This is a genomic window from Oenococcus kitaharae (assembly GCF_025758695.1).
In the GTDB taxonomy this organism is placed as follows: Bacteria; Bacillota; Bacilli; order Lactobacillales; family Lactobacillaceae; genus Oenococcus; species Oenococcus kitaharae_A.
Genome location: NZ_JANJQP010000002.1, coordinates 115,344 through 173,014, shown reverse-complemented (window position 1 = coordinate 173,014; position 57,671 = coordinate 115,344). Strand labels below are relative to the sequence as shown.

Here is a 57,671-nt window from a genome sequence, read left to right as displayed (position 1 = left end):
CTACCTTCAAAAGTACATCGCTCTAATCTGGATTTTTGCCAATGTTGCTACCGCCGCCATGTATGCATCGATCTTCCCGCAAATCAGCGATCTACTAAAAATCAATCCCAGCATCGCTCAAATTATTGGCAGTGATCAGGTCAGACAAGTCAGCAGCCAGATCCTGCTGCAGTTCATTGCCATGATCAGTTACTTCCTTATATTATTAGCGATCATCCCCGGCATCCAGATGATTGCAAAAATCAATTCCGACACGGCAAAAGGTCTTACGGAACTGGTTTACGCTAAGAAGACTTCTCGTGGCGGACTACTCCTGAGTTATGTCCTCCCCGCCTTGACCACGACCATCTTGGCTGATCTGGGTGCGGTATACACAATGGCGTTGATAGGAAACGCCTTGTTAAAACACGGTCTTCCCATTAGCCATTTCAACGAATTGGCACTTGGCCTGATGCCGGGTATTTTGACCTTCTTGGCTCTGGCACTATTCTTAATTGCTTGGCTGCCTAGAATTGTGTCAGTCTTATATGCCTACTTAGGACTGTCTTTCTTCCTGCTTTATTTTCACAACATGCTAAAACTGCCGAACTGGGTTTTGACCGTCACACCATTAGGCTGGATGCGTGATTTACCAGTGAAGAATATCGACTGGCCTCTTTGGTGGCTGCAATGGATCATCATGATGATACTAGTCGTCATATCTGCTTGGGGTTTTTACCGTCGCGATCTAATTTAAAAAGGCTCTGTTATCGCAGAGCCTTTTTATTTATAATCAAAACAGCGACGCATACAGTGTACTAGTAAAGAAAGAAGGATTAATGCCAAATTTATCAAATAAACACAAGAAATTTTTTATCAACTTATTATTAGCAACCAGTTTTACATTTTCGATCAGTCAGTCAGCTATGACAACCATTTACCCGACTTTAATGCAGCGTTTTTCTGTACCGATTGCAAGTGTCCAGTGGTTAACGACAGGCTTTATGCTGATCATGGTCTTGATGATGCCTTTATCGCCTTGGTTTTTGAAAAATCTGCCCTTTAAAAATTTTTTGTTAGCTTTACAGCTTATTTTTATGGTTGGCACCTTAATTGCAATCTACGCACCAAACTTTGATCTGCTGATGGTAGGCCGCTTATTAGAAGGCATCTCGGTCGGACTCTTATTTCCCAGTTTCCAGTCTGTGATTCTATCGATCACACCATCGGAGAATCGCGCCGCTCAAATGGGGGCAGTCGGATTGGTGATGGGTTCTGCGTTAGCTGTTGGACCAATTGTCTCCGGTGTCATTTTGCAGGCTTTTAATTGGCAATCCGTTTTCGCTTTTTTCTTACTAGTCCTGCTGGTCTTATTTCTGCTGTCCCTCAAATATATCAGTAATGTCATGCCGAAAGAACCTTATCATTTCGACTGGATCTCATCTTTATCTTTAGTGGGGCTGTTAATGGTCTTATACGCTTTGCAAACATTATCTTCAGGTATCCGTGTCTGGCTGCTCATTTTATTAATTGCCGGTCTTCTACTAACTGCTTACTTTGTTTATCGGCAGCTGACAGTCAAAAATCCCCTCTTGGATTTGCATGTACTAGCCAAGTCTGCTTTTCGGCTTGGCATGTTTCTGACGGCTGGATCCTATATCGGTTTAATCGTGACAACGGTTTTAATGCCGCTGTATTTTCAAAGAATCCTGAATTTGAATAGTCTATGGTCAGGCCTTTTAATGGTGCCGGCGGCGTTAAGCTTAAGCATTTTGAACCGCCGCTCGGCCAAGGTCATGGCACAATTTGGTCTGAAACGCACCATGCTGATTGGTGCGTCCATGATCTTTATTGGCTTCGCAGGTCTTTCATTAATCGTTGAACTGAAAAACTGGTTGTTTGCCGTCATCTTTGCCGCATTGGTTGAATCAGGAAACGCCTTTATGATGATGCCGGCCGTCACTTATGCAAACAACGCTTTAGATGATGACTTGATTCCCCACGGCACTGCTTTGATAACCACCGTTAGACAAGTAGCAGGCGTCATCGGTGTCTTAATTGTGAGTCAAGTGCTGTCCGTGGTTTCTCGTCCTAGACAAGTCTCAATGATCGGGATGCTGGCTGCTTTGATCGTATGCAGCGTCTTTGCTGCGATTTTGTTGTATCTGGTCTTGCGGATTAAACGGCAAAAAACCACTAATGTTTAATCTTTATTTTGGATTATCAGCATTAATCTTTTTTGCAAGTTCATCTATCTTTTTCTCCAAGCGGTCGACTGTCACTTGCAAATCGGCTGTTTGTTTACGATGAGCACGAACATGTTTATGAACACTCGTGCCAACGCCAGCCGCAATGGCCGCACCTAAGGCCGACAGGACATTCGTATAATTGCCTAGAATTAACTGGCTCGTATTCGATGGTTCAAGAAACTTGAGTTGCGGAATTAAACCCAAAATTCCGAAAATAACGAGATAAATAAATAAAAATAAGAAAATCGCGATCGATATCGGACTAGATAAAATCCGTGGAATGGCTTCTAAAAATTTATTAATTGTTGATTTCTTCTGCATGCAGCCTATTTTAGAACAAAAACCTTGATGAGGAATCATCAAGGTTTTTAAATACTGTTTTAATTTCTCATTGTTGGGAACAGCAACACATCTCGAATTGAAGCCTGGTCAGTCAAAAGCATCACCAGACGATCAATACCAATCCCCAAACCACCCGTTGGTGCCATACCGTGTTCGAGGGCTTCAATATAATCTTCATCAATCGACTCAGCTTCGTCATTACCATTTTCACGTTCAGAAGCTTGGGCTTCAAAACGCTGCCGTTGATCAATCGGATCGTTCAGTTCCGTGAAAGCGTTGGCATACTCGTTACCGGCAATATAAAGCTCGAAACGTTGAACAAAATCCGGATTGTCATCTTCTTTTTTAGCCAATGGGCTGACTTCCAAAGGAAAATGATAGACAAAAGTTGGTTCAATCAAAGTCTTTTCGACAAAAGTATCGAAAAATTCAGAAATAATATGGCCGACACCCCAGAAGCTCTCATATTTAACATGATTATCATCAGCTAATTGACGGGCATCATCTAAATCCATCTTTTGATCAAAATCAATGCCGGTCTTTTCTTTGATCAAAGCAGTCATCGACTTTTTAGCAAAAGGTTTTGTGATATCTACCTGATGATCTTTATAAGTAATCAGACCATCTTCATTAACTGCCTGAGCAGCGGCGCGAATAATATTTTCTGTCTCGATCATCACATCTGACAAATCCCAATAAGCAGCATAAGATTCAAGCGTGGTAAACTCAGGATTATGAGTTGTATCCATACCTTCGTTACGGAAAATCCGGCCAATCTCATAGACACGTTCCATACCGCCGACAATCAATCGCTTTAAATACAGCTCTGTTGCAATTCGTAGGTACATATCAATATCCAAAGCGTTATGGTGTGTTACAAATGGACGAGCAGCGGCGCCACCAGCAGAGTTTTGCAGAATTGGTGTCTCAACTTCTATAAAGCCAACCGAATCCATATAATCGCGAATGGCTTTGACGATTTTCGACCGTTTGATAAAGATATCAAAAGAATCCGGATTTGCAATCAAATCCAAATAACGTTTGCGATAACGTGTATCAATGTCAGTTAAACCATGGAATTTATCAGGCAATGGCCGCAGTGCTTTTGACAGCCAAGTAATTTTGTCAACCAAAACTGTCGTCTCGCCAGCATCAGTCTTCATAACCTGACCAGAAAAACCCAGAATATCACCTAAATCAGCACGACGCAGAAGACTATAGTTTTCGCCCAAGTCATCACGACGTGCGTAGATTTGAACTGTTCCGCTGACATCTCTGATGTCAGCAAAAATAACCTTGCCAGCACCACGCTTGGCCATCATACGACCAGCAACAATGACATGTTTTTTGGCCTCATATAGTGATTCGCCGCTTTTATCATCTGCAAAATTATGAATATCTTTTGCATATGTATCTCGTTCGAAACGATGGCCAAAAGGGTCGACACCCAGGTCATCTTTTAAAGCCTGCATTTTTTGCAAACGTACTCTGAGTTGATCATTTAATTCTTTATCTGCTTTTTCTACCATAAAATCCCTTAAATATACCTAGTCTAGTGTATCAGAAAGCCAGGCCCTTCCCCATGCTTGATTCCGTATTTCATTATTTTCCTGCTGCAAGAATCGCTTTCAATTCCTCTTCACTGAATTGATATTTGTGCCCATTAAAACGATCAACGATTTCAGCACCGTGGTCCTCAGCAATCATGGCTGTTAATTCAGTTTTCGGTAATGTCCCCAAAGCGTCTGCATACCATTTTTTGGGTAAGGGTGCTGCCAAGGTGACCGGAATTTTATCCAAAATCGTCATCTTTGTCTGTCCAAAAAATTTAGCAAAAATCTGTTCCGCCTGCAAGCCTTCTGCTAGCATTGACGAAATATTAGGTAATCTGCCTAAATGCTGTTCCAATAAGTTCAATTCATTATCGCTGGCACCCGGCATGGTTTGGATCAAAAAACCACCTGCCCGCTCAACCAAATTCTTAGAGTTAACAAAAACAGAGACACCGACTGCGCTTGGAATCTGCTCGGACTGCGCGAGATAATAGGTAAAATCATCACCAATTTCACCAGTTGTTAAAGCAACTTCGCCGGTATAAGGCTCCAACCCAGGCTGCACTTTCGTTAACCGCAGGCTCCCATTCAAGCCGACAAGGACGGGCACATTGGGTTGGCCGTCCGCTCTTTTAGCAACAGATGCCTGAGGATTAGTCACGTAGCCTCGCAGCTGCGCCTGGGCATTTGTCTCCGTAACAATTTGGCCAATCGGTCCACGGCCGTTGATAGCCACGTGGATCTGATCCGAACCCTTTAAAAGAGACGTACCGGTCAGAGCCGTCGCAATCAGTGCACGCCCTAAAACCGTCGTCGCGTCTGGACTGCTATGATGTATTTCAGCTGCTTTTCTTACCAGATCTGACATATCCGTCAGATAGGCGCGAAAGTGCCCATTGTGTGTGACGCTTTTAATCAAATAATCCATATCAATTCATAAAAACGCGGCTGTTTAAAGTCGCGTTTTCCTTACTTTTCATCTTTATCTTTTGTATCTGTATCATCATCAGTCTTAACAGGCTTTTTAGGAGCAGCCTTACGGCGAGGACGCGGTGTCGTTGTACTTGTTGTCTTTTTAGCCCTTGGTTTTTTAACTACAGGTTTAGGATCAGCGGGTGCGTTGGCATCATCTTTATTATCCTCTGATTGGTCATGTGAATTGTTCTTCTGTAATGCAGCTTTAGATTCTTCATATGACAGCGGTCGTGCATCAACATTTTTCGTTGCTGCCAAGTCGCTTGGAACTTCACCCGTCTCATACAATGATCTGATTTGTGCCTCATCCAAAGTCTCATATTTAAGCAGCGCCTCAGCAATCGCCTTATGCTGATCACGATGAGTTTGAATAATGTCGACAGCCTTTTGATAAGCCTCTCTAGTCAAACGACGCACTTCTTCATCAATCAATTCACTAGTCTTTTGCGAATACGGTGGGTTAGGATTATTCGGATCTCCGATAAATGCGTTAGCATTGCCTTCCAGCTGAACCATCCCTAATTTATCTGACATACCATATTGCGTAACCATTTCCCTGGCAATCTGTGTTGCCTGCTGGAAATCATTTGACGCACCGGAACTAGCTTGCTGATTAATAATCATTTCAGCAGCACGGCCGCCCATTAAGCCAGCCAATTCTTCTTTAGCGTCCTTTTCGGTCATCAAATACCGTTCATCTTTAGGCATCATCAAAGCGTATCCGCCAGCGCGCCCACGAGGGACAATCGTAACCTTACGGACAACTTGTGCATCATTTAGAACCAAGCCGACAATAGCATGCCCGGCTTCATGATAAGCAACGGTCTGTCGTTCAATTTCGGTCGTCTTGCGGTCTTTTTTAGCAGGACCGGCAATCACACGATCTTCAGCTTCATCAATGTCGGCAGCTGTGACAGCTTTTTCACCATTTCGAGCAGCCAATAGAGCAGCCTCGTTCAAAAGGTTTTCCAAATCAGCACCGACAAATCCAGGTGTCTGCTGGGCAATCACTTTCAAATCAACATCATCGGCCATCGGCTTATTCTTAGCGTGTACGCGTAGAATAGCTTCTCGGCCTTTAACATCCGGTGCACCCACCAAAATCTTCCGGTCAAAACGACCAGAACGGAGCAAAGCCGGATCCAAAACATCAGAACGGTTTGTAGAAGCCAGAACAATGACGCCTTCATTACCTTCAAAACCATCCATCTCAATCAAAATCTGGTTCAGGGTCTGCTCACGTTCATCATTGCCGCCACCCATACCAGCACCACGGCGCCGGCCAACGGCATCAATTTCATCAATAAAGATAATCGATGGTGCAGCTTTTTTGGCATTTTCAAATAAATCACGAACTCGGCTGGCACCAACACCGACAAACATCTCCACAAAATCAGAACCGGAGATACTGAAGAATGGTACTGATGCTTCCCCGGCAACCGCTCTGGCTAGCAAAGTCTTTCCAGTTCCTGGAGGTCCTTCAAGCAAAACACCCTTTGGTATACGAGCGCCTAAACTAGTAAATTTCTTTGGATCCTTTAAGAATTCAACGATTTCAACCAATTCCTGCTTTTCTTCTTCTTCGCCTGCAACATCAGCAAAACGTACTTTATTCTGCTTCGGATCTGAAGGTTTAGCCTTGGAACGGCCAAAACTCATAATTCCGCCAGGTCCACCGCCAGAACCGCCTTGACCCCGCTGTCCGCCAAGCATCATCCAGTAAAGCAGCGCAAATAGAATCAGCGTTGGGACAATCATCGTCAGCATCGAGCCCCAGAAATTCGACGGAGCAGGCCTTGGATTAATCGCAACCCCGGCTCGACGAGCAGTGCTCGTAATCTCTTTTAGGCTTGAATCGTTGGGCAGTACGTAAGCGGTAAAACGCGTAACCGTTGCCTGATAACCAGAAATCAGGCTAACACCGCCATTATTCTGACTAGACTTCTGTGCCTTTTTAAAATCGCCGGAAATCGTATAGACACCACTATCTCCAGGCTGAATTGTAAAATCTTTAATTTTATTGGTCCGCAGCTGCCTTAAAAAGGCAGTCGTCGAAAGATGTTTGACATTACCATCACTCCGTCCGAAGAAACTATAGATTAAGAAGATAATCGCTAGTATCACAATGGCGTATGATAACGAACTACGGAAGAATCCGCGATTCTTATTCTGCATATATTACCTCGTTTACGCTAACACAATATTTTAACATTCCTAGATACAAACAACATTAAGAATAGACTTCTGGGTTCACAACACCGATAAAAGGCAGATTCCGCCAAATTTCTTGGTAATCTAATCCATAACCGGCTACAAATTCATTTGAAATTTCAAAGCCGATATAATCGGCTTTTACCGCGACTTTATGTCCCTGCTGTTTATTTAGCATCGTGGCTGTTTTAACAGACTTTGCGCCGCGATCTGTTAGCAAAGAGATCAGGTATTGTAATGATAATCCAGTGTCGACAATATCCTCGACTAGGATAATGTCGCGTCCCCGTACATCAGAAGTCAAATCAGTTCTCAAAGTAATGGCGTTAGTCGACTTGATACCGCCATGATAACTGGCAATATCAATGAAATCCATCTCAACATCAATCGAAATATTTTTAAAGAGATCACCTGCCCACATGACAGCACCCTTTAAAACAACAACCAAAATAGGCGTTTTGCCGGCATAATCATGATCAATTTGTGCCCCAATCCGTTTGGCAGCATTTTCGATTTCATCGTGATCGTGGAGTATTCTTGAAAAACGGGGATCTGTATCAGTCATTTTATTGTTTTTATGTTAACACGAATCAGGCAGGGACAACAGCCAGTCTTATTCGTTTTCCTTTCTAACTTGAATTCCATCGTGGTGCTTGATTAACGATACCTGGTCAGCTAACTCGATTCTCCCATTTGGCGACTGCTTATTTTTCAATAAAGCCTCGAATTGGTCGATCTGAGAGCGCTTGATCGGTAAATCAGGTGCTGACTCTTTTACCCAGAGCTTTAACATTTCAAACAACTGGTCTTCTTTCAGATGCTTAATCTGCTCTGCAAAATCAGCGATGTGTTCGATTGCTTGAGGATTGATTTTTTCCAGAGCCGGCAGAACCACTTGGCGGATCTGATTTCGGCTCGTGTAGTCCGGGTCTTGGTTGCTGGGGTCTTCGATCCATTCAAGTCCTGTCGATTTGGCATACGCGTATAAATCAGCTTTTTTGATATTTAATAAGGGCCTGACAACACGGATATCAGAAGAGTTGTTTAGAGGACGCGACCAATTCATGGCAGAAATTGTTTCCCAGTCTCCCCCCCGGATCAATTTTAACAAAGTCGTCTCAGCCTGATCATTCGCATGCTGAGCTAAAATAATCGTCGAAATTCCCAGCCTGCTGGCTACTTCTTCATAGAATTGGTAGCGAAAATCACGCGCGGCGTTTTCGATACCTGAAGTTGGATGCTGAGAACGCGGCCAGATCTTATGGAATACCTGCAATCCGCGGCTTGCAAACTGACGATCAATTAATTCTTTCTCTTTAAATGAATCAGGGCGCAGTTGGTGATCAACATGAGCTAAAAAAAGATGGTCAGATGGCTGGCTTTCATATTTAAAGAGCAAGTTCGCTAAAACAGTTGAATCCACTCCGCCAGAAATCGCCACAAGAACTTTATCGCGTCCGGAAAAAAGCCGATGGCTCTGGATATTCAATTGAAATTGTCTGTAGAGACTCTTCATATTAATAAAATAACAGCAAAAAAACTGTTATTTTGTGTCGCTTCCAGCAGGCAGATTAAAAATAACTTCGCCTTTTTTGGAATATTGATATTTATCACGTAAAACCTGTGCGAGGTAATCAGGCTGTTTGAGATTAGTCAACACAGTTTTCAATTTGCCGTTTTCACCGCGAGTACGATCCAATTGCCGATTAACTTGCCGCAGCTGGGCTAAGGCTGCATTCAGTTTGACAGCTGAAGACAACAGATTGACGGAAAAAATCACAACAAAGAAAATGCCAAGGCAGGCAATTAACCGGCGGCGGCGAGCAATCTCTTTATGATAATGTCTCTCGCGAGCTTGGTTGGACCCTTGTGCCCGACGGATTTGAGCAGCGGTATCAGCTTGCACCACATGCAAAGCAGGACCTTGCGGTTCTGTCTTAGGATTGACCCTTTTCGTTTGTCTAGCTGCACCGTTCCTCATCGCTTAAAATCAATATCGCACAGGATTCCAATGATAAAAACTGCTTAAGAAAATCGCAAATAAATCTTAATAATTCGCCACGGACAATCACCCTTCAATTTCGAACTAAAAGCTTTTGGCTGCTAATAGCAGCCTGTATGAGACTCTCATTTGACAAAGCTGTATACGCATTTTATAATCCTTGCAAAGATGAGTATTGTCCTATTCCGATAAAGAGAACCGCGCGAAGCTGAGAAGCGGTCGGCCGCAGAACAAGAAGATGGTCTTTTGATGCAATCATACTAGCGAACGGCAATGGCTGAATATTTTTTGCGCAAGCTAGTGTCGGCTTTTGCCCGTTAGCGCAATTAAAAAAGTGGGTGCAAGTCATGCATCAATGAAGGTGGTACCACGGTTTTCCGTCCTTTATCGTTTTTATACGATAGAGGATTTTTTGTATCTATTTGTGTCAGGCAAACATGGCTGGCCTGATGAAGCTTCAAAGTTAAAGGAGATTTTAATGGTTACATTTGATGAATCAAAAGTGTTAAAACAACTGCCCCAACAGTTTTTCGCCCAATTAGTTAAGAAAGTCAACGCAAAAATTGCGACTGGCGCTGACGTGATTAATTTAGGCCAAGGCAATCCTGACCAGCCGACACCTGATTTTATTGTCAAAGCCATGCAAGAGGCAACAGCTGAGCCGCAGAATCATAAATATTCCCAATTCCGTGGCGATCCTGAATTAAGGCAGGCTGCAGCAGATTTTTACAAAAGAGAATACGGTGTTTCTTTGGACCCTGATAAAGAGATTGCAATCTTAGGCGGTTCTAAAATTGGATTAGTGGAGCTGCCCTTTGCATTATTAAACCCTGGGGACACGATGCTTTTGCCAGATCCGGGTTATCCAGATTACTTGTCCGGTATCGCGCTGGCTTCAGTCCGTTTAGGGCTGTTTCCCTTAAAAGCAGAAAACGGATTTTTGCCTGACTATGACACATTCGACCCGGATTTGGCAAAAAAAGGCAAACTGATGTACCTGAATTATCCGAATAATCCCACCGGTGCCGTTGCCAATCCTGAATTTTTCCAAAAAACAGTCGATTTTGCCAAGCAAAATCAGATCGGCGTTGTACATGATTTTGCTTACGGTGCGATCAGCTTTGACGGACAAAAGTCATTGAGTTTTTTGCAGACACCCGGTGCAAAAGACGTTGGCATTGAAACTTATACTTTTTCTAAATCCTATAACATGGCCGGCTGGCGTCTGGGCTTTGCTGCCGGAAATGCCGACATGATTGAAGCGATCAACCTGCTTCAAGACCATCTTTTTGTCAGTGTCTTCCCAGCTATCCAAAAGGCTGGTATTGCTGCTCTAAAAAGCGATCAGCACACAGTTCATGATTTGGTGTCATTATATGAAAAACGCCGTAATCAATTCTTTGCCGCTGCTAGAAAAATCGGCTGGGAGCCTTATCCTTCGGGTGGGTCTTTCTACGCTTGGATGCCCGTACCAACAGGCTACACGAGTGAATCGTTTACAGGCCTATTGTTAGATAAAGCAGCTGTTGCCGTGGCACCAGGGATCGGTTTTGGTAAAGGGGGAGAAGGTTTTGTCAGAGTCGGCTTGCTGATTGATGAACCTTATTTCACCGAGGCCTGCCAACGGATTGCGAAATTAAATTTGTTTTAAACACTAAATAGAGAACTCATAATCTAAAAATAGATGCAGAGATGAAAAACATATCCATAGCAGTTTAATGGATCGAAGAATTATCAGAATTTGATTCCGATGAAAGCAAGTCATACATCTCCCCTGCATCGTTTTTCTTCACAATTTCTGAAGTATCGGTAATTTTAATTGTCAAAATACGGGTGCCGAATGAAAGTACCAAGACATCCCCGATCGTCACGCTTGCCGAAGATTTGACAACTTTGCCATTGACTGTAACACGTCCCTGGTCAGCAAATTCTTTGGCCAAGGTGCGTCTTTTAATCAGGCGGCTGACTTTTAAATATTTATCCAAACGCATGTTGGATCTCCTTTGCAGCCGATTCGAGATAATCGGTTATTTTTCCTAAATAGGTTAGTTGCGGATCTTTGTTTAAAATGACGGTTAATTCTAATTGATCATCGATGGCTTTGACGCGAACCTTATAAGGCAGGTCCTGCAAGGTTTTAAAAACAGTCTCGCCAGCAAGTGCTCGGCTGGCTTTTTTGCTGAACAATATCCGGACTTGAGTCCCGTCGCCACGCAAATTAACAACATTAGCCAAATCAGCGGCATTTTTCAAACGCGCCAGCGCAAACAGATTTTCAACCTGTTGAGGAATTGCGCCAAAACGATCGATCAAATCCTGACGGACTTCGTCAAACTGTGCCTGGTTCTGAGACTTTCGGATCCGCTGGTACATCTCGATTTTCTGAGATGAATCACCCACATAGTCCTCGGGCAGCAGAGCCTCAATGTCCAAAACAATTTCAGCATTAGTCTGTATGGCTTTTTTGTGTTTGCCTTGCCTGGCTGCTACGGCCTCTTGCAGCATCTGCTGGTATAGTTCATAACCAACAGAATCGATAAAGCCGTGCTGCTGTTTGCCCAATAAATCACCGGCACCACGAATTGACAGATCGCGCATGGCCAATTTAAAGCCGGATCCTAGCTCCGTGAAATCACGAATGGCTTCCAGGCGTTTTTGAGCATCTTCAGTCGGTTGGCGATCAGGCGGAAAAGTGAAATATGCATAGGCTAGACGGTTAGAACGACCGATTCGGCCGCGTAATTGGTAAAGCTGCGACAAACCAAAACGCTGTGAATTCTCGACAATCAACGTGTTGACATTCGGAATATCAACACCTGTCTCGATGATCGTAGTCGTGACCAGCACATCATAGACGCCGTTTAAAAAGTCCATCAAAACATTTTCTAACTGGGTTTCGTTCATCTGACCATGAATATAGCCAACATTGGCATCAGGCACCAGACGTTGTACTTCACCAACAGTCCGTTCAATGTCCTGAACACGGTTATGCAGGAAAAAGACCTGTCCACCGCGTCCAATCTCTTTTTCCATCGCATCAGCAACGACTGGCCAATTACTTTCCAAAACATAAGTCTGAATCGGAAAACGGTTAGCTGGTGGTGTCTCTAGGACTGATAAATCACGTGCGCCGACAAGCGCCATATTTAAAGTACGCGGGATCGGTGTCGCTGTGAGCGTGAGGACATCGATACTGGCACGCAACTGTTTGATCTTCTCTTTGTGTTTGACGCCAAAACGCTGCTCTTCATCAATAATCAGCAGGCCCAAATCATCAAAAACCACATCCTTGGACAAAAGACGATGAGTCCCGATAACCAGATCAATTTGGTGGTCTTTGATCTTTTTAATAGCCGCTTTGTTCTGTGCCGGCGTATTAAAGCGGGACAAAACAGCAATCCTGACATCCGGAAAATCGGAAAAACGTTCCAAGGCCGTTTCGTAATGCTGTTGGGAAAGGATAGTAGTCGGCGTCAAAAATGCAACCTGTTTGTGATCATGAATCGCTTTAAATGCAGCACGCAGGGCGACCTCAGTCTTCCCAAAACCAACATCCCCGACCAGCAGGCGGTCCATCGGCTTGGCTGACTCCATATCGCTTTTGATCTCTTTAATCGAACGCAGCTGGTCAACAGTCTCTGGGTAGGCAAACTCATTATCGAATTTGTCCTGTGCTTGATCATCAGCAGAAAAGGCAAAACCGCTTTCGGCTTCGCGCTTGGCGTATAAAGCAATCAAGTCATCAGCAATATCTTCGACTTTGGTGGCCACCTTGTGTTTTGTTTTGGCCCAGTCGGTTGAATTCAAAGAATTGATTTTAACTTTGCCCTGATCGCCGCCAATGTATTTCTGAACTAGGTTCAGGTGTGTTATCGGTACGAAAATCTTGGCGTTTTGTGCATAAGCCAGTGTCAAATAATCTTGTTTGCCGCCATTGGCTTCCAGTGTGGTTAAACCTTCATAGCGTCCGATACCATGATTAACATGTACTACATAATCGCCAACCTTGAGTTGGTTATAACTGGTAATTCTTTCGGCATTAGAAAAAGTTGCATGCCGCGGAATTCGCTTTTTGACTTTGGCGAACAATTCCGCTTCGGTTAGAACAACCAATTTCTGATCCGGCAATTCAAAACCGCGTGATAAAGCACTAACTTGTAATTGGGCCGTACCGGGCAATACCTCATCAGTGATAGCAAAATTCATATCAAAATCGTGCAAAGTCCGCTGCAAGGACAACAACCGTTCATGAGAAGCAGCAGCCAAGACCACGGTGAATTCTCGCTTACGATAAGAATCAACATCAGCTTTTAGGGCCGGCATCTGGCCAAAATACTGCTGCATCGGTCGGGTCAATAGAGTTTGTTTGGCAGTAAAAGCCAGGCCAACCAACCCACGGGTTAAATTACTCAAGAAAATTTTCGGATTGTGAAAACGCTGCAGTTTACCGGTAATATTCTGCTGTGATTTCTTCAAAAGATTAGTTGCATCAAGCTTGATTTTTAAATCAGGTAGGAGCCGAAACTCTTTTAAAGCATCAGTCATCCATTGCGCATCTTTTTCCTCTTGAAGTTTGGCCTGTTCATTAATTCTGGCGAAATCATCAATGAACAGCAGGTCGTCTTGCTTAGCATACTCTAAAAGCGAGTGTGTTAAAAAGAACTCAGCAAAAGGTAAAAGACCGCGATCAAAGCCGCTTTCCCTAGAACGAGCCAGTAGAGGGTCAAAAAAACTTGTAATTTTCTTCTTTTCGATCCCCTTCAGAGAATCACGGTAGGCAATAAAAGCATTTTGCAGTGTTTGCAAATCTGTGGAAAAATCAGCTTGTGACAGAAGGAAGTCCGAAACTGGAAACACAAAAACATGCTGGATTTTGTCCAAAGATTTTTGTGAATCGGCATCAAAAGTCCGCATAGACTCAAGCTCTTCATCGAAGAAATCCAAGCGTACAGGGCTATCCATATTGATCGGATAGATATCAACAATCTCGCCTCTGACCGCAAATTCACCAGGACTCGCAGCCAATGCTTCTTTGCGATACCCCATCTCGATCAATCTGCCGGCCAAATCCGCCTGCACATAGGTGTCCGATTTTTTAAGATCCAAAACAGCAGACCGAAAAACTGCCGGATCTGGATAACGACGCGTCAAGGCAGCTAAAGGCGCAACAATCATGGCTGGAGTGTTAGACTGCATGGCTCGCAAGGCCAAAACGCGACTCAAATCTGCATCGCGCGACGCAATCGCTGTTTCCGTCGCCAAGGATTCTTCTGCTTGAATTTCAAAGACATTATCCTGGCCGACGAGAGCTTCCAGGTCACCGCTAAGCCGATCAGCACGGAATTGCGTGTCTGTGATAATTAAGCTGTTTTTTTCCTGTTTTTCAGCTTTTAAACGCACAAAAACCCCAGCGGCTAACGCGGCCTTGGGGGTATCGTCAATGCCTGAAATAAGTTGCGCCGTATCCGGGCTGCTTTGGTTCAGGACTATACTTTCAGTCAAAGGCAAACGACTGATAAAATCTGTCAATGCGCTCATCATTAATTATTGTAACGATTCGTAATTGTATTCAGTGCAATGCCCTTAATAAAATCCTCTGACGCTAAAACGGCCTGGTCAATCTGGGGCTGAACCAAGTCCATTTGCGGTTTTGTGAAATCACCCAACACATGATTAATGACAGCCTGTGCAGCATGAGCGGGCCTCCCTGTGCCGATACGGATTCGGACAAATTTCTGACTCCCAATAGCTGATTCGATTGATTTCAAACCATTGTGTCCGCCTGATGCACCGCTTTTTTTGATACGCAGCTGACCATAATCCCGATCAATATCGTCAACAAAAACGATTAAATCATCTAGCCCGGCGTCAAAATAATGCATCACGGCCTCTACGGCCAGACCAGAATCATTCATCATCGTTGTCGGTTTAACCAGATATACTTTTTCAGATGCCACAACAGCCGTTGCGATAAATGCGTGCAGATTTTGTTTCAAAGAAAAGGTTGTATTGAGTCGCTGTGCGAGTTCGTCCACCGCCATAAAACCGACGTTATGCCGATTATGTGCGTATTTTGCACCAATATTTCCCAATCCTACGATAACTTTCATCATTTATTTATGTGACCCATCCCTTCTCAAAAACGGTTTTCTTAAATTTCTCTTTTTTTATAAGCGACTTCAGCCGTGATGTAATTTGCTAACGACACAGCCACAATTTTACTATGGGTCGGATCTAACTGGCGTCCCTGTCCGCCATGGATTACCACCGAGGCTAGCGATAACTGATAACCCTGTAATGCAGTCATTGCATCACTTAGTCCAACCTTAACGATTACACCAATCGGGCGAGCAGAAAACTGATTCATGCCGCCATAGATCAATAAACCGCTGGGCACGTATTTTAAATCAAAATACGGCAGCAGCGTACCCGGATAATTAGCCGATATTGTTTCATGCGCCAGCAGATACCTCTTTATTTGCGAGCGGGAAAAATGACCATAATTCTGTTCAATCAATTTGGCCTGCAGCATTCGCTGATAGAGATTGGATAAGTTTTCTTGTTCTTCTAAACTTGACACAATCACCGTACCCAGCACTTGATCACGTCGATAAAGGCCATTGGCCGGTACAGTTTTCAGAGCAGCTTCTTCTTCAGCTTTATCGCCACCCAAAAAGTGGTCAATCAAAGGCGAAATATCCCATTTAACTGTTTTGTCTGTAAAATAATAAATCATATTCAGCACAGAAAAATACAGCAAGACGACAAAAGCTAATAGGAAAACAATCCCCCAAATCTGACGATTGATGATTAAACGCACACCAACATAAAGGAGGTAAAAGTTAGCGATAAAACCGACGATTGAATAAATACGCCCTCTAGCCTGATTGCGAACACTAAAAAAACCAAGCCATTGATTAATTAAAGCCAGTAAACCAATTCCCATTATTTACCTCCTGCCGGCGGTGTGACAGCTGATGAACTAGTAGTGCTGCTGGCAGCTGGTGCTTTATCAACAGATTGCGAGCTTTCAGACGTACTGCTAGAAGAGCCGCTTGTTTCTGAAGGCGTTTTTTGTGAAGAACTGCTGCTGGACGCTGTGTCTGGCACAGATGAAGAACTGCTGGAAGACAAGTCAGAAGATGACTGCCGATCCGGTCTGGATGAACTCACAGCTGAACTCGTTGACGAACTTTGGCTGGGCGTATAGTTTGTTGGTGCACCACCCTCAGCTGTATGAGTTGTCACATTAGTCACAACATTAACCGCTGATAAAGCAATGATAATCGACACAATAGCCGGGGGTGTTAAAAAAGGCGGAACTCGTTTAGTCATTGATTAAATTATAAGGCGGCTGCAGTTAAACATAAATTAAGTTAAAAAAATTCTAATCAATCACGATTGTGCCCGAAGACACGCGACTGAGCAAGCAATAACTTTTAGCTTCGCCGACAGTACCTAATTTAGCAGAGGATGACTCGATATCATAATCCACTGGTGCGTCAAAAACATCCTTCAAACGAACTGTACCGGTTTTAGCCGATAACTTGAAAGCAAATTCGTCTTGGCTAGGCAAAACAGCTCTAATCATGCCTGACAACGCGGTCAATTTTAAATCACCGGTTACCTTTTTAAAATCAGCACGCACAACCCCCGACGATAGATTGACACTACCGGCACCGGTTATTTTATTCAGGCGTACCGTGCCCGAGGTGGCTTTAATATCATATTTTGCCGTAACATTGTTCAAACGCAGCGTGCCTGATGAAAAATCTGATCCGAAATAATCGGCCAAGCTATCCGAAACAGATAGGCTGCCGGAATGAAAAGAACAGCCGCTTTCTGAAAAGACTGAATTTGAAATCTTCAAGCTGCCGGAATGAAAGGTGAAATTAGCGGCTGCGTGATTTTTAATCCCCTTTACCAGCATGCTGCCGGATCCAAAGTCGCTATTCAATGTACCTTTATAGCTGTTTGGCAATTCAATCAGCAATTTAGGCAGACGCGTCGTAGAAATAAAAACACCAATACTAATCGAGAATTTTTTTTCTGGTAAATGAATATTTAGATCACCGTTTTGGCTGCTGACTTGAACGATCGGATCATCAGCAGTCTGCGGATTTTTATACTGAGTCAGTTTCAATTTGTCTGAATCTGTCGAGATAATTTTTACAGCATCTGAATGGAATTTGAGATTGATTTTTTCAATCTCGTCTAAGGCAAACTCATCTTCGTAGACAACTTCGCTATCCTGTTGACTGAGGAAATGAAAATTGAATTTAAAAGTCCCGTTTCCTTTTTTTTCACCAATTTGATCGATCACTTTTGTCAGATCGCCCATTTGCAAAAATGCTTTGTCAACAGCTTCCTCATCGCTGAGGTGTTCTTTCTGCTGCAAATCTTTGGCACTTTCTTTGACATCATCGAAAATCTCGTCATGCAAATCATCTAAATCAGCAGTTTTTTCATAGCCTGAAAATAGTCTTGTCAGCTTTTTGTTAATTAAGTCATCCATTCTTCTTCTCCTGCAGCAGCGCATCAACAATTTCTTTTGAAAATTCCCAGTCGGTACGGGATCGATTGAGCTCTTTTTTGCCGCTTTCGGTCAAACTGTAGTATTTGCGGCGCCCGCCTTGATTTTCATCATCATTGCCGTAGTAGCTTTTCACAAATCCTTGAGCTGATAAACGGCGAAAAACGGTATACAAAGTGGCTTCGTTGAGTTCGTAACGATCATCAGTTATCTGTTTGATCTGTTTGGAAATCTGGTAACCATAGGAATCTTCAAACTCTAAAACACTTAATACAATCGCACCTGTCAGTCCGCGAATCATATCTTTCGATATTTCTTGAGCCATTGATCCTCCTCATCCTTCATGTATTAATTTACAGCATATTACTATGTGTGTCAAGGTAATGTGTTCAAAAAATTACCTCAAATATAGCTGTCTAGGAAAATCCGCCGGCAGCGGTGAGGTCACACGCCGCAGCTGCTGATAATCAGTAAATAAATCCGGCAATTCAATACTGGCCGAATGCAGCAGCAGGCGTGGATAATCCGGTCCGCCGTATAGTCGATCACCAATTAACGGGTGGCCGATAGCAGCCAGATGAACTCGGATCTGATGCGTCCGTCCGGTTGCCAGCTGAATACGCAGTAAAGTGTTTTGATAGACAACATGCATTTTGACCCAACGCGTCAGCGCCGGCTGTCCCGATGGATCAACAATACGGACATACAGATTTTTCGGATCCTGGGCAATGGGCAGTGTAATAACGCCGTTTGGCTCAGATAAATGGCCTGATACCCAGGCTAAATAGGTTCTTTTAATGATTTTTTTGGCAATCAGCTGATTCAAAACGGCAGCAGCCAGTGGATTTGTAGCAATCAAAACCAAGCCTGAAGTATCAGTATCGATGCGGTGAACCATATAGGCAGAGGCCGGTAGGCCGTGCGATCGACGGCCGGCTAAGGCAGCTTGAACAAAATTCAATAAGGTATCAGTCTCATTGGGTGAGTGCGGATGCATTTTCATTCCAGCTGGTTTATCAACGATGATGCAATCATCGTTTTCATAAACGATTGAAATCTGCTGCAGATTGTTGGACGGATATACCTGCTGTTTCTCTGAAAAATCAGCAGCAGATAATTTAAAACTCAGCTTATCGCCAGCTGCCAATAAAGCTGCTGTCGAAACAGGCTGGCCATTTAAGAAAAGCCGTTTATCCTGCCGCAGCAATCCGCGGACATGCTTGGGGATCAAGAGCAGAGCCAGATACTCTTTGACACTTTTGTTAACAAAATGTTGTGAGATGACAAAATTAAATTGGTAGAATTGCACTATGTTAAAATTTTAGCGCTTCCAGATTTGTGCAGGCGCTTTTTAACATTTAAAGGGATAACGAGGTGCAGATGAAGAGTAAAAATTGGAAAATCAGAGATGTCATTTTAGCAGCATTAGTCGGTGTGGTATTCGGTGCCGTTTATTTTGCCTCAGGCCAGCCATATAACTTGTTTATCAGTATCCTAACGCCTATAGCAACTTTTTTGACCGGCCACTCACTGGCGAGCTCTTTATCGACCTCATTGGTAGCAGCTCAAGTCACAACAGCAGCAACAGTTGGCCTGTTTATGATGGCGGGTCCGATTGCAGCTTTAATTATTAAAAAACCAGGTGCTGCTTTCTTGTCTAATTTGATCGCTTCGGCCGTCGAGATGGTCATCGGGTCATCTTGGGGAATTACAACTCTGCTATGGGGCATCGAACAAGGTGCTGGCATTGAAATCGGTTTTGCCAGTGTCCGCTATCGGCGGCCAATGGCTGGTCTGTGGCTATCTACAATTACCGGCAGTATTGTTAGTTTTGCTTACCACTACTTTGAGCGTTCTTATTACAAATTCGATGTTAATTATGTGCTGATTTTGTTTGTCATTTGGTTTTTGTCGATCTTTGTTTTTGCGGGCCTGATTAATCTATTAATCTTCAGTCTTTTAAAAAGAACCAAACTTGTGCAATAAACTTATGCTAGAATCAATTTAAAAGAGCTGAATACTTCTATCTGGGGTGCTTGCCTATAGCAAGCTGAGAATTACCCATTGAACCTGTAGGTTAGTACCTGCGTAGGGAGATAACAAAAAGAGTCGTTATCTTTCGGCTCTTTTTGTTATTCTTTGGAGGAATTTTATTTTATGACAGCACACACATCAACAAAAAATTGGCGGATCAGGGATGTCATTTTAATCGGCCTGATCGGTGTGATTTTCGGCATTCTGTTTTTTGCTTTCGGTATCCCTTGGAATACCATGGTCAGCTTGAGCGGTCCTTTGGTCAGCTTGGTCTCTGATCAATCACTTGCACAAACCATCGGGGCTTCGCAAATTTCTGAGCAGGTTGCCACAGCAGCGACAATCGGCCTTTGGGTCATGGCCGGCCCGATTGCCGGTATGATTATCAAAAAACCAGGTGCATCCTTGCTTGGAGAAACCTTAGCCGCCACAGTAGAAATGGCGGTTGGATCAGCTTGGGGCATTTCCGATATTCTCAGCGGCCTCATACAAGGGGCGGGTACAGAAGCAGGTTTTGCCCTGACAGGTTATAAACGTCCTTTTGCCGGATTGTGGCTTTCCACATTGACATCAACAGTTATCACTTTCGGATTTACCTATTTTCAGAATTCGTATAACCGTTTTCCTATCAGCTATACTTTGTCACTTTTTGTCATTTCTTACCTATCGATTTTGATTTTCGCCGGTATTGTGGTCTATCTGATCTACACCATTCTAAAGAAAGCTAAACTGATTAAATAAGTGTCGATAATTGATTTTAAAAATCAAAATATTGAAATTGATGGGCAGACGATTTTGCAAAACATCAACTTGAGTATTAACGCGGGTGACTTTATTTTACTTTCTGGGGCTTCAGGCTCCGGCAAGACAACTTTTATTAATGAACTCGTGGCAAAATATGATAAAACTGCAGCACGTGTTTTTCAAAGCCCTGACCAGCAGTTTACAATGGAAACACCTTTTTACGAACTGGTCTTTTTGTTGGAAAATCTGCAATATCCAGCCGATCAGATTGAAAACAAAATTAATCAGATCCTGACGGAGTTTCACCTAGAAAACAAAAAAAACCAACTGGTCGATACCCTATCAGGCGGCGAACAGCAGCGGCTGGCTTTGGCAGAAGCCGTCAATCTAGGTACTCAACTCGTTATTTTAGATGAACCTTTTGCCAGTATCGATCGGCAGAGTATCCGGTTTCTGCTTGCCAAAGTGCAGGAATTGCAGCGGCGGGGTCGGACAATTGTGATAGCTGATCACAATCCTTTAATTTACGACGGACTCGCACAGCGCATTTTTCTATTTGATAAACACACAATTACATCCTTACCAAAAACGGATTTCCGTCAATTCTATGATTCTTTTAAAAGACAGAATCACTTCCATCTAAAAAGTGATTTTCAGTCGGATAGGATTAAAATTGATCGGCTCTCCATCTCTTTTCCCGATCAAATCATTTTTGATCAAGCTTCTGCATTGATACCTGACAAAAGCAGCGTTTTAATTGTTGGTGAAAACGGTACCGGCAAATCGACCTTGTTAAAAGCCATGTCAGGTCTGCAAAAATTTAACGGCAAAATTACTAGCCGCGGAAAAATTTCACTGGCCTTTCAAAATCCTAGCGACAGTTTTTTAAAAATCACGGTTCAAGAAGAACTGTTCTTAAGCCAGCACAAAAGTTTCCATGAAGCAATGGCTCCCGCCGCCATAGAAGATTGGCTGACGCGTTTATCTTTAAAGGATCGCCTGGATGCTTCAGTTTACACATTATCCGGTGGGGAAAAGAAAAAACTGCAACTTCTGTTGCTTGTGATTCAATCTCCCGACACCATTCTCTTGGATGAGCCTTTTGCCGGACTAGATCAAAAATCTGTCCTTGATTTGATTGCGTTGTTAAAAACTTCAGCGGCTACGAAAATTTTTATTAGTCATCAATTGTTCGCCATGGATCAAATTATTGACCATGCTTATCAAATTCAAGATCATAAACTCATCAGATTGGCGGAATTATCATGAGAGCGTCCTTAAAATTCCTTCTTGTTCTTGCGCTTGCAATTGAGCTGGCCTTTGTGAGGTCTTTATGGCTGAACCTAGCCATCACGGCATGTGCCTTAATCTACGTTATTTATAAGAAAATTTCTTTTAAAAGAATTCTTTGGTTAATTATTGTCGGTATTCTCCCTTTTGTCGGGGGCTGGTTTATGTATTACACCATGAGCCCAGACCACTCAAAAACCTTTGCTTGGATTATGGCGACGCGTGTGTACGCCTATATTTTTCTCGGTAGTGTGCTAGCCTTCAGCCAGTCGATGACCGCTTTAATGCGTGGTTTTGAACAAGACTTGCATGTCAATCCGACTTTTGTTTATGGAATTTTAGGGGCCTTGAATTTCTTGCCAAAAATGACCCGTCAAATTAAGATCATTCGTGCATCTGCCAAAATGCGTGGTGTGCGTTTAACTGTCTTTTCCCCGCAGTTATATGTAAAAGCCATTTATAATTCATTTGTCTGGTCAAACAATCTCAGTCAGGCTATGTATGCCCACGGTTTTTTGGAAGGGAAGAAACGCAGCCATTATCATCATGAATCAATTCATGCTAAAGAAATTTACCTATTTATTCTGATTCTTGTCCTAAGTATTTTAATTGCATTGATAAAATGAACTTGTGTTCAAACAGTTGCAAACAATTCTTTTAAGTAGCGGCATTAATCCTGTCATACCGCTAGGGTTGGCGCTGATTTTTCTGCTCTTAGCAGTTTTTGTCTCGCACCTCAATCGCTATTCTCTCAAGTGCGGCTGGTTTTTAAACTTATCCCTTTATTCTCTGCTGGTTTTTTTCCTGTTGGCCTCGGCTGATCGGGGGTTGCTGGCCTTTACTGTCGTTTCAATTGCTATCGGCATACTCGCAGCTGCCATTATCGGCCTAGCCCTCTATTCCGCACTAACGCTGGTTGCTTGGAGCTTTAGGCTATCAGCCAACAAGAAATACCGCTCACGATATCATTTCGCGACCGATTTGGTTATTTTCATTTTTACAGTCATCTGTATACTGCTAATCATGGATTTTTTCCAGATCAAACTGCCAGCTGCTTGGGCAGCGTTGCTTGCCTTTGCCCCGCTATTTACGATTTATTTAGCTTTTGTATTCGCTAATTTTCTAACACAGACATTTTTAATTAATTGGCAGGGCCATCGTGCCGCCAGGCAAGCTGGCAGCTATGATTATGTGATTATCTTGGGAGCTGGATTAATCAACGGCAAGCAAATTTCTGCCAGCTTGGCCCAGCGCATCAAAACAGTCATCTTTTTTGCACAAAATCACGGACAAGCAATAATTATTGCTTCTGGCGGAAAAGGCAGCGATGAAAAACTCAGTGAGGCGGCGGCCATCGGCCAGGAACTACTCAAGGCTGGTTACCCGAAAAATAAAATTCGTTACGAAAATTCATCCACGAACACACGTGAAAACTTTAAAAATTCCCTGCAGCTCATTAGCCAAGAACATCATAATAGTGAATCACTACAGCTGGCCTTTGTTAGTAACTCTTATCATTTGACCAGGGCCGCATACCTTGCCAAAAAACAAAAAATCAAAATCACGGCCATTCCGGCAAAAACGCCTAAAAATTATATCGCTTCCGGATGGTTTCGAGAATTTGCTGCCATGCTGTTGATAAAAAAACGTCAACAGATGGTCGTGCTATTATTGTTCTTGTTTGCCAGTTTATTTTTGGCGATGTTAATCTGGTTTTTCTAATGCTGAAAACACATCAAATAAATACAAAATTGATTTGGTACGAGGTGCAAGATCCCAGCCAAGCAGAACAGGATCAATTAATCAAACTGGGCGTGACCCGTGAGATGCTTTTTTATGCCTTGGATCCAAATGAATCGGCCCGTACTGAAATCGATTCGGTTAGCGGAAATTCACTGATTGTCTTTGATATTATCACACCCAATTCCCGCTTGGCTGCCACAGAGCCAGTTGGCATGCTGATTGATAAAAAAGGCAATTTTTATACCATTGCTCGTTCGACAACGACCAGAATTTCTGAAAAACTGTTTGCTACAGCCAGGGAAAATTATCCCGACAAAAGCCATTTGACAGCAATAGATATCTTTTTAAATACCAGTTCAGTTTTAATTGCAGAATACATCAGCACAATTACAACCGTGAACCGGCGGCGGAACGTCATTCAATCTAATCTCAGACAAAAAATTCAATCTGGTGCCATTTCATCTTTAATGGAATTGGAAACACAAATGATTTATATGCTGGATTCTTTGAGAACTGATCGGACAGCCATTTCACGACTGCAAGCCTATTTGGGCGGTCAGGTAGATGATCGGCAAAAAGAATACTTTGCCGATGTCCTCGTGGAAAACACACAAGCGGTCGATATGGCCAATCAAGCGGCTGAAGTCATTGGAGCCATTTCGGGTGCCTATACCAATTTGAACAATCAGCGTTTGGACAAGTCATTAAGAATTTTGACAATGCTGCAAGCATTAATGGCTGTACCGACAATTGTGACAGGCTTTTACGGGATGAATATGAAACTGCCCTTTACGAATATGCCCTATTCTTGGCTGCTGACTTTTGCAATTACAGGACTATTAATCATTGTCGAAATCTATATTTTAATCAAAGCACATTTCTTCGACCGCTAAAAAAGACGTCTTACGGCGTCTTTTTTATTTCGTCCGTCCTGCCGAATCATCAGGATTGTGATACTGGATTCGAGCCCAATTAGAAGGCTTAAAATATTGTTCTGGTGCATCAGTCTTATAGAGGCTAGCTGTGGTTTTATCATTATTTTTCGACCAAAGAGAAGTGGACTTTTTGCCTAAAATACGATTTTGCCTATTCAATTGCTGGCGTGTGTTGCGGATACCATAGTCATATCTTTTAGGATCAACATCTGTAAAACCTTGAGGGTGATAAAAACGCATCAAATCTTTATAGGTTAATTGGTCTGACAAAGACAGTTCGTCGCTGACTTGGTCTTGCCATTTTTTCACTTGGTTAGCAAGTTTTGGTAACATGGTTTTTTCGTCAATCGGCTGTCCACTGGCATTGTCCCATAATTTTCCGCCAGTATAAGTATATTTGGGTGTCACAAAATCCTGATCACGAAAGGCCACTAACTGTTGATGCTGCTTGCTAAGCAGATCCTGACCAAATTGGAGATAACGTTTGTTGGATATTCCCAATAAATGTTCCAAAGTTGGTAAGGCATCTATCTCACCACCGTAGGTTGGATCGATGTGCCCGACTTTACTGCCCGGAATATCAATCATATAAGGTACACGCTGCAATTGCGCGTCGTCGTTTGCTGTCCAGGTTGCTGGATCGCGGCCGAAAACAGTGGCTAAGGTTTTATTTTCCGAATTTGAAATGCCGTAATGGTCACCGTACAAAACAATGATGGATTTTTTCAAAAGGCCGGCTTTGTCCAAATAAGCATAAAATTCTTTGATAGATTGATCCAAATAATGGTTCGTTAAAAAGTAATTATCAATAATCGGATCGCCGGTCGCGGTTGTCTGGAATTTAGGGTCTTGATCAATTTTATCGAGTTGAAACGGATAATGGTTAGTCACAGTCAGGTATTTAACGTAAAAGGGCTGCTGCATTTTTTCCAGATACGGAACGGAATCCTTAAAAAGGAGCTTATCTTTCAGACCCCAGCCCTCCGATTTATACCCGCTAACATCGAAATAAGAGGCGTCAAGAAAATGCTGATAGCCTAGTGATTTATAAACGACATTCCGGTTCCAAAAAGAAGCAACGTTTCCATGAAAAACGGCTGTTGAATAGCCCCTGCGCTGATTGATGATAGCTGGCATAGCCTGAAAGGTATTGGTTGCATATTTGTTAAATAGTGATCCCGTCGGCAGGCCGAATGTCGATGTTTCTAACATATTTTCCGCGTCTGAAGTTTTCCCTTGTCCTACCTGGTGGAAAAAATTGGAAAAAGCGATTGTATCTTTGCCGTGGTAAAGGGAATTCAAAAAAGGTGTGACTTCCTGACCATTAATTTTCAAATCGATTGCAAACTGCTGAAAGGATTCCAAATGGATATAAATAACGTTGCGTCCTTTGGCAATTCCGAAATATTTCTTGTTCGGTTTGGCGTAATGTGATCGAATAAATTGTTTAATTGGATTTAAATCGCTTGGTTTAGCAGAATTTCTCAGGGTATTGATCTGCACAGTATTAATCGCGTCTTGTACCGTGTAAAAATTGATTCCCATGTATTTCACAAAATATGTATCATCAAAACCACGTGTCAGCAATTGTGGACGCGAGCAGTCAGCTAAAAATAAATTAAAACATAAAGCCAAAAAACCTAAAGACAAAGCTAGAAAAGAGTGTTGCTTGCTCACTGATTTTTCCTGCATCCTAACTCGTCTCAATAGCAGCAAAACGATGATAACGATCAGGTCCAGCCAGTAAAATGGATCCTGAAAATGCATGAGAGACAAAGATGCGCTCCCAAGGCCTTGGTTCACTTTGGAATAGCCCAGCATCACATTAACTGATACAAAACTAGTCATTTCTCGATAGTAAATACAGTTAATATACAAAAGGAGCGTCAGCAGTGCGTCAACGCTCAAAGCCGTGATATAGAAAGGCAGTTTGTGCTTAATGAATGAAACAAGTGAAAAGATAATGATCATCGTGGCCAGAGGATTAATGATCATAATAAAAAATTGGAAAGGATCAGCCGCACCAAGACCGGCAAAATCTGAAAAGTAGGCTAATAACGTTTTTGCCCAAAAAAATAAGGTCAGCAGCCATAGGAAGGCAGCGCGACTACGATTAGGATTGAAACGATTAATAATATGGCCGGCAAAAATTTTGAGAGCTGAAGTCATTGTTTATCATTATAACGCCGAACAAAAAGACGGGTATTAAATGTGGGCAATCAAAGTTGCTGAAAAGTCATGTAAATCCATCTTAATTTGCTCATCAAAACGGTTGATTGTTGTCGAATCAATGTCCATCACACCGATTTTTTGGCCATCAGCTTTTGTCAGCGGCAAGACAATTTCGGCATTCGAGGCTGGATCACATGCAATATGTCCGGCAAACTGATGAACGTTCGGTACAATGATAATCTGTTGTTTGGCGAATGCGGTCCCTACAACGCCCTTTCCTTGGGCAATCCGCGGAGTGGCCGGCAGGCCTTGAAAGGGGCCTAGGACTAAATCACCATCCTCCTTAGAAAACAGATAAAAACCGGCCCAGTTAATGTCCTCGACAAATTGGAATAATACAGCTGCCGCATTGGCCAAATTGGCCGTCGTATCCTTTTCGTCTTCGTAAGCGGCCAAAAATACTTTGCTTAAAGTTGTATCAGCTTTTAATTCAGTCATGAAATTCTCCTAGATTCAAACTTGTGGAATGGGCTGGGCCGCCGCGTTCGGGATCAAAATAATTAACAGCCGAGTTGACGGCTGTTGGTACTTCGCCAAAACCGCTGGCGATAATATCCGCTTTTCCGGCATAACTGCTGGCATCCCCGACCGCAAAAATGCCTGGGATTGAGGTCATTTGTGTGGGATCAGTCACAAAACCATTGTTAATTTTGACTGGCAGCGTCTCCCATAAGTCCAAGCTGGCCGATGAGGCAGTAAATCCATACCCAACAATCAATTGATCGGTCACAATAGTCTGCAAGCGGTCATCGTCAATATTCTGCATTTGAATTGCCAAACGACCGTCTGATATTTGAAGACCGACAATTTTATTAGGCGTTTCAAAAGTTGCCAGCGGGTTTTGCTGTAATTTGGTAATTGAGGATTCTAGCGCTCTGAAGCGATCCCGACGATGAATCAGATGTACCTGTTTATCGTGCTCGATTAATTCCAGTGCATAATCGACTGCTGTATTGCCGCCGCCGACCACAGTGAAATCCTGATATGGGCTTTTAGCCAGATTCGGCAGCAGATATCGCATCCTGCCGGCTTGGAACATTTCCTCAGCACCGGGTACAGACAATTTACGGGGGCTAAAAGAACCATTTCCGCTGGCAATGATGACTGATTTAGCTGTAATCAAAGCATGATTATTAATTTCTAATTCAAATTGACTATCTTGTTTTCTTAAATTCGTGACATTGGAGTTCAAAAAAGTTTTGCCATCAATCAAATTAGCCTGCTCCTGTAATTTTTTGACAAGATCACGGCCAGAAATACCGGGAAAACCAGCCACATCCAAAATATTTTTCTCAGGATAAAGAGCTGTAATCTGCCCGCCCAATTGCGGTGTCGCTTCAATCAAAGCCGTTTTCAATTCACGCAGACCGGCATAATATTGCGCAAAAAGACCCACTGGGCCAGCACCAATTATTGCAAGATCAAATAAATCGTTTGCCATTAATCCACCACGATTCTTTTCAAACGGTCCGAGAAAGCAACTGTAATTTTCCAAGGCGGCACACCTGAATGCTTATGCAGATCATATAAGGTATTTTCTTCGCTGCCATCTTTGCCGATCAAAGTCACTTCGGTCCCGATTGGATATTCTTTTGGCAGCAAAACCATCATCTGATCCATTGCAACCTGGCCTATTTGTCGGCAGCGCTGGCCATCAATCAGAAGCGAAAAGTCCTGATATTCAGCCAGCCAGCCATCCCCGTATCCAATCGGAATCGTGCCGATCCAACTGTCTTTATCTGTCACAAATTTAGATCCATAACTAATGCCTTCGCCGGCGGGAATTTTCTTGACAAAATTCAAAGCTGATTTTAATTGAAAAACAGCCTTTAATTTGTCGATTGGGCCAAGTTCTCCCTCTGAAGGCTCTACGCCGTAAACCACTGTGCCAACCCGCGCAATGTTGTTGCATCCAGGCAATTCATCGGCGTGATACATAGCCGCGCCTGAATTCATGACGTGCACAAATTCAGGCATCGGCAAACCCTTTGTCATATCATACCAGCGCTGCTTCTGTTTTTGAAAATAACGATCATCAGCATTATCCGAACTGGCAAAATGCGTATAAATCCCCTGATACTTAAAATGGTCCTCATGTGCTTTTAAATAATCAATTTCATCCTGCAGCGCCTGTCTGTCGCGAACCCCAATCCGGTTCATGCCTGTATCGACAGCTAAGTTGGCTGCCAAACACTGATCACCTAACAACTTGTCTGCCTGCTTTAACCAATCCAAAGAAGGCACAGTTGTTAAAAAACCGTACTTAGCGGCCAGAGGCGCGTCTGCAACATCTGTCGGCCCTAAAATGAGGATGAAATCGTTCAAACCCGCTTTACGAATCGCGATACCCTCATCAATCTCAGCCACGGCCAGACCATCGATTCCTGCTTGTTTGGCTAATTTTGACACCAAAAGCAGCCCATGCCCATAAGCATTAGACTTGACTGCCAGCCATAATAATTTGGCACCAGAGACTTTTTTTACATATTGAACGTTATAAGCCAGAGCAGATTTGGAAAATTCCAAACGAGTCGGCCGATGTATCGCTTCTACCATAAGGGCAATTATATAATGAAGCCGTCTTTTTTTCTAAAATTTATTAACAATCCAAACAATTTTCAGCCTTGTATAAGACCATTTTAGATTTTGTAAAACAGCCTATAATTAAGTGATTATGTCAGATAACGAAAAATTAATTATTGCCAGCCTGTTCGGACCTGGCAAAGTTCTTGATGATGCTATGAAAATCCGCCGGGCTGTCTTTATGCTGGAAGAAAATGTCAGTCCAGCAGACGAGATAGACGGGCAAGATGGCCATTGTCTGCATTATGTCGGCTATGTGCAGGACTGGCAGCCGGCCACGACCAGCAGAATTTACACAGTGAATCATGATAGCTGGCACATTGGGCGTGTTGCAACTTTCAAAAATTTTCGTGGAAAAGGATTTGCCAGCCAATTATTGAAACAGATTGAAATCGACGCCAAAAAACAACATATAAAAAAACTTGAGCTGGAGGCTCAAGTTCATGCAATTTCTTTTTATGAAAATTTAGGATACGCCGCCTATGGCGACATCTTTTTGGATGCTAACATTCAGCACCGCAAGATGCAAAAAATACTGACAGCCTAAAACTTAATCGCTTTCAAATCCGCGGTGGTATCTATTTTGAAATAATGGGCTGACGCTGCCGTTTTCTTGGACAGCCGTGATGGCTCTAGCAAACAAATCATCGGCGCTGACAATCTGCAGCTTGTCAAAACGCTTGGATTCTGGAATATCAATCGAATCGGTCACGATCACGTGATCAAAATCAGAATGCTGCAGTAATTGCGGTGCATCGCCCGATAGCAAGGCATGGCTGGCAACAACAATAATCTTCTTGGCACCCTTTGCTCTTAACAATTTGGCACCTTCAACAATCGTATGCCCTGTATCGATCATATCGTCAATGATGATGGCGGTCTTCCCATCGACGTCTCCGATTAAATTCAAAACTTCGACCGTGTTCTTCTTATCAACAGGACGGCGCTTATCAATCACAGCATAAGAATCCGGCAGACCCAAAAACTGGTTCAGTTCCCTAGCTCGACGGACACCGCCATGGTCTGGTGAAACAACAACTGAATTTTCTGGATCAATCAAGTGGTTTGATAATAAATAATCAGCCAAGATTGGTGCACCCATTAAATGATCGACAGGAATATCAAAAAATCCTTGAATTTGAGATGCGTGCAGGTCAAAGGCGATCACACGTGTGGCACCAGCTTGTTCCAGATGATCGGCAATAATACGTGCAGCAATTGATTCTCGACTGCGCGCCTTTCGATCCTGCCTAGCATAACCGTAATAAGGCATCACAATGTTAATTGCATGAGCCGAAGCTCGTCTCAAAGCATCAACCGCGATGAATAATTCCATAATGTTGTCATTTACGCTGGCGTGCGGTGAAGCAGCCGTTGGTGCGATCACGAAGACATTGTCTCCGCGTACCGAATTATTAATGTTCAAGCGAATTTCACCATCCGCGAATCGATCCAAATTAACATCGGCCAAAGGCTGATGCAGACGTTTTGCGATTTTCTCAGCCAGCGGCAGATTGGCAGAAAGTGCCATTAAAACCATGCGATGTTCATTAGCAGTCATATATTAAAGCCCCTCTGTTTTTAAGTATATCAGCCAATTAAAGGGAAAGACTATAATGTAAAATATGAACGAGGAACTTCAAAATAAATTAAAAAAGGCCGCTGCAGTTCGAGTAGCCGATTACGTGAAAGACGGTATGATAGTCGGCCTTGGCAGTGGTTCGACTGTCCGGATGCTTGTCGATGAACTTGGCCAGCGTGTTCAAGAAGAGGGTCTGCAATTCACAGCCGTTGCCACTTCCATTTTAACTGCGACGCAAGCTAAAAAATTAGGTATCAAGGTTGTTGATTTGGATTCAGTTGACAGTATTGATCTCACGATAGACGGTGCTGATCAAGTGGACAGCAATTTTAACGGTATCAAAGGCGGCGGCGGCAACTTGCTGTGGGAGAAAATCGTTGCCATCAATTCCAAAAAAATTGTCTGGGTAGTCGATGAATCTAAAATTGTCGACACAATTGGTGCCTTTCCTTTGGCGGTCGACGTAATTCCATTTGGCAGCCAGCATGTTCTCGCAAAATTCAACCAGGCAGGTTTTGAGCCGGTGATTCGAAAAGATCAAGCGGGCCATGTATTTAAAACAGACTCCAATAATATTATTTTGGATTTGCATCTGCACAAGATCACACAACCAGTCGAACTGGCAGATGAATTAATCAAAACTGTTGGCGTGGTTGAACACGGCCTTTTCCTTAATATGGTTAGCGAAGTTGTTGTCGGTAAAGAAAGCGGCCCAGAAGTATTAGTTAACCCGAATCTTGGTTAGTTTAGCTTACAAAGACTTTCTTTTTCGCTTTTTGTTATGTCATAATGGTTGCCAATATGGGAAAGCAAGTTGACTTACACATTTTTAACGCCAAAATTTTGGATGTCTTTAACCAAAAATTTGAAGATACAGATTTATGGATTGATCATGGAGCTGTCTATTTCCGTGGTAAATCAGAAAAACTAACAGCTGCTCACGATTTTGACGCAGAAGGCAAATATATTGTGCCAGGTTTGATAGATGCTCATTTACACATCGAATCATCACTTTTGGCACCATCAGAATTAGCCAAACTAGAATTAGCGCACGGTGTCACTCGAATTTTCGCCGACCCGCATGAAATAGGGTCTGTCTCGGGTGTCTCTGGGCTTTTTTATATGATTGAAGAAGCCAGAAATACGCCTCTGCATATTCACTACATGCTGCCAAGTTCGGTTCCAGCCACAAATTTCGAACACGCAGGTGCTGTTTTACACGCCGATGCCTTAAAACCTTTTTACGGTTTCCCAGAAATCAATGGTTTAGCCGAGGTCATGGATTTTCCAGCCGTAGAAAACCAAGATCCAGACATGTTACAAAAAATTAAAGATGCTCAAGCAGCAGGCCACCACGCCGATGGACACGGGTCAGGCTTAACGCGTGAACAATTAGCTGTTTACAGAGCTGTCGGAATTGACACCGATCACGAAAGCACATCCGGCAAGGAAGCCTTAGAAAGAATCCAATCCGGTATGAAGGTTTTTATCCGTGAAGGAACTGTTGAACGCGATGAAAAATCAATTCTACCGGTTGTCCATAAAAACAATCAGTCCTATTTCTCTTTTTGCACGGATGATAAATCCGCGATTGATGTTCAAAAAGAAGGATCAATCGACAATAACGTCCGTTTAGCAATTGATGAAGGTATTCCAGCTGAAAGAGCTTTTACAATTGCCAGTTATAATGCCGCCGTGGCACAACATTTGGAAAATGTCGGTGCGCTGACAGACGGCTATATTGCCGACTTAGTCTTGACGTCAGATCCCAAGAATTTCCAGGCCGAGAAAGTCATGACCGCCGGTAAATGGGTAGACAAACTCGATTCCAAAGTATTGACTTTTACCAGTCCGGCTATCAATGCACATCTAACTCTGGATGATCTCAAACTGCCTTTAAAAAGTGATCGCGCTCACGTCATTAATGTCCAGCCTCATCACATTACAACGCAGCATACTGTGGAGACCGTTTCTCGTGATGAAACAGGTAATTTTGTTGCCGATGAGGACTATGCAAAAATTGTCGTGGCCGAACGCTACCATAATTTAGGTCATGGATTGGGTATTATTCACGGCTTTAATCTTAAAGAAGGTGCAATCGGATCAACCATTGCTCACGATTCACATAACATGATTATCGCTGGTGTTGATGACAAGGCTATGATTATCGCCTACGATCGCTTAAAGCGCATGGGCGGCGGCTTGATTTTGGTTAACAAAGATGGTTTTGCTCGTGAACTACCTCTTGAAATTGGGGGCTTAATGTCTAATAAGCCGTACCAAGAAGTGATTGATAAACAAAAGAAACTGCTATCGGCATTCAAAGACATATCAGATGATATTAATTTTGATCCTTTCCTCACGCTCTCTTTCATGGCTCTGCCAGTTATTCCAAGCTTAAAGATCACGGATCAAGGCCTCTTCGATGTTGACCAATTCAAGTTTATTGATATTAATGCCGACTAAAAGATTGTCAACACAACATATATGATCATAGAAAAAGCTCACACAACATTGAGTGCGAGCTTTTTTAACACTATTTCTGAACAAATGCCTGATAAGTTTCAATTTGAGCAGCCGGTAATTCTACACGCAGTCGAGTACCCTGGGCGGTAAAGTCTTGCTCTAAAACGTTATTCCCATTTAGAATTTGATTCACCACAGCCCCTTGATCAAAAGGAATCATTAGTTCAACTGTTTTAAAATCGGCGAATAATTTCTCATCCAGCAGCTTGATGAAAGCATCTAAGGAATTGTCGTCCAAAGCACTGGCAATTAAATCCTCGCCGCTGCGTTCTGGATAGGTAACACCGGCCTTGTCTGCTTTATTAAACACCGTTACCATTGGAATCTGCTCGACGCCAATCGCAGCTAAAGTCGATTTTGTCGTCGCCATCATATCGCGATAATGCGGATCGGAAACATCGACAATCTGCACCAGCAAATCTGCATGCACAGCTTCATCCAATGTAGATTGAAAGCTGGCAATCAAGTTATGCGGCAGATTAGAAACAAAACCTACCGTATCAGACAACAAGAAACGCCTTTTATTAGGCAGACGTATCGCACGAACTGTTGCATCCAACGTTGCAAAAAGCATGTCTTTTTCAAAGACTTTTTTGTCATCGATATCTTCTTTGCTTTCTGAATATTTTTCGATCATGCGATTCATCCAAGTTGACTTGCCGGCGTTTGTATAGCCGACAAGGGCAACCGTTTTTAGCCCAGAATGATCGCGCTGAGATCGCTGAACGGTTGAAGCAGACAATAGCGTTTTTAGCTCGGCTTTGATTTGAGCAATTTGATCCTCGATTGTGCGGCGGTTTAATTCCAGTTTTGTTTCTCCGGAACCACGGCTGGTAAAGGACCCGCCGCCAGCTCCGCCCTGCTGATCCAATTCATTAGCCAAAGCCGTATGCAGCCGTGGCAATTGATATTGTTTTTGTGCCAAACGTATCTGCAGCTTGGCCAATTTACTCTTCGCGCGAGAAGCAAAAATATCCAGAATTAAAGCCGTACGATCAACAACTCTTGTACCGCCACCTATCATTTTTTCCAGATTACGAATTTGAGTGGCCGTCAGATCATCATTGGAAATCACCAATTCGGCCTCTCTAGCAGCAACGAGCTCTTTTAATTCTGTAACTTTGCCCTTGCCGAAATAAGTGCCGGCATTAGGACGATCATATTTTTGAGTCAAAACGTCCACCACATTTAAATTGTTGGCGGCCGCTAAATTTTTGAATTCTTCGATTGTGTAAGCAAAACTTGCCGAGTTTTTTTGGTTTTCCAAGGCCACTAAAATAACCCTTCCTTTTGCCTGCTCGGTGTTAAATAATTGTTCGGCCAAAAAATCCTCCTTTAAAATACATAAGATAACTGATTAAGGCATTTTTGCAATTTGGTCTTGAAGCCAATCGCGAAAACGTGCGGCATCAATATCAGTCAGCACTGTGGCATTTGTCCTGCCTTGATGATAGGCAGCACGGATATCGACAACCGTTTCACCAATTGCCGGTCCTTCTGTTACGATATCAACCCATACATCCTTAGTCTGATAAAACTCAGGGTGGCATAAATAGCCAATCGTATTAGCATCATGAATCGGCCAACCTTCAGCGTGAATGTCATTATAATGCGAAATCAAAGCTGCTAACATTTTTCCGGATCGGTTCATGGCACTGACCTGATGGATCCAATCTTGGTTGACCATGGCTTTCAGCGTGACATCCAGCCCAACCATTGTGATCGGCAGCCCGGCAGAAAGTAAAATCTTAGCTGCATCGGGATCAGTGAAAACATTAAACTCAGCCGCACTGGTCATATTGCCGCCACAGATACTGCCGCCCATTGCAAGCACGCGATCAATTTTAGCCAGATCCTGTGGATATTGACGAAACCATAATGCGAAGTTAGTGTAAGAACCGGTTAAGACTAATGTGACCTTCTCATCACTTTGTACCAGTACATTGTGCCAAGCTTCAGCAGCCGTCTGCTTAATTGGACTGCTTTGTATGGCTGGAAAAATGTAGCCCTCCATGCCTGATTCGCCATGAATATGGGCAGCATCTTCAAAAGCTTTAATTAAAGGCTGACTAGCACCAGTCGCAACCGGCGTCTGCATATTGAAAAATTCAACAAGACGCAAAGCATTCTTCGTGGTTTTATCAACGGTTACGTTACCAGCAACTGTTGTAATCAATTTAACATGAAAAGCCGGGTTGTTTAAAATAACTGACAAAGCGACTGCATCGTCAATGCCTGGATCAGAATCAATAATTACGTTCATAACTTCTAAGTATAAAGAAAAACGGCCATCGCCGTTTTAACTACACACAATCTTTACTTCACTAAATTACGATATTGTCTATTCGCTACCAGAGCAATTGGTGATTTTGTCCATTTAGCAATCTTTTTACCTTGAAAATGCTGAATCGCAATTTGAATGGCAATTTCACCCATTTTTTGGGGATGCTGCGCAACAGTTGCACTCATTTTGCCGGAACGGACAGCAGCAACACCATCTGCTTCACCGTCGATACCGACAATCACAATGTTTTTACCATTCACAGCCTGTGCGGCACCTAAAGCCATTTCATCGTTTTGCGCAAAAATACCTTGGAGATCAGGATGCCCCTGAATAATATTTTCCGCGACCGACAATCCTTGAGAACGATCAAAACCAGCTGTCTGCTTGGCAACAATAGATAGCTTTCCTCGTGCATTGCCATCAAAACCTTTTCCACGATCACGTGTGGCTGAGGCACCAGGAATCCCCTGCAATTCAGCCACTTTAGCATTGTTTCCCAAGGCTTTGATCAAAAAATCAGCAGCCATTCTGCCTGCCAAGACAGAATCTGACGACACCAGAGAGAGCACTTTGCCGCCAGTGGAAGACCGATCAATGGCGATCACAGGGATGCCGGCATCATTAGCCGCCTTCACTTCAGGTGTCACCGCATCAGAGTCGACAGGGTTAACAATCAGCAGATCAACTTTTTGCTGAATCAAATCCTCAATGTCGTTGGACTGTTTGGATGTATCATTTTTACCATCATCAATAATCAGTTGTTTAACACCTTGCTTACGGGCCTGCGTTCTGATGCCTTTCGCTACTGAAATAAAGAAAGGATTATTCATCGTTGAAATAGAAACACCAATTTTCAGCTGCTTGGCATCGATACGTTTATTCTGATCAATTCGGACCCAAGGATTATTCAGTGTCAGCAATGGTTTACCGGAAATAAACAGAGCGACCAAGATAATGACAATGAGACCGATTGAGATAATTGAAGTTTTTTTCTTTAACATCGTTTCCTCCTCAGGCCTTACTCTTCTTGCGGTCTAGTAAGACAGCAATCAAGATCACAACGCCCTTGACAATCTGTTGGTAAAAACTCGAAATACCCAACAAATTCATGCCGTTATTCAAGACCCCGATAATCAAAGCACCAACAAAAGTACCGGAAATCCGACCTTTTCCGCCAGCCAAACTTGTGCCGCCTAATACGACCGAGGCAATGGCATCCATTTCATATCCAGTTCCCGCATCCGGCTGTGCCGAGGACAAACGAGAAGTTAATATCATGCCGGCCAAAGCCGCAGCAGCTCCAGAGATCGCATAAATCCAGATGAGAATTTTATTTGTTTTAATACCAGAAACAAAAGCTGCTTTGATATTGCCGCCAATTGCATAAGTTTTCCGGCCAAAGCTCATGCGATGAAGCAGCAGGTAAAGGACTACAAATGCGGCAAACATAATGATGACCGGAACCGGAATACCGAGAAAGTATCCCCGCCCCAGCACTTGAAAACTATAATTATTTGTAATTTTCGCACCGGTAATCGGTGAGCCGTCAGTGAAAACATAGGTGGCACCACGAAAAATGGTCATCGTAGCCAAAGTGACGATAAACGGCGCAGCACCGCCTTTTGTGATTAGTAAACCATTAATTGCACCGGCAACACCACCCAGTAAGATACCGCTAACAACAGCGATAACAGTTGGCACGCCGCTGACAATTAATTGAGCTGTAATCGCAGCGGAAAAAGCCAGGATCGAACCAACGGACAAGTCAATGCCGGCAGTTAAGATGACAAAAGTCATCGCAAAGGCGATAATGGCGTTAATTGAGACTTGTCTTAATAAATTTAAAAGGTTGTTAATGTCCAAGAAGGCCGGGTTCAGGATTGCCACGATCAGTACTAAAACGATCAGAGCTCCCCATGGTCCAAGTTTGGCCAGGAAAGACTTTACAGAATTGCTTGTACCTGTTTTCATTTTTTATTTCCCCTTTGTCGCAAGTGCCATAACCTGCTCTTGAGTTGCTGTTGTGCCATCTAATTCACCGACCAGCTGCCCCTCATACATTACTTCAATCCGATCCGACATGGCAATGAGCTCAGGCAGATCAGATGAGACTAAAATAATGGCAACTTTTCGATCCGTCAATTCGTTCATCAGATCGTAGATCTCTTTTTTGGCACCGACGTCAACGCCTCGAGTGGGTTCGTCAAGGATTAAAATATTTGTTCCAGCACCAATCCATTTTGCCAAGACAGCTTTCTGCTGGTTGCCACCCGATAGACTTGAAACCAGATCATATTCACTCATGGCTTTGACACCTAGGCGTTTAATTAACGCTTCGGTAAACTCATCGACAGCCTTCTCATCAATAAATAAACCTTTTTTAAAGCCGTCAATACTTGGCAGAACAATATTTTCTTTCAGATTGAAGTCTAAAATCAATCCTTCATCTTTACGATTTTCTGTCAAAAAACCAATATTCTCTTTAATCACTTCAGCAGGATTGGCAATCCTGTTTTTCTGACCATGAACATAAATATCGCCAGCGGTCACCCTATCGACACCAAATATTGCCCGCATCGTTTCTGTACGGCCGGCACCCATCAAACCTGAAAATCCTAGAATTTCACCTTCGTGAAGCTGAAAGTTGACATTGGAGAAACTCGCTCCGCTCAGACCAGAAACTTTTAAAACCTCCTTGCCTAATTGCGGCGTTCTTTTCGGGTAAAAATCACCTATATCCCGGCCAACCATGTCTTTAACTAGTTGAGTAATTCGGCTTTGTGCTGTCGGCCGGCTAGAGACACTGACGCCATCGCGCATCACAGTCACTGTATCCGTAATTTGGAAAATCTCTTCCATACGGTGAGAAATATAAATAAATGACACATTCTGCGCTTTTAATTTTTGGATATTTTTAAACAAGGATTTGATCTCAGTCTGTGTCAGAGCCGCTGTCGGTTCGTCCATAATAATGACTTGGGCCTTGGTCATTAACGACTTGGCAATTTCAATCACTTGCTGCTTGCCGACCGGCAAACTGCCGATTTCATCGTAAATATTGACATCCGATCCCATTTGGGCAAGATATTTTCGAGCAATTTCGGCCATTTTTTCTTCATCCAAGAGACCGAACTTGTTTTTGATTTCACGATTAATAAACATGTTGTCCAGAACTGACATCTCGCTATAATTGTTCATTTCCTGATGAATAAAGGAAATACCAGCCTGTTCAGCAGCCATTGCATCGGGATATTGAACAGCCTTGCCATCAACCATAATTTCGCCTCGATCAGCTTTTAAAAGCCCGGTCAAAATGTTCATTAAAGTAGATTTGCCGGCCCCGTTCTCACCAACCAGGGCATGTACTTCCCCTGGCTGAATCATTATATTGACACCCTTTAAAACTGAGTTTTGGCCAAAGGCCTTCCAAATGTTTCTCAGCTCAATTTTCATGTTTCCTCTTTTCTAGAAGACAACGCCTGATTCTAAAATCACGTTTGAAAAAGGATGTTCCTCGCCGGTGCGGACAAATGCCCGCGCATATTTAAGGTCTTTTTTCATTTGTTCGTGCGGAATAAACACAATTTCCACTTGACTGCCCAGAATATCAATTAGGCTCTTTAATCCTTCTGGATTATTTGTCTTCATTTCTAAAGCAACATAGGCTCTTTGAACTTCCAATTCTTGAAGAATTGTTTTTACAACATCATCAAAACGAGGTAAATCTTTTGTCACAGCCAAATCGATTTTTTTAGTACCGGCAGGCACAGGCATGCCGGCGTCACCGATAGCCAAAGTATCAAAGTGGCCCATATCAGCAACGACAGCCGAAATTTCAGAATTTAACAGAACACCTTTTTTCATTTTTCATCTGCCTCAACCTCTGCAAAAGTAGGAATAGAAGGCAAAGCGCCAGCTTTTTGGACAGTCAGCGAAGAACTCCGGCTGGCCCAAATCAGCGTTGGTACCAAATTGCTCAAATCGTTTTTGATGTTGGCCGCAAAAACACCGATAAAAGTATCACCAGCGGCAGTCGTATCGACAGCTTTAACTTTAAAACTCGGAATCATACCGGATTTATCAGCGACTTTGTAAAAGGACCCTGACTTCCCCAAGGTAATCAATGTATTTTTGACGCCTAATTTTTCTAATGCTTGAGCAGCATTCATGAGTGAGTCCTGATTAAAGGCAACATCCTGGTCAATTAAAACCTGTGCCTCGGTCTCATTGGGCGTGACAAAATCAGATAAACGCAGCAGTCCCGCGTCAATCTTTTTCGCCGGGGCCGGGTTTAAAATCGTCATAACGTGATGCTTCTTCGCAATTTCAAAAGCACGGATCGCAGCTGGAATCGGCGTCTCAAATTGAGTGATAATCGCATCTGCTTCAGCAATTTCATCTTCGGCTGCCTGAACGTCTTCCACCGTTACCCGCATGTTGGCACCACCATATACTAGAATCGTGTTGCTGCCATCAGCTTCCAGCAGAATCGAAGCTGACCCGGTTGGTACCGACTTAGTCACAATCCGAGAAACATCAATCTGATTATCAGCCAATGCTTGTTTCATAAAACGGCCATTAGCATCATCGCCCACAGCTCCGATAAAGCTGACTTGCGCACCTTGCCTAGCAGCCGCAACGGCTTGATTGGCCCCTTTGCCGCCCGGTGCACTCGTCAGACTGTTAATGTGAATCGTCTCGCCGCGTTCAGGCAATTTATCCATGTGCTGAATCGTATCGACATTCAAAGACCCCAAGACAACAATTTTTTTATTTTGTTTTTCGATTACGTCCCCCTCCGGCCGAATCCCCAGCCGCTCAATGCATCCCTTTGTATGGTAAAACGGTTTACCATCAGCGAATAGTATAACAAATATTCAACGAAAACGCTTACATTTTACTGAAAGAATTTAAATTTCTCGAACCGAGTCGCGTACAATCAACTCAACATCAACAGCCATAACCTGCCAGTCTATTTGGGGATCCGCAATTCTATTCTTCAGCATTTCCAAAACATATTTGGCAATCAGCTCTACGGGCTGGCGAACAGTAGTTAACTTAGGATTTGTGAATTCGGCATAATCTGTATCATCGTAACCAACTAAGGAATAATCCCGCGGTACCTGCTCGCCGGCGTTAAATAAACCGCCCAAAACGCCAATTGCTAATTCATCGCTTAAAGTAAAAATCGCACTTGGTTTAAAGGCTAGAATATTTGGGACAGCCCGCTGCCCGCCATGTTTCGTAAAAGCAGTTTTAACAATTTGAATTTGTGTTGTTTGAATACCTAAATCGCGGCAGGTCTCTGTAAAACCTTGTAATCGCAAGGCTAAATTGGCAGTCATCGCATTTTTATCAGGCACCACGACACTGAAGCGGCGATGTCCTAACGAATAAAGATAGTGTGCAACAATTTCACCGCCATGAAAGTCATCAGAAGCAATAAAATCAGAATTTTTGCTGCTATTTTGATCAAGCACAATATAAGGGGTGCGATTTTCTTTTAACAAATTGGTCACTTGAGAATTTTCTTGAATGGCAACTGCAATAATCAAGCCGTCAACATTCTGGCCAATCAAACCTTCAATCGCAGAATACAGCTGGCTTCTGTCGCCATCCAAGCCGACCATTAAAATATGTGTATGTGCATCGGAATAGTTTTCCAGCAATTGTAAAAATTCACTAAAAAAAGGGTTGGAAATTGTTGGTACCAAGACCCCGATCGTAGAATCCGTCTTATTACTGAGGTTTCTTGCGGCAGAATTTGGTACATAATGCAGCTCCTCTTTTGCCTGCAGAACCTTTTGAATATTTTTTTTGGAAAAACGCGCGCCTTTGCCATTCAGGATTTGGCTGACGGCCGTAGCTGATAACCCGGCCTTAGCAGCAACTTCTTTAATCGTAATTTTCCTACCCATACAGCCAAGTATAAGTAAAATGATGCCAAAAAACTCATTTTGAAATAATCGTTAAATTTGTTGGCTGTTGCGACTTGATCGGTGAATGATCAGCTATGTAATTGCTTATCAGATCCACCATGTCTACGGTCGAACTTTCAACAATTTTGTCAACTGAATAACTAGTGTAGCCTCCAACACCCGAACTGCGATAGTTCGAGATAGCTAGACGATACTTTTTATTTAACTCGATCTTTTTACCCTGATAACTGACATTTTTAACACGATGGCCAAAAGGTTGTGTAAGATCAAAAGTATAATCAATGCCTGAAAAATAATCGTAGTTATAATGTTGAATATTAGTAATACCAAAACGGTCCGAAATGTTAATTTTGCCGTCAGAATCTACAATGAAATATTCCGCAGCACGCTCCAAAGCTGATAGGAGATCGCGTCCCGATACTTCTTCAGCCACGGCCGTATTAGGAAAAAGATAGTTTGTTGCAATAGCACGACGTGTGACAACGTTTCCTAATCCAAGCTGTCCATCAGAAAACAAGGCAGTAGCAGAAATATCAGCGTGCACGGCCTGCCCCTGTACTTTGTTGATCATCGATAAATAAGGATGGCCATGCAGACGAGCAGCGAACGGATCCTTAATTAGCATGTCGGGTTGGATTTCGCCAATTTTTTCATCCAAGAAACTATCCAATTGCTTCTGCACTTGATTCAGTTTCTGCATGATATCTGTGTCGGCCACAAAATTTTTCGTTGGTAGCAGGCAAGCCTCACTGCGCGTGATTTGCTTATTCGCAGGATCAAAATCCAATTCGATTTCCCCGACTGCCTCCGCCTGATAACCCGGCTGGGTAACCGGTACGGAACAGTGCCCAGCATCAACTAATTGTGCCAACTTACGGTGCTGGTGACCAGTAACAAGCGCATCAATACCGGGAACTTGCTGCAGGAGTTCATAAGCACGGTTCTCACCAGTAAATTTTTCCGTCGCTTCGCCACTATTTAAGTCACATTCAAAACCGGCATGGTAAGCCACGACAATAATGTCAGCCTCTTGAGCACGCATGATAGGAATGTACTTTTTCGCTGTTTCAACCGGATTTTCAAAGTGGACATTGCCAAGGTGGGCAGCTGTTTCCCAATGCGGAATATATTCAGTCGTTAATCCCAAAACACCTATTTTTGTGGAAGCGTAGTTGAAAATCTTATAAGGATTTGGGTATAAATTTTTTTGTCTTTCAAAGACATTAGCATCCAAAACGCCCGCATCCGGCCCAATTGCTTTTTTTAAAAAAGACAAGCCATAATTAAATTCATGGTTGCCTAAAATTCGCACATCATAGCCAATAATATCGGCAAATTTCTGATACAGTGACGCATATTCAGGATGTTTTTGAGCAATAAAATTCGTCAAGGGAGATCCTTGAATGAAATCACCGTTCTCTATTGTCAGAACTAGATCGTTTGGATGATCCAAACGAAATTTTTTAATTAAACTAGCCGCTCCAGCCAAGCCAAAATCCGTTTGCTCCGAATCTACAAAATTACTTGGCGCAATGTAACCATGTACATCAGACGTGGACAGGATATACAACTTCATAAATTAGATGATCCGCTTTCTCAGTTGCCCAGATATAAAGTCAATCAGTGTCACCATAATCACAACGCCAATCAAGATAATGCCAGCCCGCGGCCAATTACGTACCTGCGTGCTTAAAATCAAATCCTGTCCAATACCACCGGCACCGACCATTCCTAAAATAGAAGCAGATCGTACAGAAATTTCAAAGCGATACAAAGTGTTGCTCAAAAAACTTGGCATCGCGTTTGGCAGCGTTGCTAACGTCAAAGTATCTAATTGCGTCCCACCAGCAGCAACAATCGCTTCATTAGGGCCGCGATCCAAATTTTCAATTGCCTCACCGTCTAGTTTACCCAGCATACCAACTGAATGAACGGATAAAGCCAGCACACCAGCAAAAGAACCCGGGCCAACAGCTTTGATAAACATCAGAGCCAGGACAATTTCAGGAAACACACGTATAAAAGTCAGAATAAATTTACCATTAGTGGATTTGGGACGAAAAATCGTATATTTACTGATATCTTGCACGAGGCCATTCGCAACAATAAAGAGGCTTTCAAAAAACCAAAGCACAAAAATGAAGATAAATAAATTTTTCGGGAAAACATCAAAACCAAAAATTAAACGAAATCCCCAGATGATTAACGCAACAGCTAACATACCAACCGCCAAATAGAGAATAGCTTTGGCGCGTTGTTTCCAAGACTCGCGGCTTCTTCCTTCAGTGCGTGCTGACAAAAAAGCAAAGGGAATAGCCAGGAAAGCCGAAACAAAGGTTCCCAAAAATGCAATCGCAACTGTCTGCAGAAGTTTGGCCACCAAATCTTCACCATCAGCCGTCGCCAAGGTCGAAGGAATGCCGGTTTGAAAAGTTGCATTCAGCCATCTGTCCAGCGGTGCAGAAACAAACTGCCAATCTGGATGAACCAGCCCGTTAAAAACGGCAGCCGTGATCTGTCCAGCCATCTGTTGAATACCATTAAATTGAATGCCGGCAAAGGCCCAAATATAGATCGCAAGAATGATAATCGCAATCACGTAGGGCTGAATTTTTCGAAGAAAACTTTTTTTCGGAATATCTATCATGCCAGCTTCTCCCGCAAATAATTGTTCATAAATTCAATTAATACAACCACTATCAAAATCACAAAAATAATGACAGCTGTTTCATCGTAACGGAATTGATTAATCGTCACTTGGAGCAGCTGGCCAATACCGCCAGCGCCAACATAGCCAATCACAGTTGAAGCGCGCACATTAACTTCGAATGTGTATAAAAAGTTCGAGAAAAAGGTATTCAAAACTTGTGGTACAACAGCAAAGATAATGATTTGTACTTTGCTTGCTCCGGCAGCTTCTAACGCCTCTAATGGCCCCTGATCAATTGTCTCGATCGCCTCAAACATCAGCTTAGCCATTTGTCCAAAAGTGAAAATCAGCAAAGTCACCACACCAGCCAAAGGGCCGAAACCCAAAATCGCAGTGAAAACAGCTGCCAATAAAAGATCAGGCAGCGTTCTAACCAGATTAGAAATAACGCGGATGACACCACGAAGCCAGCCTAGCGACACAATATTTCTTGCTGATAATAAGGCAAATGGAATGGCAATAATGGTACCTAGAAGCGTTCCTACCAGTGCCATTCTGATTGTGTCTAGTAATGGCCCAACAACATATGACCAGTAAGGCCAATAGGGATGAAACATCTTCTGCCAAAGGACTGCAAACTGGCCTAATGAATCATGATTAAAAAATTGGTCCAGTTGCGTACCGGTAATAATTGAAGAAAAAATCAACAAAAAAATGATTAGAAAAAAGTACAGGACCCCTTTGATGTGAAAACGCTGTGTATTACTTCTTTTTGGCAGGACATTCATTTGGATCCCGCCTCATGCTTATCTTGAACAGATTGATAAATTTGTTGAAAATCCGATTCGGAAACTTGATCGGCCTCTTTATCGAAAATCAGCTCGCCGTCTCTCAATCCAACTATCCGAGAACCATATTTTAACGCCAACTCCTCGTTATGCAAATTCGCTACCACTGTGATACCTAAATCCTGGTTGAGTGCTTTTAAATCATCCATAACAAGATTGGAAGTCGCCGGATCCAAGCTTGCCGTTGGTTCATCTGCCAACATAATTTTCGGTTCCTGCATTAAAGCTCTGGCAATTGCAACACGCTGCTGCTGTCCACCGGATAACGCATCGGCACGGTCATAAAATTTCTCGGCTAAATTGACCCGTTTGAGAGCCGTGACGGCACGCTGAACATCCTCTTTCTTCCAAAAACCAAAACTCGAACGAAGAAAGCCATAATAGCCAACCCTGCCAGAAAGTACGTTCCTCCTGACGGAAGCACGTTTAACCAAGTTAAAGTTTTGAAAAATCATCGCAACGTTGCGTCTCATCATACGCAAGGCTTTACCGCTGGCATGCTGAATTGATTGCCCGTCAATCAGAATATCGCCAGACGTCACGTCGTGGAGACGATTAATTGAACGTAGTAAAGTGGACTTTCCGGCTCCGGATAAACCGACAATCACAAGAAATTCGCCCTTTTTAACATTCAGATTAATGTCTTTTAAGCCAACGACACCGTTATCATAAATTTTATTTACATTTTTGATTTCGATCAGGTTAGTATCAGTCATAAGTCTTCTTTATTATCTATGTAGGGAGAAAATTGAGCAAGCATTTTCACTCAATTTTCAACAATTTATTAATTGCCTGTAACGGCTTTATCAGCTTTACGCACAACAGCAAAATTCGAATTCTTGGACTTTGCAAATCCTGCAATATCATACAGATTTTCTACTAATTTGTTGCCCTTCTTGGTCTTAGCGATTTTAATAAAGGCATTTTGGACCTTAGTGGATAATTTCTTAGACAAACTCTTACGCGCTGTAACGGTATCGTTAGGAATCTTCATCGTTTCAGCTAAAATTTTTGTGTCCTTGAAAATAGTTGGCACATCACCCTTAACAATATTACGAGCATCTTGGAAGACAAAGGCAGCATCGGCTTGCTTATTCTCAACAGCTAAGACACCTTGATCATGCCCTTTAACTGTGACTAAATTAGAATTCTTAACAACGTTGATACCTTTACTTTTCAAATAGTAAATTGGGAAGATGTATCCCGAAGAACTTGTAACATCCTGCACGGCAATATTCTTACCCGTGAGGTCTTTGATACTTTTAACTTTTGAATCTTTACGAACAAGGATTAAAGCTCGATACCAGCTCACCATCTTTTTCTGGAGACTACCATCGTTATTGACACCATTTCGAACCGTCTGCAAAAGTACTCTGGCACCATATTGTTTATGTGCCTGAACATATCCGTCAGGCGGCAAAAATCCGATATCAATCTTTCCTGAACCAAGTGCTTCAACAATCGAATTATAATCAGTTGAAACCGTCACAACGACCTTTTGTCCCAATTGCTTTGAGAGCATCTGTCCCAAAGGTTTCGCCCGAGCTTCCATGGTTGTTGCATTACTCGAAGGAACAAACCCAACGCGAAGCGTCTTCGGATTTGCTGCTTGAGAAGCACTAGCAACGACAGGAACTGTTGTTGCCAGAACGCCGGAAACAATAGCAAGAACTGCAGCAGAATGTGCGAATTTTTTCATTACTAACCTCTTCCAAATTTTTGCCACCCTAATGGCTAAGAAAATCGTATCATAATTACAGACGAATCCGAATCATTTTCCTTTTTTTGTAATAAATTACGAATTTTATCCACAAGCAAAAACCGAATGTTCGGTTTTTACTGTCTATGTGATTTTTGCCCCAAATCATATAAATAAAACACGATGATAAAAGATACCTTTCAGCTATAATGAATATAATTAAGGTTTTATTAAGAGGTTAAGATGATTGTTAGGATGCCAAAATTTTTGAAAAAAGCCGGGCTTGCTGCCGCACTTGTTTTTTTGCTGCTGCTGGTTTTGGTCGGCATTAGATTTGGAATGACAATATCCATCGATAGATGGTTGACAAGTTCGCTAGGAAATACAAGTTTTTCCTTTGGAGATGGCTTAATGACCATTATATCGGCGCTAGGCTCTCCTTTGGCAACTTTTATTTATGCGGTCGTGATCGCTGGGCTACTGTATTTTTCGAATCTGCGCATTCCAGCTATTTGGGTATTACTTACATATATCAGCGGTTTAGCAATTGGGCAAATCTTTAAAGTCGCTGTTGGCCGAGCCCGCCCTATTGGCCACTTAGCCTCAGGCTACGCTTTCCCTTCTAATCATGCTCTAACTACATTTATCATTATCACGATCATTTTCGTCTTGGTTCTGCCCAATCTTTCTTCGACAAGCCTGCAGCTTTGGTTTGGCTGGGGAACGATTACATTTGGGTTGCTGTTAATGGAAGCAACGCTTTACCTTCAGGATCATTTCTTAAGTGATGCGCTTGCCGGTGCAGCTTTCGGTATTGCTTGGGTGACATTATGGGTGTGGCTCTATGAGAAATATGCACGAGTTTTGCACGATCGGATTCCAACGCTGCAGTACGATGCCATTTAAAATATAAAAAAACGTTTGGTTAGGAACACAACAGCCAAACGTTTTTTTATATTTTAATTAGAGCAGTTAAATCAGTCCAACCCAGAATATTATTGTTTTGAGAAACCAGTGCCAGAACTTGGCCATTAGATAAAGTATCAATTTCTTTAACTGTCACATTTTTGGCAGATAAAGTTGTTGAGTTACCGATAACCTTGCCGGCAACAGACCGGTCGAAAATTTCTGTATTTCTGCCAAATTTCAGCCAACATGTTTGTGTATCACGCTTAATAATGCTTGGCAGGCCATACCCTCGCATGAGAGTGGCTGATTTTATTTGATTAACCAGCCATATAAAATCATCCATATTGTAACTGCCGGAAAACCAATTGGAAGCAGAATTATTCCAATAACTTACCGGGTCACTATGATTGGTGCCTCCCAAAACACGGCTAACATCATCATGGCTCCAAATAGTAGCTCTCCGACGACCCGTACCAAGCCGGTAATAGGACAATTGATCAGCCGTAAATTTAGCTAAATTCAACTGCTCGCGTGCGAAATCATCTTTGCTATGAACTTCCAGCTGTTCTACTTGAATAAAGCGCTGATTGGCAATCGTACCAGCACCCCAACAAAGATAATCTGTATTAGCAACACCCACCAAATGATTAGCGTCAACAAATTCGTGCACAAATGCCGACTGCCAGTGTCCATACATATACGAAATTTCATTGTAAATCGTTGATGTCGGGTTAGCAGTTTCATGAATCACAATTCCTTCCGGGCGGCCTTGCCCATTGCGATAATTATTTCTCGGCAGCATTCCTGACCGATTCAAAAAATTTTCTTCTTGAACGGGCTGCCAAGATTTGCGCGCTATCCCTTCTTGTATGTGCTGAATAACAAGATTACTGGATAAATCAGCCTGTGCGCTTTCATTAAATAACCAAATCCCGCTTAATAAAGATGCCGAAAATAAAAACTTTGATAATTTCATAAATCCCTCTAATAGTTAGTACGAATTTACGAGACAATTCAAAGTTTTTAATGAGTTGCTTTTAATTTGGGTAAGACCACCTTAAAAACACTGCCCTCCGGATAATTGTCGCTCACAGTAATCTTTCCCTTGAACGCGTCCACGATCCACTTGGCAATCGAAAGTCCAAGGCCAGTACCGCCTGTATTACGGTTTCCTGATTTTTCTTCCCGGTAAAAACGATCAAAGACATGCCGTTTGGCTTCCTGAGAAATTCCGCGACCCGTGTCAGCCACTTCCAGGATCAAATTATTTTTATCCCGCCGTGCTTTAAGTGTGATGCTGCCTTTTTCATCTGTATATTTCAATGCGTTATCCAAGAGAATCACAATTAATTGGTGAACACGCTTATTGTCAAAAGTCATTTGCCCTTTAACGTTGATATCGCTATTGAAAACCTTATTTTCAGACTGCGCAATTTCGGAATACGGCTCAACGACTTCATCAATAAATTTCTTTACATCGATGGTTTTAGGATCCAATCTCGACATATTTGAGCCTGTCTTTGCTAATGTCAGCATATCTGAAGTCAATTGATTCAGACGACGAACCTCAGATAATGACACTACAATGTTTTCAGAAACATCAGCCACTGGTTTGGTTGGCGTACGCAGTAGATTCTCTAACTTATTTTGAATAATAGTTAAAGGGGTCCTGAGTTCATGGGCAGCATTATTAACAAAATCTTGTTGCTGTTTCCATGATTGCAAAATGGGTTTCATCACTCTTAAGGTAACTAGCCAACTGACCACTAACGATAAGACTGCTGCAAACAACAAGCTCCAAAGTAGAACCGATCTAAAAGATTCAATATTCGCCAATTCAGAATCGAAATTATATGTGACAGCCGCATAATCAGCTTTGCCCAATAAGATGCTGTCATTTTTTTGATCGTTGTAAACCAAAATCACAGGTTTTCTCAGACGAATCAGACGGACTCTGAAATAGGACCCTCCTAATTTGACTGCTTGAGTAGTGGAGAAATCACCCATAATTTTTTTATAGAGATTTTCATATGTAAAATAGCGCAGCCCCAAAGAATTATAGTTAATGATATTGCCGTCTTTGTCATAATAAATCGTATCCTGCCCGGCAACATCTGGTTGGATAACGCCCACACCTTGCACAGGATTGGTGCCAGCTGGCGAGTTTTTGCTAGGATCATTGTCGTTACTTTCCCGGCCTGGAATCGTTAATCGTTTGACACCGCTTAATTGAGAGTCTCTTTGGACTCGCATCACCATCGTGCTAAGAATTTGATCAAAGTTCTCTTGAACAGAACGCGTATATGTAAAGTAAATGTATCCGCCGACAAAAGAAAAAATCATTAAAAAACCGATCGCTTCAAGAAAAAACAATCGCACATATTGTTTTAAATTAATTTTTGCTTTGTTCATCGTATTCGAGAATAAAACCAACATTTCTTAAAGTTTTTATTAAGTCATTTTTCCCGACCGATTCCAACTTGCGTCGTAGATTATTCAAATAAATATTAACAACGCTGGTCGTTGTTTCGGAATCAAGTCCCCAGACACGGTCGAAGATCTGATCTTTAGTGATAATAATATTTTTATTTTTGGCCAAATAAACCAAAATATCATATTCTTTTCCGACCAACTGTACATTTTGCTTACCGACCGTGACAGTACGGTTAGCTAAGTGTATCGCCAGATCACCAATTTTAATTTCTTTTTCTTCTGTATCGATACCAGCACGCCGCAATAAGGCTTGGACACGAACTAGGAGCTCCTCACGATGAAAAGGCTTAGTCAGATAATCATCGGCACCGACTTCAAATCCCTTAACTTTATCATCCACAGAATCCTTAGCAGTCAGGATTAATACTGGAGTCTCGATATGCGAGTCCCGCATTTCCTTAATAATATCCAATCCATTCATTTCCGGCAGCATCAGATCACAGACGATTAAATCATAAGGCGCTTCAACCGCTTCGTATTCACCATCCGCACCATTGAAAACCTGTTTGACAGTCGCAATTTCAGAAAGCATGGCAGCGATATCATCGTTAAGTGTCTTATCATCTTCAATTAAAAGAATTTTTACAGAACTGTTTGCCATATTCAGGATTTTGCTCTTTTCCGATTAAATTTACATTAACTCTCCTACCCATTTTACACTGAGACGAAAAAAACGCCTTGATAAGCGTTTTTTGGTTTTTCGGGATTATTTATGAAGAGAGTTTTTTTATTTGGAAGGGATAGTTTATTTTTCAGAGAGTGCTCCGCGGGTGGTTTCCTTTGGAACAAGATTAGTATCGCCGGACCAGATTAAAAGAATATAAAAAGGAAATAAAACGAAAATTAAAGCAGAAGATAGAGGGCAGAAAAAGTTAATAAAAACGTAAAAAATTCAATTGTTACAAATTTTCTTCTTGTTAATTCTCATTCTTGTATAATACAACCTATGTTAATTCTTCAAACTGTCACAAATTTGTTATCTAAAGACATTTTATCGTAATTTTCATTTGGAAAACTAATCGGGTGATCAAAGGGATAAAATATTTCATTAATAAAAAAATACTCTTTGCGTTGGCATTATTATCGGCAATCTGTGTATCAGCTAATGCACAAGCAGCCAGCAGCCAAGGCACAACGCAAGTAGCGCCTATCTACTTCGCATCGGATAAAAAAGCTGTTAATCAATACCTGCGCAGAGCTAGTGATGCTGCAAGTAAGAAAATAAGAGATCAGCAGCAGGCTAAAGAGCAGGCCGCTAAAAAGGCCGCCGACGAGAAAAAAGCCGCTGATCAAAAACAGGCTGAGCAAGCAGCGTCTGCACCACGGCAGATAGCGTTTCATAACACAGCTGTAATGAACGGCAGCAACAATTACGTTTACGGCACTTGCACTTGGTACGTAAAAAATATGCTTCCCTGGGTGCCATCTAGCCTAGGAAACGCTTCTAATTGGGCAGCAAGTGCAGCTGTACGGGGCTATTTAGTCGATAACTCCCCAGCTGCTGGGGCAGTCGTTGTGTTCGCCCCCGGACAAGCAGGAGCTAGTGTTTACGGCCATGTAGGCGTTGTCCTTTCAAATAATGGTGATAGCAGTATTACAATTTCCGAAGGGAATTTTTCAAGTGCTGGACCAGATATTCGCCGCGTGTATGCTGCAAGCAGCTATCTTTATATCCACCCCTGATAAAAAGCAATTTAAAAAAGATCTGCAATCGCAATGATTGCAGATCTTTTTTACTTAATCCTGGTCCTCAGAATCAAAACCGCTTTGCGTCGACTTACCAACTTCATAATCGCTATCAGTCAAATTTTCAACTTCACCCAAGCGATAACCATTACCCACCTGACTGAAGAAATCATGATTGGCAGTTGATGTAGAAATACCATTCATAACAACTGGGTTTACATCTTCAGCACCATCAGCAAACATAGGCTCCAAGCCAAGGTTCATTAAAGCTTTATTGCCGTTATAACGTAGAAATACCATTACATCGTCAAACCAATCAATATCGTCATACAGTTCGTGTGTATAGGCCTCTTCGTTGGCATACAAATCATAAAGCAGATCATAGGCCCACGCAGTTAAATCCTGCTGTTCTTTTTCTGTCAATTTTTTATAGGCAACTTGAAATTTATAACCAATATAAGTACCGTGGACCGATTCGTCACGAATAATCAATTTAATGATTTCAGCGACGTTAACCATCTTGTTATGCCCGGCAAAATAGAGTGGCGTATAGAAGCCCGAATAAAACAAAAATGTTTCCAAAAAGACAGAAGCGATTTTACGTTTTAATGGATTTGGATCATGATAAATTGAGTTGATTTTGTTCGCTTTATATTGCAAACGTTTATTTTGTGATGCCCAGTCAAAAATTTCATCAATCTCAACTGGTGTGTCTAATGTTTCAAAGATACTAGAATAACTCTTAGCATGGACTGATTCCATAAATTTAATATTATTCAGAACAGCTCTTTCATGCGGCGTAACAGCAGCTTCTAGCAAACTGGCCATACCATCTTGACTTTGCAAGGTATCCAGCATCGTCAAACCACCAAAAACATGATCGTAAAGCCTATGTTCTTTCTTACCAAGCGAACGCCAATCCTTCAAATCGTTAGAAATAGGAATTCGTGTATCCAACCAAAACTGTTCAGTCAGCTTTTCCCAAGTGGCTTTATCAATTGGGTCGATTACCTTGTTCCAATTGATCGCATCATAGTGTGTAAATTGATTTTTCTCTTCCGACATCTCTTACCTCTAAGTCTATTTTATGCTAGCAAGTCAAATGGAACATGATTCGCATTCGTTAACGCCCTGTTCGGTATTGTCATCCGTAAAAGTCCGGATGTAGTAAATTGATTTGATCCCCTTGCGAAAAGCGTAATGCCGAAGAATCGTCAGATCGCGCGTGGTCATCTTTTCTGTGTGACCTTTTTTCCAATCATAGATGCCATCAGGAATCGTGGAACGCATAAACAAAGTCATTGCCATCCCCTGGTCAATGTGTTCCTGAGCTGCTGCATAGGTGTCAATGACCTTTCTCTGGTCCAGATCGTAAGCAGAAACATAATAAGGCATCGTTTCGTTATTCAGACCACTGGCTGGATAGAAAACACGCCCCGTCATACCTTCAGCACGGGCCTCAACGCGGGATACGATTGGCTGCAGACTAGCAGTTGTGTCATTAACGTAAGAGATGGAACCTGTTGGCGCGACTGCTTGACGGTAAGCATTATACAGACCATCGGTCATGACTGATTCCTTTAATTGCTGCCAATCAGCAATCGTGGGGATGTGATAATTAGTAAAGAGGTTCTTAACTTTTTCAGTTTTTGGACCCCAATCTTTGGCTAAATACTTGTCAAAATAACTGCCATTAGCGTAATCTGATTTCTCAAACTCAAAGAAGGTCTGTTTTCTCTCTTTGGCAATTTTATTAGATGCCAGCAATGTGTAATAGTTCGTCATCAAAAAGAAAGTGTTGACGAAGTCCAAAGCAATATCATCACCGTAGTAGATCTTATTCTTAGCCAGAAAGGCTGCTAGCCCCATAGCTCCTAAACCGATCGCGTGTTTCTGCTGATTACCGTTTTGAACCGAAGGAACGACCGAAATATCAGAACTTTCGGACACAAAAGTCAAGGCACGCGTCATCGCTTCGATTGACTGAGCAAAATCAGGCGTATGCATCATATTATCAATGTTGATAGAACCTAAATTACAAGAAATGTCGGCTCCCAAAAGCGTATATTTCTGTTCGTTATTAATGTGCGAAATAGTCTGAGTCTGTAAGATCTCCGAGCATAAATTCGAAGAAACAACTTTACCAAAAATAGGATTGGCCTTGTTAACGGTATCCAAATTAATGATGTAGGGATAACCTGACTCTTGTTGAAGTTTTGAAATCTCCGTCTCTAAAGTACGGGCATCGATCCAGTGTTTGGTAATTCGATCGTCAGCCACCATGTTGTCATATTCTTTGGTTAAATCGACATAATTAAAAGGCACACCGTAGACTTTTTCAACATCTGCCGGTGAAAAGAGCGCCATCTGCTCGCCCTTTTCTGTCAATTCATAGAATTTATCCGGTACAGTTAGGCCAAGTGATAAAGTCTTAACACGAATTTTTTCATCCGCATTCTCTTTTTTTGTCGATAAGAAACGAACAATATCCGGATGAAAGATGGATAAATAGGCAACACCAGCGCCTTGTCGTGCGCCGGCTTGATTACTATATGTAAAGACATCCTCCATCAATTTCATAATCGGAATCACGCCGGCCGCCATGTTGGCAATGCCCATAAAAGCGGCACCTGCCTCACGAACATTCGACAAGTTAATGCCGACACCGCCGCCGATCTTAGATAACTGCATGGCAGAATTAATAACGCGGCCGATCGAATTCATGTCGTCGGTTGTTTGCACAACAAAACAACTTACCAGCTCGCCACGGCGCGCACGACCAGCATTCAAAAAACTAGGTGTCGCCGGTTGGAAACGCTGATGAATCATTTCATCAGCAATGCGCATAGCCAAGGTTTCATTGCCATCGGCGTAATAAAGTGCATTGATCGCAATCCGATCCTCATAAGACTCGACGTAATAGTTGCCGTCATTTGTTTTCAGTGCATATTGCGTGTAAAACTTGTAAGCGGCCATAAAACTGTGAAACTGGAAATGAACCGCATCCAAAAAGTCATACAGTTTCTCAATAAATGAAAACTGATACTTATTGATGAACGTTGGATCAATAAAATCATTTTCAATCAGCCAATCAAAACGCTCTTTAAGCGAAGCAAATTTCAGGCGGTTCGGTTCAACGTTTTCTGTTAAAAATGCTTTGAGTGCTTCTTGGTCTTTTCCAACTTGAATTGTATTATTCTTCGGGATATTGACCTCATTATTCAAGTCATAATAATGCACTTTTTCAAGATCGATTTCTTTTAACGGCATAGAATCCTCCTAGTTATTTTGATTAAAAAACACCGAGAAAAACCCGATGCTTGCCTAGATTATTTTGTAAAAGACAGTTAAGCAGCGGCTGAAGAGGCGAGTGCTTTTTTCAAAACATCCGGACGAAAACCGGAGAAAGCATCAAGACCATCGATTTTGACAACCGGTGTTTGACGATAACCGGCTTCTTTCAACTGAGCAACAAATTCTGGATGCTGATCGATGTTGATTTCTCGGAAATCGGCTCCCATTGAAGTCAAAAACTTTTTAGTCATTTTGCACTGGACGCAATCATTTTTTGTATAAACCGTAATATCTGTCATCTTTTACCTCCTAATGTTTGTTTTTAGCGCCTTTATTTATTGGATGTTTATTAATATAAACGCCTTGAAAACAAGATACAAGGGCAATTTCACATGCGAACAAGCGGTCGCTGTCCCAAAAGCTAGAACTGGTGCGGATCGAGCCGAAATATTACAATTTATTATCAGATCGTTGTCTTAAACAACTTGCAATAATTTAAAAATTGTTGCAAGCTTAATAGCGTCTAAATGCCTATTTAAGGGCATTTTTGAAAGATTAAGAATATTAAGAAAAGGTAATGTTAGGATTTTCGTTCAAATATCTGAGAAGAAAAAACCACGGAACGTTATTTCCTGATAAAGAGGTATTTTCCATGAAAAAAGTTCGTGTTTTATATGTATCTATTGAGGGAAATTCACGAAATTTTATGCAGCGTTTAGCAGCCTATGCAAAAACGCAAATACAGGAAAATCCGAACAATGTCGAAATTGAGGCCGTCGAAATTAGCGATTCTACTGATTTCGCTGAAGAAAAGGCACCATTTTTTATAAACGTCCCGACTTACCTAGAAGGAGGCACTGGTATCGGACCAGAAATTCACGAAATTTTTACTAACGCTTTAGGCGACTACCTTGACTACCATGAAAATTACAAAAAACTGCTTGGCGTTTTCGGGTCCGGCAATCGTAACTTTAACGTTCAATACGTGCTGACTGCCAAGCGTTATGCAGCCAAGTACAATAAGCCATTACTCTATAGTTACGAATTATCCGGCATTCAATCGGATTTACAAAAATTATACACAAGAATAATTGCTAATCTGTCTAAAGCTGGCCAATAAGTGTGTTTTCTGTACTCAAAGCTTGATATAATAGCAATTAGACTATTTAAGAAAGTAGATATCAAACATTAATGGACTCCGACCCCTCAATATTAGTTTCAGTGATTGCCTTACTCATTTCCCTTATCTTAGCTGTGATGTTCACACTCACAGAATACTCCCTTATCCGTTCGCGTCCATCCGCTCTAAAAGCGATTCAAAAAGATCAGAAAAAGCCAAATAAGCGGGTTGCCTTAGCAATTCATATGACAGATCATCTTAATGAATATCTGTCGACGGCACAGACTGGCGTTACACTCACTTCATTAATTATCGGGTGGTTGGGTGAAGGCGCGGCTTCCCAATTTTTACAGAATTCCGGCGTTTTTGCATTTCTGGGCAGGGAAAGTGAATTAGTCGTTTCATCTATCGTTGGTATCCTTATCTTTACCTTTGTGCATGCCGTATTTACCGATTTGGTACCAAAGAACATTGCGATTGATGAACCAATCAAGGTATTATTGAGCATCGCGCGTCCAGTGCGTTTTTTTCATGTTGTTCTTTTCCCTTTGATTTGGTTATTCGACCGTACGGCCGCAGCGGTATCTAATCTACTAGGTTTTAAGACTGCAACTGATGAGGATATTTATTCACCGACCGAGATCATTAGTTTAACGAAAAATTCAGCCTTGGCCAGCGACTCTGAGGTTGACGAAGAAGATGCCAACTTTATGCAGCGTGCTTTTGAGATGAATGATAAAGTTGCTAGCGATGTGATGGTAGATCGAACTTCCATGAGCGTGATCGACGTTGAAGACAAGATTGCCGATGCTTTAAAGCTCTATCTGGAAGAACAATATTCACGTTTTCCCGTAACGGCTGATAATGACAAAGATAAAATCATTGGTTATGCCTATAATTACGATATTGTTCGTCAGGCGAGAATTGACGACCAAGCTAAAGTTTCCACGATCATGCGTGATATCGTTTCTATTCCAGAGAATATGAAGGTTCCTGATGTCATGGACGAAATGAGCGCCCACCGTGTGCCGATGGCAATTGTCATTGATGAATACGGCGGAACTTCAGGTATCATTACTGATAAAGACATCTATGAAGAATTGTTCGGTAACTTAAAAGATGAACAAGATGATGAAGATGATGAGATGATTAAAAAACTTGGTAATAACCGTTATCAAGTGGTTGGCAAGATTTCATTGTATGACTTGGAAGATTTTTTCAAAACTAAAATTCCTG

The 57,671-nt window shown here is 42.3% G+C and carries 55 protein-coding genes and 1 riboswitch (2 of these 56 cut by a window edge); of the genes, 16 read left to right on the top strand and 39 right to left on the bottom strand.

Annotation, left to right across the window (positions count from 1 at the left end):
- Together NRF22_RS04250 and NRF22_RS04245 are read left to right on the top strand one after the other, a co-directional pair.
- Positions 1-736, top strand: partial view of an ABC transporter permease gene (locus NRF22_RS04250; protein ID WP_263779390.1) — the end only. Its footprint begins 878 nt before the window's first position; only the last 736 of its 1,614 coding nucleotides appear in the window; its start codon lies off the left edge, out of view; its stop codon occupies positions 734-736.
- 82 nt (positions 737-818) lie between these two features.
- Positions 819-2,186: an MFS transporter gene (locus NRF22_RS04245; protein ID WP_007744705.1), complete on the top strand. Its 1,368-nt coding sequence runs from the start codon at positions 819-821 to the stop codon at positions 2,184-2,186.
- 3 nt (positions 2,187-2,189) lie between these two features.
- Here the strand turns inward: NRF22_RS04245 and NRF22_RS04240 are convergent, their stop codons facing one another.
- From NRF22_RS04240 to NRF22_RS04210, 7 genes are all read right to left on the bottom strand, one after another.
- Positions 2,190-2,549, bottom strand: coding sequence for a hypothetical protein (locus tag NRF22_RS04240; RefSeq protein ID WP_007744707.1), 360 nt, complete (start codon positions 2,547-2,549; stop codon positions 2,190-2,192).
- A gap of 59 nt (positions 2,550-2,608) precedes the next feature.
- On the bottom strand, positions 2,609-4,099 hold the full coding sequence (gene lysS / locus NRF22_RS04235; protein WP_007744709.1) for a lysine--tRNA ligase: 1,491 nt from the start codon (positions 4,097-4,099) through the stop codon (positions 2,609-2,611).
- A 73-nt stretch (positions 4,100-4,172) separates the two neighbouring features.
- Positions 4,173-5,051, bottom strand: coding sequence for an Hsp33 family molecular chaperone HslO (gene hslO, locus NRF22_RS04230; RefSeq protein ID WP_007744711.1), 879 nt, complete (start codon positions 5,049-5,051; stop codon positions 4,173-4,175).
- Positions 5,052-5,092: 41 nt separating this feature from the next.
- The gene (gene ftsH, locus NRF22_RS04225; protein ID WP_263779389.1) at positions 5,093-7,273 is read right to left on the bottom strand and encodes an ATP-dependent zinc metalloprotease FtsH; all 2,181 of its coding nucleotides are present in this window, start codon (positions 7,271-7,273) and stop codon (positions 5,093-5,095) included.
- Positions 7,274-7,328: 55 nt separating this feature from the next.
- Positions 7,329-7,874 (bottom strand): hypoxanthine phosphoribosyltransferase, encoded by a 546-nt coding sequence (gene hpt / locus NRF22_RS04220; protein WP_263779388.1) that lies wholly within the window; start codon positions 7,872-7,874, stop codon positions 7,329-7,331.
- A 48-nt stretch (positions 7,875-7,922) separates the two neighbouring features.
- A complete protein-coding gene (gene tilS / locus NRF22_RS04215) occupies positions 7,923-8,825 on the bottom strand; it encodes a tRNA lysidine(34) synthetase TilS (RefSeq protein ID WP_007744715.1) in 903 nt (300 codons plus the stop codon).
- 27 nt (positions 8,826-8,852) lie between these two features.
- On the bottom strand, positions 8,853-9,290 hold the full coding sequence (locus NRF22_RS04210) for an FtsB family cell division protein (RefSeq protein ID WP_028291819.1): 438 nt from the start codon (positions 9,288-9,290) through the stop codon (positions 8,853-8,855).
- A gap of 499 nt (positions 9,291-9,789) precedes the next feature.
- On the opposite strand from NRF22_RS04210, the gene NRF22_RS04205 reads away from it, so the two are divergent.
- Positions 9,790-10,962 (top strand): pyridoxal phosphate-dependent aminotransferase, encoded by a 1,173-nt coding sequence (locus tag NRF22_RS04205; RefSeq protein ID WP_036593946.1) that lies wholly within the window; start codon positions 9,790-9,792, stop codon positions 10,960-10,962.
- 64 nt (positions 10,963-11,026) lie between these two features.
- On the opposite strand, the gene NRF22_RS04200 is transcribed toward NRF22_RS04205, so the two are convergent.
- From NRF22_RS04200 to NRF22_RS04165, 8 genes are all read right to left on the bottom strand, one after another.
- Positions 11,027-11,302 carry an RNA-binding S4 domain-containing protein gene (locus NRF22_RS04200; RefSeq protein ID WP_007744719.1) on the bottom strand — a complete coding sequence of 92 codons (276 nt, stop codon included), beginning with the start codon at positions 11,300-11,302 and terminating at the stop codon, positions 11,027-11,029.
- Positions 11,289-14,852, bottom strand: a complete 3,564-nt coding sequence (mfd, locus tag NRF22_RS04195; RefSeq protein WP_263779386.1) for a transcription-repair coupling factor — start codon at positions 14,850-14,852, stop codon at positions 11,289-11,291. The genes NRF22_RS04200 and mfd overlap by 14 nt, the downstream gene beginning before the upstream one ends.
- Complete coding sequence (gene pth, locus NRF22_RS04190; RefSeq protein ID WP_007744727.1) at positions 14,852-15,424, bottom strand: aminoacyl-tRNA hydrolase; 573 nt, start codon at positions 15,422-15,424, stop codon at positions 14,852-14,854. The genes mfd and pth overlap by 1 nt, the downstream gene beginning before the upstream one ends.
- 38 nt (positions 15,425-15,462) lie before the next feature.
- Entirely contained in the window at positions 15,463-16,257 is a 795-nt protein-coding gene (locus NRF22_RS04185; RefSeq protein ID WP_007744728.1) for a DUF6681 family protein, read from the bottom strand.
- Complete coding sequence (locus NRF22_RS04180; RefSeq protein WP_036593678.1) at positions 16,257-16,646, bottom strand: hypothetical protein; 390 nt, start codon at positions 16,644-16,646, stop codon at positions 16,257-16,259. Before NRF22_RS04180 ends, NRF22_RS04185 begins: the two co-directional genes overlap by 1 nt.
- Before the next feature lie 52 nt (positions 16,647-16,698).
- A complete protein-coding gene (locus tag NRF22_RS04175) occupies positions 16,699-17,826 on the bottom strand; it encodes a DUF4097 domain-containing protein (protein ID WP_263779384.1) in 1,128 nt (375 codons plus the stop codon).
- A complete protein-coding gene (locus NRF22_RS04170) occupies positions 17,819-18,169 on the bottom strand; it encodes a PadR family transcriptional regulator (RefSeq protein WP_007744732.1) in 351 nt (116 codons plus the stop codon). The genes NRF22_RS04175 and NRF22_RS04170 overlap by 8 nt, the downstream gene beginning before the upstream one ends.
- Before the next feature lie 72 nt (positions 18,170-18,241).
- On the bottom strand, positions 18,242-19,153 hold the full coding sequence (locus NRF22_RS04165) for an RluA family pseudouridine synthase (RefSeq protein ID WP_263779382.1): 912 nt from the start codon (positions 19,151-19,153) through the stop codon (positions 18,242-18,244).
- A gap of 71 nt (positions 19,154-19,224) precedes the next feature.
- Here NRF22_RS04165 and NRF22_RS04160 point away from each other — a divergent pair, with 71 nt between their 5' ends.
- The 6 genes from NRF22_RS04160 to NRF22_RS04135 all read left to right on the top strand — a co-directional run bounded on the left by NRF22_RS04160 (position 19,225) and on the right by NRF22_RS04135 (position 24,548).
- The gene (locus NRF22_RS04160) at positions 19,225-19,830 is read left to right on the top strand and encodes an ECF transporter S component (protein ID WP_007744734.1); all 606 of its coding nucleotides are present in this window, start codon (positions 19,225-19,227) and stop codon (positions 19,828-19,830) included.
- Between the two features lie 32 nt (positions 19,831-19,862).
- A riboswitch (TPP riboswitch) is annotated at positions 19,863-19,956 on the top strand.
- 45 nt (positions 19,957-20,001) lie between these two features.
- Positions 20,002-20,619, top strand: a complete 618-nt coding sequence (locus NRF22_RS04155) for an ECF transporter S component (RefSeq protein WP_007744736.1) — start codon at positions 20,002-20,004, stop codon at positions 20,617-20,619.
- Positions 20,620-21,891, top strand: a complete 1,272-nt coding sequence (locus tag NRF22_RS04150) for an ATP-binding cassette domain-containing protein (RefSeq protein WP_007744737.1) — start codon at positions 20,620-20,622, stop codon at positions 21,889-21,891.
- Positions 21,888-22,538, top strand: coding sequence for an energy-coupling factor transporter transmembrane component T family protein (locus NRF22_RS04145; RefSeq protein ID WP_007744738.1), 651 nt, complete (start codon positions 21,888-21,890; stop codon positions 22,536-22,538). The genes NRF22_RS04150 and NRF22_RS04145 overlap by 4 nt, the downstream gene beginning before the upstream one ends.
- Positions 22,539-22,542: 4 nt before the next feature.
- Positions 22,543-23,634, top strand: a complete 1,092-nt coding sequence (locus tag NRF22_RS04140; protein ID WP_263779381.1) for a YdcF family protein — start codon at positions 22,543-22,545, stop codon at positions 23,632-23,634.
- Complete coding sequence (locus NRF22_RS04135) at positions 23,634-24,548, top strand: magnesium transporter CorA family protein (RefSeq protein WP_263779380.1); 915 nt, start codon at positions 23,634-23,636, stop codon at positions 24,546-24,548. The genes NRF22_RS04140 and NRF22_RS04135 overlap by 1 nt, the downstream gene beginning before the upstream one ends.
- Before the next feature lie 24 nt (positions 24,549-24,572).
- On the opposite strand, the gene NRF22_RS04130 is transcribed toward NRF22_RS04135, so the two are convergent.
- Genes NRF22_RS04130 through alr form a run of 4 tightly spaced genes read right to left on the bottom strand, consistent with a single transcriptional unit; the run spans position 24,573 to position 29,378 of the window.
- Positions 24,573-26,759, bottom strand: a complete 2,187-nt coding sequence (locus tag NRF22_RS04130; protein ID WP_007744741.1) for an LTA synthase family protein — start codon at positions 26,757-26,759, stop codon at positions 24,573-24,575.
- Positions 26,760-26,795: 36 nt separating this feature from the next.
- A complete protein-coding gene (locus NRF22_RS04125) occupies positions 26,796-27,260 on the bottom strand; it encodes a GAF domain-containing protein (RefSeq protein WP_007744742.1) in 465 nt (154 codons plus the stop codon).
- On the bottom strand, positions 27,253-28,263 hold the full coding sequence (locus NRF22_RS04120) for an NAD(P)/FAD-dependent oxidoreductase (protein ID WP_263779379.1): 1,011 nt from the start codon (positions 28,261-28,263) through the stop codon (positions 27,253-27,255). Before NRF22_RS04120 ends, NRF22_RS04125 begins: the two co-directional genes overlap by 8 nt.
- Positions 28,263-29,378, bottom strand: a complete 1,116-nt coding sequence (alr, locus tag NRF22_RS04115) for an alanine racemase (protein WP_007744745.1) — start codon at positions 29,376-29,378, stop codon at positions 28,263-28,265. Before alr ends, NRF22_RS04120 begins: the two co-directional genes overlap by 1 nt.
- Before the next feature lie 118 nt (positions 29,379-29,496).
- Between alr and NRF22_RS04110 the strand changes: the two genes are divergently transcribed.
- The gene (locus NRF22_RS04110) at positions 29,497-29,952 is read left to right on the top strand and encodes a GNAT family N-acetyltransferase (RefSeq protein ID WP_263779378.1); all 456 of its coding nucleotides are present in this window, start codon (positions 29,497-29,499) and stop codon (positions 29,950-29,952) included.
- 3 nt (positions 29,953-29,955) lie between these two features.
- Here NRF22_RS04110 and NRF22_RS04105 read toward each other — a convergent pair whose 3' ends face one another.
- Positions 29,956-30,966, bottom strand: coding sequence for a ribose-phosphate diphosphokinase (locus NRF22_RS04105; RefSeq protein WP_007744747.1), 1,011 nt, complete (start codon positions 30,964-30,966; stop codon positions 29,956-29,958).
- A 64-nt stretch (positions 30,967-31,030) separates the two neighbouring features.
- On the opposite strand from NRF22_RS04105, the gene rpiA reads away from it, so the two are divergent.
- Positions 31,031-31,732 carry a ribose-5-phosphate isomerase RpiA gene (rpiA, locus tag NRF22_RS04100; protein ID WP_263779377.1) on the top strand — a complete coding sequence of 234 codons (702 nt, stop codon included), beginning with the start codon at positions 31,031-31,033 and terminating at the stop codon, positions 31,730-31,732.
- Positions 31,733-31,788: 56 nt separating this feature from the next.
- Positions 31,789-33,453 carry an adenine deaminase gene (gene ade / locus NRF22_RS04095; RefSeq protein WP_028291825.1) on the top strand — a complete coding sequence of 555 codons (1,665 nt, stop codon included), beginning with the start codon at positions 31,789-31,791 and terminating at the stop codon, positions 33,451-33,453.
- A 70-nt stretch (positions 33,454-33,523) separates the two neighbouring features.
- Here ade and hflX read toward each other — a convergent pair whose 3' ends face one another.
- From hflX to NRF22_RS04030, 13 genes are all read right to left on the bottom strand, one after another.
- Positions 33,524-34,837: a GTPase HflX gene (gene hflX, locus NRF22_RS04090; RefSeq protein WP_263779376.1), complete on the bottom strand. Its 1,314-nt coding sequence runs from the start codon at positions 34,835-34,837 to the stop codon at positions 33,524-33,526.
- Positions 34,838-34,870: 33 nt separating this feature from the next.
- Positions 34,871-35,776, bottom strand: coding sequence for a ribonucleoside hydrolase RihC (rihC, locus tag NRF22_RS04085; protein ID WP_263779374.1), 906 nt, complete (start codon positions 35,774-35,776; stop codon positions 34,871-34,873).
- Positions 35,777-35,829: 53 nt separating this feature from the next.
- Entirely contained in the window at positions 35,830-36,798 is a 969-nt protein-coding gene (locus NRF22_RS04080) for a substrate-binding domain-containing protein (RefSeq protein WP_007744763.1), read from the bottom strand.
- Between the two features lie 10 nt (positions 36,799-36,808).
- The gene (locus tag NRF22_RS04075) at positions 36,809-37,768 is read right to left on the bottom strand and encodes an ABC transporter permease subunit (protein ID WP_007744771.1); all 960 of its coding nucleotides are present in this window, start codon (positions 37,766-37,768) and stop codon (positions 36,809-36,811) included.
- 3 nt (positions 37,769-37,771) lie between these two features.
- The gene (locus NRF22_RS04070; RefSeq protein WP_007744772.1) at positions 37,772-39,250 is read right to left on the bottom strand and encodes a sugar ABC transporter ATP-binding protein; all 1,479 of its coding nucleotides are present in this window, start codon (positions 39,248-39,250) and stop codon (positions 37,772-37,774) included.
- Positions 39,251-39,262: 12 nt separating this feature from the next.
- Positions 39,263-39,661, bottom strand: coding sequence for a D-ribose pyranase (gene rbsD, locus NRF22_RS04065; protein WP_007744774.1), 399 nt, complete (start codon positions 39,659-39,661; stop codon positions 39,263-39,265).
- Positions 39,658-40,584, bottom strand: coding sequence for a ribokinase (rbsK, locus tag NRF22_RS04060; RefSeq protein ID WP_028291826.1), 927 nt, complete (start codon positions 40,582-40,584; stop codon positions 39,658-39,660). The genes rbsD and rbsK overlap by 4 nt, the downstream gene beginning before the upstream one ends.
- 123 nt (positions 40,585-40,707) lie before the next feature.
- A complete protein-coding gene (gene rbsR / locus NRF22_RS04055) occupies positions 40,708-41,715 on the bottom strand; it encodes a ribose utilization transcriptional repressor RbsR (RefSeq protein ID WP_007744778.1) in 1,008 nt (335 codons plus the stop codon).
- Positions 41,716-41,749: 34 nt separating this feature from the next.
- A complete protein-coding gene (locus tag NRF22_RS04050; protein WP_263779373.1) occupies positions 41,750-43,312 on the bottom strand; it encodes a bifunctional metallophosphatase/5'-nucleotidase in 1,563 nt (520 codons plus the stop codon).
- A 3-nt stretch (positions 43,313-43,315) separates the two neighbouring features.
- Positions 43,316-44,383, bottom strand: a complete 1,068-nt coding sequence (locus NRF22_RS04045; RefSeq protein WP_007744781.1) for a PhnE/PtxC family ABC transporter permease — start codon at positions 44,381-44,383, stop codon at positions 43,316-43,318.
- On the bottom strand, positions 44,380-45,174 hold the full coding sequence (gene phnE / locus NRF22_RS04040; protein ID WP_007744783.1) for a phosphonate ABC transporter, permease protein PhnE: 795 nt from the start codon (positions 45,172-45,174) through the stop codon (positions 44,380-44,382). Before phnE ends, NRF22_RS04045 begins: the two co-directional genes overlap by 4 nt.
- Positions 45,171-45,950, bottom strand: coding sequence for a phosphonate ABC transporter ATP-binding protein (gene phnC / locus NRF22_RS04035; RefSeq protein WP_263779371.1), 780 nt, complete (start codon positions 45,948-45,950; stop codon positions 45,171-45,173). The genes phnE and phnC overlap by 4 nt, the downstream gene beginning before the upstream one ends.
- A gap of 68 nt (positions 45,951-46,018) precedes the next feature.
- Positions 46,019-46,933 (bottom strand): phosphate/phosphite/phosphonate ABC transporter substrate-binding protein, encoded by a 915-nt coding sequence (locus NRF22_RS04030; RefSeq protein ID WP_007744786.1) that lies wholly within the window; start codon positions 46,931-46,933, stop codon positions 46,019-46,021.
- A 243-nt stretch (positions 46,934-47,176) separates the two neighbouring features.
- Between NRF22_RS04030 and NRF22_RS04025 the strand changes: the two genes are divergently transcribed.
- Entirely contained in the window at positions 47,177-47,839 is a 663-nt protein-coding gene (locus NRF22_RS04025; protein ID WP_263779370.1) for a phosphatase PAP2 family protein, read from the top strand.
- A gap of 46 nt (positions 47,840-47,885) precedes the next feature.
- Here the strand turns inward: NRF22_RS04025 and NRF22_RS04020 are convergent, their stop codons facing one another.
- From NRF22_RS04020 to NRF22_RS04010, 3 genes are read right to left on the bottom strand one after another with little or no spacing between them, the layout of a single operon-like run.
- Entirely contained in the window at positions 47,886-48,818 is a 933-nt protein-coding gene (locus NRF22_RS04020) for an N-acetylmuramoyl-L-alanine amidase family protein (protein WP_263779369.1), read from the bottom strand.
- 47 nt (positions 48,819-48,865) lie between these two features.
- A complete protein-coding gene (locus NRF22_RS04015; RefSeq protein WP_007744789.1) occupies positions 48,866-50,254 on the bottom strand; it encodes a sensor histidine kinase in 1,389 nt (462 codons plus the stop codon).
- Positions 50,235-50,936 carry a response regulator transcription factor gene (locus NRF22_RS04010; protein WP_263779368.1) on the bottom strand — a complete coding sequence of 234 codons (702 nt, stop codon included), beginning with the start codon at positions 50,934-50,936 and terminating at the stop codon, positions 50,235-50,237. The genes NRF22_RS04015 and NRF22_RS04010 overlap by 20 nt, the downstream gene beginning before the upstream one ends.
- A 470-nt stretch (positions 50,937-51,406) precedes the next feature.
- Here NRF22_RS04010 and NRF22_RS04005 point away from each other — a divergent pair, with 470 nt between their 5' ends.
- A complete protein-coding gene (locus tag NRF22_RS04005; protein WP_263779367.1) occupies positions 51,407-52,018 on the top strand; it encodes a CHAP domain-containing protein in 612 nt (203 codons plus the stop codon).
- A 54-nt stretch (positions 52,019-52,072) separates the two neighbouring features.
- Here the strand turns inward: NRF22_RS04005 and nrdF are convergent, their stop codons facing one another.
- The 3 genes from nrdF to nrdH form a co-directional block, all read right to left on the bottom strand.
- A complete protein-coding gene (gene nrdF / locus NRF22_RS04000; protein ID WP_007744794.1) occupies positions 52,073-53,086 on the bottom strand; it encodes a class 1b ribonucleoside-diphosphate reductase subunit beta in 1,014 nt (337 codons plus the stop codon).
- Between the two features lie 33 nt (positions 53,087-53,119).
- On the bottom strand, positions 53,120-55,291 hold the full coding sequence (gene nrdE / locus NRF22_RS03995) for a class 1b ribonucleoside-diphosphate reductase subunit alpha (RefSeq protein WP_263779366.1): 2,172 nt from the start codon (positions 55,289-55,291) through the stop codon (positions 53,120-53,122).
- Between the two features lie 77 nt (positions 55,292-55,368).
- Positions 55,369-55,614, bottom strand: coding sequence for a glutaredoxin-like protein NrdH (nrdH, locus tag NRF22_RS03990; protein WP_007744798.1), 246 nt, complete (start codon positions 55,612-55,614; stop codon positions 55,369-55,371).
- Positions 55,615-55,967: 353 nt separating this feature from the next.
- Between nrdH and NRF22_RS03985 the strand changes: the two genes are divergently transcribed.
- Positions 55,968-56,435: a class Ib ribonucleoside-diphosphate reductase assembly flavoprotein NrdI gene (locus NRF22_RS03985; protein WP_007744800.1), complete on the top strand. Its 468-nt coding sequence runs from the start codon at positions 55,968-55,970 to the stop codon at positions 56,433-56,435.
- A gap of 71 nt (positions 56,436-56,506) precedes the next feature.
- A protein-coding gene (locus tag NRF22_RS03980) for a hemolysin family protein (protein WP_007744801.1) crosses the window boundary here: on the top strand, positions 56,507-57,671 show its 5' portion. The gene runs 221 nt beyond the window's last position; 1,165 of the gene's 1,386 nt are visible here — the first part of the coding sequence; the start codon lies at positions 56,507-56,509; the stop codon falls past the right edge of the window.

Bases quoted from the DNA above. Each gene is read 5' to 3' on its own strand.
- rbsD (WP_007744774.1), bottom strand. From the start codon at position 39,661: ATGAAAAAAGGTGTTCTGTTAAATTCTGAAATTTCGGCTGTCGTTGCT.
- NRF22_RS04145 (WP_007744738.1), top strand. From the start codon at position 21,888: ATGAGAGCGTCCTTAAAATTCCTTCTTGTTCTTGCGCTTGCAATTGAG.
- tilS (WP_007744715.1), bottom strand. From the start codon at position 8,825: ATGAAGAGTCTCTACAGACAATTTCAATTGAATATCCAGAGCCATCGG.
- nrdH (WP_007744798.1), bottom strand. From the start codon at position 55,614: ATGACAGATATTACGGTTTATACAAAAAATGATTGCGTCCAGTGCAAA.
- pth (WP_007744727.1), bottom strand. From the start codon at position 15,424: ATGATGAAAGTTATCGTAGGATTGGGAAATATTGGTGCAAAATACGCA.
- NRF22_RS04175 (WP_263779384.1), bottom strand. From the start codon at position 17,826: ATGGATGACTTAATTAACAAAAAGCTGACAAGACTATTTTCAGGCTAT.
- ade (WP_028291825.1), top strand. From the start codon at position 31,789: ATGGGAAAGCAAGTTGACTTACACATTTTTAACGCCAAAATTTTGGAT.
- phnE (WP_007744783.1), bottom strand. From the start codon at position 45,174: ATGAATGTCCTGCCAAAAAGAAGTAATACACAGCGTTTTCACATCAAA.
- mfd (WP_263779386.1), bottom strand. From the start codon at position 14,852: ATGATGAGCGCATTGACAGATTTTATCAGTCGTTTGCCTTTGACTGAA.
- NRF22_RS04205 (WP_036593946.1), top strand. From the start codon at position 9,790: ATGGTTACATTTGATGAATCAAAAGTGTTAAAACAACTGCCCCAACAG.
- NRF22_RS04185 (WP_007744728.1), bottom strand. From the start codon at position 16,257: ATGGGAATTGGTTTACTGGCTTTAATTAATCAATGGCTTGGTTTTTTT.
- NRF22_RS04120 (WP_263779379.1), bottom strand. From the start codon at position 28,263: ATGGCAAACGATTTATTTGATCTTGCAATAATTGGTGCTGGCCCAGTG.
- nrdF (WP_007744794.1), bottom strand. From the start codon at position 53,086: ATGTCGGAAGAGAAAAATCAATTTACACACTATGATGCGATCAATTGG.
- NRF22_RS04050 (WP_263779373.1), bottom strand. From the start codon at position 43,312: ATGAAGTTGTATATCCTGTCCACGTCTGATGTACATGGTTACATTGCG.
- NRF22_RS04240 (WP_007744707.1), bottom strand. From the start codon at position 2,549: ATGCAGAAGAAATCAACAATTAATAAATTTTTAGAAGCCATTCCACGG.
- NRF22_RS04045 (WP_007744781.1), bottom strand. From the start codon at position 44,383: ATGATAGATATTCCGAAAAAAAGTTTTCTTCGAAAAATTCAGCCCTAC.
- alr (WP_007744745.1), bottom strand. From the start codon at position 29,378: ATGGTAGAAGCGATACATCGGCCGACTCGTTTGGAATTTTCCAAATCT.
- rbsR (WP_007744778.1), bottom strand. From the start codon at position 41,715: ATGGGTAGGAAAATTACGATTAAAGAAGTTGCTGCTAAGGCCGGGTTA.
- NRF22_RS04160 (WP_007744734.1), top strand. From the start codon at position 19,225: ATGAAGAGTAAAAATTGGAAAATCAGAGATGTCATTTTAGCAGCATTA.
- NRF22_RS04015 (WP_007744789.1), bottom strand. From the start codon at position 50,254: ATGAACAAAGCAAAAATTAATTTAAAACAATATGTGCGATTGTTTTTT.
- hslO (WP_007744711.1), bottom strand. From the start codon at position 5,051: ATGGATTATTTGATTAAAAGCGTCACACACAATGGGCACTTTCGCGCC.
- NRF22_RS04075 (WP_007744771.1), bottom strand. From the start codon at position 37,768: ATGAAAACAGGTACAAGCAATTCTGTAAAGTCTTTCCTGGCCAAACTT.
- phnC (WP_263779371.1), bottom strand. From the start codon at position 45,950: ATGACTGATACTAACCTGATCGAAATCAAAAATGTAAATAAAATTTAT.
- NRF22_RS04020 (WP_263779369.1), bottom strand. From the start codon at position 48,818: ATGAAATTATCAAAGTTTTTATTTTCGGCATCTTTATTAAGCGGGATT.
- NRF22_RS04245 (WP_007744705.1), top strand. From the start codon at position 819: ATGCCAAATTTATCAAATAAACACAAGAAATTTTTTATCAACTTATTA.
- NRF22_RS04105 (WP_007744747.1), bottom strand. From the start codon at position 30,966: ATGACTGCTAATGAACATCGCATGGTTTTAATGGCACTTTCTGCCAAT.
- NRF22_RS04130 (WP_007744741.1), bottom strand. From the start codon at position 26,759: ATGACTTCAGCTCTCAAAATTTTTGCCGGCCATATTATTAATCGTTTC.
- NRF22_RS04080 (WP_007744763.1), bottom strand. From the start codon at position 36,798: ATGTTAAAGAAAAAAACTTCAATTATCTCAATCGGTCTCATTGTCATT.
- NRF22_RS04010 (WP_263779368.1), bottom strand. From the start codon at position 50,936: ATGGCAAACAGTTCTGTAAAAATTCTTTTAATTGAAGATGATAAGACA.
- NRF22_RS04110 (WP_263779378.1), top strand. From the start codon at position 29,497: ATGTCAGATAACGAAAAATTAATTATTGCCAGCCTGTTCGGACCTGGC.
- rpiA (WP_263779377.1), top strand. From the start codon at position 31,031: ATGAACGAGGAACTTCAAAATAAATTAAAAAAGGCCGCTGCAGTTCGA.
- NRF22_RS03985 (WP_007744800.1), top strand. From the start codon at position 55,968: ATGAAAAAAGTTCGTGTTTTATATGTATCTATTGAGGGAAATTCACGA.
- NRF22_RS04135 (WP_263779380.1), top strand. From the start codon at position 23,634: ATGCTGAAAACACATCAAATAAATACAAAATTGATTTGGTACGAGGTG.
- NRF22_RS04125 (WP_007744742.1), bottom strand. From the start codon at position 27,260: ATGACTGAATTAAAAGCTGATACAACTTTAAGCAAAGTATTTTTGGCC.
- NRF22_RS04210 (WP_028291819.1), bottom strand. From the start codon at position 9,290: ATGAGGAACGGTGCAGCTAGACAAACGAAAAGGGTCAATCCTAAGACA.
- NRF22_RS04030 (WP_007744786.1), bottom strand. From the start codon at position 46,933: ATGAAAAAATTCGCACATTCTGCTGCAGTTCTTGCTATTGTTTCCGGC.
- nrdE (WP_263779366.1), bottom strand. From the start codon at position 55,291: ATGCCGTTAAAAGAAATCGATCTTGAAAAAGTGCATTATTATGACTTG.
- lysS (WP_007744709.1), bottom strand. From the start codon at position 4,099: ATGGTAGAAAAAGCAGATAAAGAATTAAATGATCAACTCAGAGTACGT.
- hpt (WP_263779388.1), bottom strand. From the start codon at position 7,874: ATGACTGATACAGATCCCCGTTTTTCAAGAATACTCCACGATCACGAT.
- NRF22_RS04170 (WP_007744732.1), bottom strand. From the start codon at position 18,169: ATGGCTCAAGAAATATCGAAAGATATGATTCGCGGACTGACAGGTGCG.
- NRF22_RS04025 (WP_263779370.1), top strand. From the start codon at position 47,177: ATGATTGTTAGGATGCCAAAATTTTTGAAAAAAGCCGGGCTTGCTGCC.
- NRF22_RS04155 (WP_007744736.1), top strand. From the start codon at position 20,002: ATGACAGCACACACATCAACAAAAAATTGGCGGATCAGGGATGTCATT.
- NRF22_RS04200 (WP_007744719.1), bottom strand. From the start codon at position 11,302: ATGCGTTTGGATAAATATTTAAAAGTCAGCCGCCTGATTAAAAGACGC.
- NRF22_RS04070 (WP_007744772.1), bottom strand. From the start codon at position 39,250: ATGAAAATTGAGCTGAGAAACATTTGGAAGGCCTTTGGCCAAAACTCA.
- ftsH (WP_263779389.1), bottom strand. From the start codon at position 7,273: ATGCAGAATAAGAATCGCGGATTCTTCCGTAGTTCGTTATCATACGCC.
- NRF22_RS04180 (WP_036593678.1), bottom strand. From the start codon at position 16,646: ATGACTAAACGAGTTCCGCCTTTTTTAACACCCCCGGCTATTGTGTCG.
- rihC (WP_263779374.1), bottom strand. From the start codon at position 35,776: ATGAACGTAATTATTGATTCTGATCCAGGCATTGACGATGCAGTCGCT.